Origin of the sequence: Pseudoalteromonas sp. 31A1, assembly GCF_011378815.1 — a bacterium.
Classification (GTDB): Bacteria; Pseudomonadota; Gammaproteobacteria; order Enterobacterales; family Alteromonadaceae; genus Pseudoalteromonas; species Pseudoalteromonas arctica.
In genome coordinates this window covers 57,672-109,016 of the sequence record NZ_WTKY01000017.1, presented here as the reverse complement: position 1 = coordinate 109,016, position 51,345 = coordinate 57,672, and the positions used below count along the sequence as shown (strand labels likewise).

The following is a 51,345-nucleotide window of genomic DNA, read 5'->3' as shown; positions in this document are numbered from 1 at the left end:
CCCTAAATAAAAGCCACTCAAGTACCCGTAATCCCGTCCAAAACGCCAATTAAAACAACACCAAACTCCCACTTTATATTCTGCATAAAATACAGTAATCGATTGAACCAAAATAGGAACTCAGCTATGGTTTGTTTATCAATAAAAATAAATAAAAAAACGAGTTAATCTACAGACTCGTTAGCATTACAAGGAGGTTTGGTGACAACATCTAAAAAAGAACTACCGTTTCTTACAACCTATATGACTCTGCTGTTTGTTTTATTAGGTTCTGATTGGATATTACCTTTAATAGGTTTTGAATATAATATATGGTCAGATCCTTTTGATATTATTAAATTTATAATTAAACTCATGACTATTTATCTTTTTTACTTTATTGGTATTAAGTTTTTTAGTTGGTTGTATTCTGCATCACCACAAAAAACTAAAGAGTAAACTTGGCAGTTATTTAAAGTAAAGCTAACAACACGCCCTGAGGTGGACGACTAGTCAAATTTAGCTATTAATTGCAAATTTTAAAAGTGGTGAGCCTCTTTGTTTTTCAACACTTAAATGTAATCCTTATCAATTTAAATACCACAGTTCTATATAGGCTTACCCTTCACTTTTTACTGCTTATAATACGCTTTAGCCCAAATCAACTATGTAACTACAACGAATAGAAAAACCAGCCACTCTACAAGTATTTGCCTTGGAATAGTGGGCAACTAAAATCTAAATATATCCATACCTCTTGACGGCTTCGTCCAATAAACTGCGCTATTTCCGTTTATTTTCACTTCAGCGATATCATTAAACGCGCGCAATCGCCCTTAAAATTAATTCCCGTAAAAACAAATTAATTATGGGAGGTCCTGTAGTCAAATAACAATACCTTAGTAAACGCTAGTTCATATTACGTCACGTAATATCCATACAGAACTTTAAGTTAAACATACGTTCGTGCAGCGTTCCCATTTTTATTTGACTCAATTTATTGGACATTCTTTTTATGAAATTAAAGTTATTTATCGCAATTATTTTTAGCACTTCGATGTCGTCTTACGCGACAGAAGCATTAGATAAAACGGAGTTTTCATTCGAAGACTTAAAAGCACTGGCAAAAGCCTCAGCCGAAAAGCCCTATACGGCAACCAAGGTTCCAGCGCCGGAGTTAATCGATAAAATTACGTATGACGAACACTGGAAAATACGCTTTAAAGAAGATGAAACCTTATATCCAAGTGGAAAAAACGCACCTGTACAATTATTTTACCCTGGCCGATATTTTCCTGAGCCAGTAAGTATTTATATCAGAGACGATAAAAATCAGGTGCAAAATGTACCTTTTAGTAATGACGTTTTTGATATGCCTGATGACAGCCCAGCTCACGAACTCCCTGAAGGATTTGGATTTGCAGGCTTTAGAGTAATGCGCCCAGATATGAAACCAGATTGGATATCTTTTTTAGGTGCGTCTTATTTTCGTACTGATGGGCCAGAGGGGCAATATGGACTGTCGGCGCGAGGTATCGCGATTAATACGGGTATGAATCAACCAGAAGAATTTCCGCGTTTTTCTGCATTTTGGATTGGTCCCGCAGAGAAAAAAGGCGAAAGTGTGTCTGTTTGGGCATTGCTTGAAGGGCCTTCTATCACCGGTGCTTATCGTTTTGGTTTAAGCAAAGATAACAAAGAAGATAAAGGGCATATCACCTCTGTGAGCGCTAATTTGTATATGCGCGCCGATGTTGAACGCTTAGGCGTAGCGCCGCTTACGAGCATGTATTGGTACTCACAAAAAGATAAAACAACTGCTAAAGACTGGCGCCCAGAAATTCACGACAGTGATGGGCTGGCTATTCACACAGGATCGGGTCAATACATTTGGCGCCCATTAAATAATCCTCAGTCGGTGTCGACCAATAGCTTTATTGATGAGAACCCAAAAGGGTTTGGTTTAATCCAAAGAGACCGTGACTTTAATAACTACCAAGACGACGGCGTATTTTACAATAAGCGTTCATCAGCGTGGATTAAACCTACTGACGATTGGGGGAAAGGGGCAGTTCAGTTAATCGAGATTCCAACAAAAGATGAAACGTTTGACAATATTGTTGCCTATTGGGTGCCTGAAAAAGAGGCGCGCAAAGGTGATGAGTTTACCTTTTCTTATGATATAGAGTGGCGTCCACTCGATCCAAAATCAAAAACGCTTGCAAGCGTTGTAAATACTCGCCAAGGCTTAGGCGGAATTCCCGGCCAGCCAATTCCTGAAGGCGTTAACAAAATGGTGATTGATTTTGAAGGTCCAGCATTTAAAGACTTAGATAACAAAAGTGGTATAAAGCCGATTGTTGAAGCCAGCAACGGTGAAATACTAGAACCTATTGGGGTTTATCCGGTAGTTGGTACAAACCAATGGCGATTAGCGTTTGACTACAAACAAGCTAACAATAATCCGGTAAACATACGCGCGTATTTAGTTGATAAAAATGATGAAGCTATAACTGAGACATGGGTAAGTGATGCAAAGGTTACGATTAAATAAGCATTAAAGTAAAACGGGTGGCTATATTTTGATTTTCTGTCAATTATAGCCACCATAATGTCTTTTAAAACGCCAATCAAAACACCATTAAAACTCCCTTTTATATGCCACGTAAAATACAGTAATCGATTGAATCAAAATATGAACTCGGCTATGGTTTGTTTATCAATAAAAATAAAAAACGAGTTAACCTGCTGCTTGTTAGGTGTATCTAGGAGTTTTATGTTTTTTTTGAGTAAATTATTTTGTTGGGAGCGAGGCAGGCAAAAGTCAGGCTACGATAAAATGTTGATTTGTGGTGCTACGTGGCCAATTAAATTTGATACATATTTGCTTAAATTTCCACAAGGAAGTGAAATAGCACCACATACAGACAAGGTTGAATCTGGTAAACACTATCGATTGAATATAGTGCTTAAAAAGGCAGATTTGGGTGGTGAGTTTATTTGCACTAATCCGATATTTGAAACAAAGCGAGTTAAGCTATTCCGCCCTGATGTAAGTGAGCATCAGGTATCAAAAGTTATAAAAGGTAATAGATATTTACTCAGTATTGGGTGGATAAGAAGGAGCTCTAAATGCTAGATTTAAGACCTAATTGTGAATGTTGTGATAAGAATCTACCTGCACAGTCCACAGAGGCTTTTATTTGTTCATTTGAATGCACATTTTGTTCTGGCTGTGCTCAAACGGTGTTAAATAACGTGTGCCCAAACTGCTCAGGTAATTTGGTTCAGCGGCCAATTCGCCCTTTGGCTGCACTAAAAAATTACCCAGCATCAACTAAGCGGGTATTAAAAGAAAGTGGTTGTGCGCCAAATACATAAGAACACAAAGTATAATAATTACATTTTCTGGGTATGGAGATCTGATGAGAAAATCCTTTGAATTTACCGTTAAGTCAATCAAAGTTAAAATAATTAACGCTTGGTTTAGTGGTGCTAAATTATATGTGGATGGTGACTTACGAGATACTGACAAAACTTTGTTAGCTATTAGGAATAATACTTTACTATCTGCAAATTTAGGTGAGTTGGGTGTTCTAGAAATCAAGCCATTATCGGGTTTAATTACCGTTGAAATGGATGCATATTTGGTCAATGGTACAAACATTCAACATGTATATAGCTCACATAAACGCCTTAGCCTAAAAGAGCAAAGGGCAGTCCGATAAAGCTACTTTAAATAACGAATATTCCTGTATTTAGTAACAACCTCCAAATGACTTTGAGGAGGTTTAAGCCCCTAAGCATACCAAGTTAATATACTTGGTTTACTCGATTACCTTAAAATCACTCACACTCTTTCACATAAAGTAAAAGCGCGCTGTACATTACACTGAGTGCCTTTGTTACATCGCTGTCGGTAACGGCTTCTGCTGGGTGATGGCTTATACCGCCAGGGCTGCGTATAAACAACATGCCAACGGGGCAAATTGGAGCGATTGCCATTGCATCGTGCCCTGCGCCTGAGGCAAGTGAAGGCGATGCTTGGTTATTGAGTTTACATGCGCTTGAAAACAAATGCTGAATTTGAGTATCGCACGCAACGGCATCTGCTGCATGCGTCCATTGCCAATCGAGTGTTAAATTGCGTTTGCTTGCTATAGATTGAGCGCTGCTTTGTATGGCGCTTAGTAAGTTAGCGAGATCGGTGTCGCTCTGAGCGCGTGCATCTAGGCTTATGGTCGTTTTGCCTGCAATCACGTTTGTAGCCCCAGGGCGAGATTGTATTTGCCCTACGGTGGCAACTTCGCCATTACTCGCATTTTTTGCTAGCTGCTCTATGGCAAGAGTAAGTTCGGCGCAGCCTGCTAACGAATCCTGTCTCAAGTTCATTGGCGTTGTACCCGCATGACCACTTTGCCCTGTTAGGGTAAGCATAGCGCGTTTAGCACCTGCTATAGCCGTTACTACTCCGAGCGCCTGATTAACCGATTCGAGCACCGGACCTTGTTCAATATGAGTTTCCCAGTAACCTAGTAATTCGTTTTTGTTTAGTGCGGCCTTTGCGTAGTCATTAGGATTTAAGCCAAAATCGAGCATGGCTTGGCGCATAGTTATGCCGTTTGTGTCTTCAATGTTTAGCCACTGTGGGTTAAATTCGTTAGCGAGGGCTTTTGAGCCAATTAAAGTTGTGGCAAAGCGGGTGCCTTCTTCATCGCAAAAGCCCACTACATCTAAATGAAAGGGTAGGTCGAGCTTTAACTTATTTGCAAGCGCTGCAATTTCTATCCCCAGTAGTACACCTAAAATACCATCAAACGCACCTGCATTCGGTACTGTGTCGAGGTGTGACCCTATAATTAAACGTTTAGCATGTGGGTTTGATGATTTAAGCCGACCCCAAAGGTTGCCCACTTCGTCTTGCCACGATTGCATGCCTGCCTCAACCATCCATGATGCAGTAACGGCGTTACACTCTTTGTGCTCTTTTGATAAGTACACGCGGTGAATACCACCTTGCATTTGCGATAGTGCGCTGAGAGTTTTACAGCGAGATAAGGCGCGTGTTGCGTGAGTATCGCCGCGCTCTTTATTTAATAAAGGGCTATGTTGTGGGGTTTCAATCGTCATGGTAATTCTCTATTTTATTTATAGTGAGTAAGGGCTGCAATGGCGGCTTCGCCTTTAGGCCCTTTGTAACCGTTGGCATGCAAGCAAGCGTCTAGGCTTGCAAGTGTTTGTAGTACGGTATCTTTTCGGGCGTTGTAGCCCATAGTGCCAATACGCCAAATTTTGCCATGCAGCGGTCCAAACGAGGTGCCAATTTCTATTCCAAAATCGGTTAGCATTTGCCCGCGTACGTGGTCGGCATTAATGCCCTCGGGTATATAAACACCCAGTACGTTGTTCATTCTATGCGTTAAATCGCCAAATACGTTTAAGCCCAGCGCTTGAATGCCTGTTAGCATGGCATCGCCGTGTAATTTGTGGCGCGCTACGCAGTTATCTACGCCTTCTTCAATGACTATGCGGGCGCATTCTGAGGCGCAATACAACATGCTGGTGGCTTCGGTATGATGATTTAGGCGCTCTTCGCCCCAGTAATTCATTATCATGCCTAAATCAAAGTAGTTTGAGCGTACAAATGGCTCTGTGCCGTCGGTATGATCTGCAGTGCGAATACCTGCTTCTACTTTTTTACGTTTTTGGATCCACTCTGCGCATTTGTCACTGAGTGTTAAAGGTGCTGAGCCAGACGGCCCGCCTAAACATTTTTGCAGACCAACAGAAAGTGCATCGAGTTTCCATTCATCGGCAGGAAGTTCGTTACCCACAATGGATGCGGTGGCATCGCAATAAAATAGTACATCGTGCTTTTGGCAAATATCGCCAATATACTCAAGAGGTTGGTTCATGGTGGTGGATGTATCGCCTTGTACCATAGCAAGTACGTGGGGTTTTACATCAACAATGGCTTTTTCGATTTGTTCGGGCGTAAATACTTCGCCCCACGGTACTTCTATTGTGTGCACCTTTGCGCCAACGCGTTCTGCTATTTCAGCCAGTAAATGCCCAAAACGCCCCATAATTGGCACCAATACTTTATCGCCTGGGCGCAAAATAGAGCACAGTATGGCTTCAATCCCTGCGCGCGATGTGCCATCTATTAGCATGGTCCATTCGTTTTTGGTTTTAAAAATTTCGCGATAGCGCGCCATGGTTTCGTTCATAAAGCCGGTCATTACTGGGTCGTACTGACCTATAAGCTGCGCCGACATAGCACGTAAAACACGAGGGTCTGCATTAATAGGACCTGGTCCCATTAATAAACGCTGTGGTGGGTTTAAGGTTTGAACTTGCGTGTTATTAAACATATTTAGGCTCCTAGAGTCTGAATAAGCATACGAATACCGGTTATCATTAAGACAACGGCAAAGGCGCGTTTTAGTTGTTTTTGATCCAGCTTGCTACCAATTTTTACGCCAATAGGCGCAAATAAAATAGTCAGCGGAATAATAAGAAAAAAGGCCGGGAGGTTAACTAACCCCCACGTACCTAGGGGAGCATCGATTGGCGTTGTGCCAATACTTAATAAGGTAATAACGCCAGGTAGCGCAATCAATAAACCAAAAACGGCCGCAGTACCTACCGCAACATGGGCGCGTACGTTAAATGCGTTTAGCATAGGTACGCCAATCGTGCCGCCGCCTATGCCAATCATGACCGACAAACCGCCTACAATACTTGCCATAATGCCTTGCCCAAATTTACCAGGTAGTTGTTTTACAAGTGCAGGTGCGCCGGCTCTAAATAACATGTTTAAACTGACTAAAATAGCAATACAGGCAAACATGAGTACTAATGCGTTACCGCGAACAGTATGAGCAATAATGCTACCCACAACCGCCATAACTAATATAAACGGTGCCCAATATTTTATTAGGGCAAGGTCAATATTACCTTTGCTATGGTGCGAGCGAATAGATGAAAGCGAGGTAGGTACTATAGTGGCAAGTGATGTTGCGGTTGCTATCATCATTGCCGACTCTGGGCTTACGCCAAAACCTTGTAGCAGGAAGTACAGTACAGGCACGATAACAATACCGCCGCCTACGCCAAATAGTCCAGCTAAAATACCAGCAAAAATACCGGTTGCTATTAAGGCCATTACTATTGGCCATTGGTTAATTATTTCTGACATTGTGTTCCTGCTGTAGTTACTGTTGCACGTCCATCTGAACGAGGATCTGTTGCAGCTTCAAGGCTTGTAGGTGTATCTAAAATAGCCCCAGCGTGCCCCATCATTTCGTTATTATTATCAACGCTTACCCAATCGTGGTCACGTTGATTTAATTCATGTTCTATATGAAAAACTAACCCTTTTTCAATTTTTAAATTTGTACTTGTATCGCCCCATGTTCTTCCAAGTAACCAGCGAGGGTCGCTAATTGCTTGTTTTATTGATTTATTTCGCCATGCATAACCTGCAAAAACAGCGGCTTGGGTTTGTGGTTGCCCTTCACCGCCCATTGTTCCGTAGGCAAGGCGACGACCATCGTTAAATTTTGCCATTGCAGGGTTAAGTGTATGTGCAGGCTTTTTATTTGGGGCAAGGTTATTGACATCTTTATTGTTTAAACTAAAGCTTAAACCTCGGTTATTCCACACAAAGCCGCCTTTGCTCATTAATATGCCGCTGCCAAATTCCCAGTAAATACTTTGAATAAAGCTTACTAATTGCCCGTTTTTATCTTTTGCAGCCATCCACACGGTATCGCCAGGCTCTGCGTTAAATGACCATTGTTTGGCTTTACTCATATCAATATTGTTAGCAAGTTGGCTTAAGCGATCATCAGTTAGTGCTTTTTTATAATCATCCCCTAACACATTAGGATCAGCCCAAAGGGTAGGGCGATGCGTAAAGCTTTGTTTAGTTGCCTCAACAATTAAGTGCGTCCAGTCGGCATCGGTTTTAGCTAAATGCTTTAACTTATTTACGGCACCAATTATTTGTAGTGAATGCACGCCCTGTGTTGGCGCGGGTAAGTTGTAGCAATCAATACCTGATAAGTTAGCATTTAGCGCAGTAACGACCTCGGCTTTTGTATTTGCAATATCACCTGCGGTGATTGAGCTGCCTGCTTTTGCTAAGTCGGCGGCAAATGAGTTAGCAAGTGCGCCTTCATAAAATGCGTTTAAACCCTGTTTTGCTAAGTATTCAAACGTTGCAGCAAGTTTAGGGTTTTTAAAATGTTGACCTGCTTGTAAGGGCTTGCCATTGGGTATGTAGAGGTTTTTAAACGCGTTATTAGTATTGTTAGCAGCGGCTAGCTTTTCGCAGCCTGCTTGCAAGCTTTTTGTTACGGTAAAACCCTCGCGAGCAAGCTCAATAGCGGGCGCTAAAATGTTTAACAGTGGTAGTGCTGCGTGCTCATCTAGTTCAAGCGCCTTTTGCCAACCGCGAATTGTACCCGCTTGAGTTAGTGCGCTTAATCCGCCGCGCTCTGGTATTTGCGTGAGCGGGTTATACGCCGTTGTATTAGTTGCTGCGCGGCCGCAGGCATCAATAGCAGTGGGCGTTTTTTGGTTTGGGTTATCGATAAGCCAAAAGCTGTCGCCACCAATTGAGTTCATATGTGGATACACAACGCTAATCGCAGCGGCAGCCGCTACCATAGCCTCGGTAGCTGTACCGCCTTGTTTTAGTATATTTATACCCGCCTCTGTTGCCGAAAAATGAGACGCGGTAAATGCAATATTGTGTGTGGTCATGCCGGTGTGTCCTGTTTAAAGTGTTCAGCTAGGTGCTTAACGCAAGCAAGTAGGCTTTTATCGTTACCGTGGGTCATCATTAATGAAAAACCATAAGGATGATCATTTGCTAAATCAGCCAGCGGTAAATGCACTTGCGCTGAGCCACTAAGTCCTGCAATTGCCGAAAGCGTAATAATTTGCATACGTAAGGCGCTTGTGTCGGCGCCTAATTTAGGTGCAGTTGTAGGGGTGGTGGGTAAAAATAAGCAGCTGTGCTTGTTTAAGTTTTTAGCGACGATTACTTGCCATTCGTGCTGTATTTTTAACGCCTCTTGTTCTTCTTGCTTGGTTAAAGCCAGTGCCATTTTAAAACGAGCCGCAATTGCTGGCGCAAAATGAGAAAGCTGATCTGGGAGTTCTAGCCAGTCTCGGTGCGTTTTAGCAATCGCACGACCTTGTAATATTCTAAAGGTATCGGCAAGCTCACTTAGCAGGCTGCTTTTGGGGAGCTTAAAATCGATATGATGATTAAAATAAGGTTTGGTTTTTTCTAAAAGCTTACCCAGTGGTGCTTGTAAAGAGGGGTCAACGAGTTCAAAGAGTGCTTCGCAAATAACCAGCGTATTTACTTTATTAATAGCTTGTTGTGGTAATAATACATCGCTAACGCTGCTTAATAGCTCAGCGCTTTGGGTAAGCCAACCTATGGTATCAAAAGGGGGAGCCAAAGGTATTAGGCCGTCTTTTTCAATCACGTTATGGCTTGGCCTTATGCCATATAAACCACAATAGCTGGCGGGTATTCTAATTGAGCCGCCAGTGTCGGTACCTAAGCCAATATCGGCTAAGTTAGCAGCCACGGCTGCTGCCGAACCCATACTCGAACCACCGCAAGCATGCCCTTTTAATTTAGGATTTTGCGCAGCGCCATAATGTATATTATTACCCTCTAAGCTATAAGCCAGTTCGTCTGTGTGGGTAAAGCCTATAAAGTTACAACCAGCGGTCATGAGCTTATTAACCGAGCTTGCCGTACTTTGAGCCGGTTTAGCTGTTTTAAACCAATGTGGGTTGCCTGCGCTGTTACGCTCGCCTTTAATAGCAAATACATCTTTTACCACAAGGCGCTTATTAATAAGTGTGCCTTGGTAATGTGTTTGCCATGCTTTAGGACCATGGTCACAAAAAATACCGGTCGTATTATTATTTTTGGTACTCATATCACCACTCGTTATAAAAAATCTGACTAAGCAGTCCAGATTTAGGGTGATTAAAAAGACAGATTAATTTTTATTATTTTTCAGCCCACTGCGTAACATCTTGTTTTTATTTTACAGAGCCTGATCCGCTTTTTAATCGGCTAGCTTATTATATTGTTTAAAACCTAAGCAAGAGGAATGCCATAAATTAAAATCCTGTCCAACTGGTCAGGTTTTGATGGGTTGTGTGAGGTTTATAAATGTGGGCTGTAAAAATAATGGCATTGAAATGAGCTAAAACAGACCAATTTGGTGCGCAGGTGCACCAAGTTGGCTGTTATTTATATGGTTTTGAGTGCTAAATAAGGGGCGTTTTACTGATGATTAAACCATTAATATCGGCGTAAACCCAATCGTTAGGTTCAATAGTGGTGCTAAGCATGGTAACAGCTTGGTTTTTATCACCAAAGCCGCGTTTTAAGGTACTACGCGGTGTAGAGCCTAGCGCCATTACAGGTAAGTTCATCGTGGCAAGTATTTCAATATCTCGGCAACAGCCATTTATTATTACGCCTTCCCAGCCATTACTTAAGGCACGCTCAGCCATAATATCGCCTATGAACGCAAAGCGTTTGCTCGCAAACCCGTTTATAACTAATACTTTACCTTCACCATTTTCATGCAATATATCGGCGGCAAAAGAGTTGTCTTCTGGGCAGGTAACGGTAACTACTTTGCCATAAAACGTGGTTTTTTTACCAAAGTGGTAAAGGCCGCTGTCTGCTACTTGTACGTTATCGCGATGATCGTCAAATAAATCGGGTGTAGTAAAGGGTGTCATGGGTTAAGTCTCACTTTGCTCAGGTATTTTAAGACCAATACCTTTTAAAATTATGTGGGCAATTGACTGCGTAATTTGTGCCACATCGGTTTCGTCGTACTCTAATTTGTTCATTACAAGTAAAACCTCAGCCTGAAAGTCGGCGTAATATTGCGTGGTAGACCAAATAGTAAAGAGCAAATGGTACGGGTCAACCTTATCCATTTTATCTGCGTCCATCCATGCTTGAAGTACATCAACCTTTTGTTTAACCCAAGGGCGGGTATTGGTTCTAAAGTAGTTTTGTAAATAGGGTGCACCGCGCAGTATTTCACTGGCAAATAAGCGAGATTGCATTGGCTGATTTACGGCCAGTATTACTTTGCTTTTAATATAGTTATAAAGCACGGTAGCTGGATCGTCGTTAATTGTGACGTTATCAAGCCCTAAGTTCCAATTAGCTATTATGCGGTCAATCACAGACTCGTACAGACCATCTTTACTTTTAAAGTAATACAAAATATTAGCTTTTGGCACCTGCGCTTCTTTAGCAACCATGCTCATACTTGCTCCGTCGTAACCTAATTGCGAAAACAATTGCTCGGCGGCATCTAAAATTAGTTTTTGGTTTTTCTCGCGTGTAACTTCTTTTTTATTTGGCTTTATTTGTGTGGTCATTATAGAGTTTGCGTGTTTAACGTATTGATTGATTGTAGCTTTACTGACCAAAAGGTCAATTACTAAAAAGGTGAATATTAAAAACAGGCGAGAGGTTTAAGCTATTAACTTTAATTGTTTAATTAAATAATTACTGTTAGTTTAGTTTCAAATTTACGAGTAGTACTTTTGGGTTGGCAAATGGATTTTATAAGCAAAAATAAATATACACTATATGGAGTCGCTGCAATATTACTGTGGAGTTGCTTAGTTGCATTACTACGGGATATTTCTGAGTTGTTTAGCCCCATTGGTGGTGCTGCGGCTATGTATTCTGTCAGTGCGATATTTTTAATTTTGGTTATGGGAGTGCCCAAGTTTAGTGGTTTTTCGAAACGCTACTTGGTAGTAGGTACTTTATTATTTGTATCGTACGAAATTTGTTTGGCGCTTTCTATTGGTATGGCAAATAGTCGTCATCAGGCAATGGAAATGGCGGTTATTAATTATTTATGGCCCACGCTAACAATATTGCTCTCTATTATTATTGGGCGCAAAAAAGTAAGTTACTGGGTTTACCCAAGCATGATTATTGCTTTTTTAGGCGTTGCTTGGTGTATTACGGGCGATCAAGAAATGTCACTCGATACGCTTGTTACTAACTTTGCTGATAATCCTGCTACTTACCTAATGGCATTAGCTGCAGCGTTTATATGGGCTATTTATTGCGTAGTAACGCAAAAGCTGAGTAATGGTAAAAATGCCATTACGTTATTTTTTACTGTTACGGCAATTAGTTTGTGGGCGCAATATGGTTTTAGTAATGAAGCGCCATTAACGTTTTCACTCAGCTCAAGCATGACGTTATTATTAGCTGGTGTAGTCGTGGGGAGCGGTTATGGACTGTGGAATCAAGCTATTATTGGCGGTAACTTAATGCTTTTGGGTACGCTTTCGTACTTTACACCGGTATTTTCTAGTATTATTTCGGCGTTGTATTTATCTATTACGCTGAGTGCTTCGTTTTGGCAAGGGGTTGTACTGGTAACAGTGGGCTCGTTAATTTGCTACTTTGTAACGCGAGAAAAGCCTAAACGCACAGTAAACTAATCTACTTTAGTTAATGCTTATAAAGTACTGATATTTAATGATTTTATATTTTAAATCTAAATTTATACCTTTAATGAGGCGTGCAATACGCCTCATTAAGTTTTTCTTTATTATTTTGCAGGTATAACTGCATAGCTTACTGATTTATTTCTAACTTTTTTTGCACAATAATAAAATATTAATGCAAATACTGCAGCGCTAATATCAACAAAACCGCTTTGATAATATTTTAAAAAATCATCAGCTAATAAAGCCTGTATAAGTGTTGAAACCCCCATTCCAGCAGATAAAAGTGCAATACCCATTAAGCCCCAATAGCTAGCGTGGTGAGTTCCTTTAAAAAAGGTATAAGCAACAAAGGCAAAAAATACCAAATAGTAACTATAGAGATAGCTGTAATTTGCGTTACCCATATATTGGTTAGTCCATTTAGCTTGTAATAAAGTGGCAACCATTGCAATCATTGACCCTAAGCAAACACCAATTGTTAAATTTGCCATAAATCGTGTACTTCGTTTGTTGGCATCTTGTTTAAAGCGCTTGTCTAGCCATAATAAGTTACCAGAGTAAAATAAGAATGCGCCAAGTAGCCCCATAACAAAATACCCCCAACGTCCCCATTCACCTCCATAAGTACCAAAGTGAAGTGAAAAGAAACTTCCTACTATATTACCCCAAACACCATCATCTCCTTGCGGATAGCTTGAGTTAAGTACTTCTAATGTATAGGGGTGTAAGAATAAGTAGTCGGTATCAGGTCCGCGAACAACAGCGCTGCTATTACTCATTTTTAATGTTGCAGTCGGACTGTTTGTATTTAAACGACTAAATGTAATGTGAATTGGCTCATAACCTGGGGCGTAGTTTTTTGCCGCTAGGAGCTGCTTATTTATGCTTGGTAAGTTTGCAATATGATAATTATGTGCTGCTGGGGCAGGTCGTTGAAAAAAGGATTTATCGTCATAAAATGCTGATAGACCATCATAAACCAGATCATGAAATGCAAATACCACCACAGTAAACGCTATAATTAAATGAAAAGGCAAACTGGCGATCCCAACTAAATTATGACTATCGAGCCAAAAGCGACTGGCGCCTTTTTCTTTTCGAATCGCAAAAAAGGTTTTTACAAGCGTAGGTAGTAAAATAATTACGCCAGACACCAATGCTAAAAAGTACAGCGCAGATGCTATACCGAGTATATATACGCCTGATTGGTCGTGCCCAATTTCGCCTGCAAACCCTGCGGTTCGATGTAAGTAATCTATTAAATCTGCAAGTTTATTCTCACTTTGTTGCTGTATTACAAGATCATTTTGCTGGTTTAGATAGAGCACCTGTAATTGATTATCAAGTTTCATCCCGCGCTCTTTACCTTGGCTATACCAAGATAGTGGCGCTTGATTTGTTAATAAGTCGAGAGAAAAACCATTACCCATTTGCTCAGGGTACTTAGCTATTGCTTGATCAACCAATGTTTGGTGATTGTTAGTGTGTGGTTTAGTCACTGGTGCACTGGCGGGGTTTGCCCACTGTGCTAATTCGTGTTTAAACATGGTTAAACTACCAGCATAAAAACCTATAAAAAGTACTAAACCTGCAATTATTCCAGTCCATGTATGCACGCCTTGGTAGGTACGCAAAATATCGGCTCTTACTCTCATAGCCAATTCCTTAAAATTATAAATAAACTATATAGCGTTATATTTAAGCCCCCAAGTGTCAGCCAAGCATTTTTTGCTGAACTAAACAGGTAGGTGAAGCTAAAAATAGTTAACCATAAAATGGGTATCATCCACATATTAAATTGCACTTTGTCGGGCGCATCTATGCCTCCCGCTCCGTACCATGCAAAAAAAGCAACGAGAATAAACGCTAGCGCTAGCCCTAAAAAACAACCAGCCAAACTTTTGCCAAGCCAAGTTGGTTTTATTTTTTGCCTTTGTGCAGATGACATTATTTTACTTCCTTGTGTTTAATCAGGCTTACGATCGGAATTATTATTAAAGCGAGCATTATCATTAAAATGATAAAAAATACGGCTGCCGCATTAGAAAAAGCATATAAGGCTAATGGTATTGCAATAACAAAAAGGATAAATGAGAGCTTGCGCCAGCTTTTGTTAATGGGTTTGCTTAGAAGTCGTTGGTGGCGGTTACTAAGATAAAACAGGGATGTAGCAGTAAATAAAATAAGAGAAAGGGTAAGTTGCAACATAAATTAAAACACTTATTAATGATGTTGCTATTCTAAATGATAACTAAACTCAATTGCAACAAGTGTGTGTTTGTGCTATTTTTTCGAAAAATAAAACAACTATCCATAAAAGGAAATAACTGTGGTAGCTTCATTTAAGCCTAATAAACTTTCACTACTGATTACAAGCTCTTTGTTATTGGCTCAAAGTAATGCATTTGCTGATGAAACAAGTCGAGAATCAATAGATACAATTATTGTAACAGGCGAAAAAATCGAAAGGTCACTCAAAGATACGATTACATCGGTTGCAGTGGTAGATAAGTCACTATTAGAAAATGGACAACTAGGTTCGGTTTCAGAAGCTTTGGCAGAAATGGCAAATGTAGTGGTACTTACTGGAGCCGTGCCAGATATGCGCGGTGTGTCGGGTAATGGTGGTGCAACAGGTTTTAACTCATTTAGTGGAGGCTCTAAAGCAAGAGTATCAACGCTTGTTGATGGTGTAAGTCAGCCATTTGTAGCTGATTTAACCGGTGATACAGGTTTGTGGGATATAGATCAAATAGCGGTATACCGTGGACCGCAGTCAACTAGCAATGGTCGTAATAGCATTGGTGGTGCAGTTTATATGACAACCAAAGCACCAACACAAGATTTTGAAGGTGCTGTACGCGTTGGGTATAGAAATCAAGATAGTTACCTTGATACAGCCGCTGTTGTTTCGGGGGCTTTAATTGAGGATGTACTAGCATTTCGTTTATCTACTCAATATGTAAATGGTGAAACCTTTAGCAACCCAACGATACATGAAACCAATCCAACAGATAAAAACTTAAATCAGCTTAATACCAGTAGTACGCGTGCAAAATTACTGTATACCCCAACGACCGATTTAGCTGTACAGCTAACTTACTCTACCTACAGTGAAGAGGGTAATACAGGTCGTAAGTACTTTGAAGGTGATGAACCGTTTGATTATGTACCGTTATTTCAGCGCGATATGGATACCCAGTCAGACACGACCCAGGTAAATATTGATTATAAAATAAATGATAACTTTTCGTTCGATATATTACTCGCTTATATGGATTATGACTGGGGCTTTGAAGCATATGAGGCACTTGCCAGTGCGGAGTCTGATATTTCTATGGATGAAAAAAATATCACAATTGATAGTAAATTAAATTTTGGCTTAAATAGTGATTTTTATTCGGGTTTTGTAGGTATTGCTTATTTTGACCGTGAACAAGACTTTAAAAGCGTTGGTGCAACCAATTATTTTGGTGACGATAGTAGTGACTCTAAAGCAATTTATGGCGAAACAAGCTTTGAGTTAACAAATGAGCTTACGTTAACAGCGGGGCTGCGAGTTGAGCGTGAAGAACAACTTCGTAATTTTGATATGGCTTTTGGTGGCAGCAGATTAGTTGAGCAATTAGATAATTCTAATACGATAAAACTACCTACGGTAGCTGTTCAATATAAAGTAACTAATAACACTACCTTATCGGCAAGTGCTCGTCGTGGTTATAACGCTGGTGGTGGTGCCTTAGATTTTGCTGCACAAGAATACTATTACTACGAGCAAGAATCAGTAAATACCTATGAAGTAGGCTCGCGTAGCGTACTAAATAATGGTGATTTAAATATTAGTGCTAATATTTTTTACAATAACTTTAATGGTTATCAAGCTTTAAGCTCAAGTCGAAAAATCACTAATATTGACGATGCGCATAGCTATGGCTTAGAACTTGAAGCATATAGCATGCTAGGTGAGCAATGGCAGTTACATGCAGGGCTAGGTTTATTAAAAACTAAAATAGATGAATCAGCGACTTATTCAGATGCAGTGGGTAACGAATTAAACTCAGCACCAGAGCTAACTGCAAGTTTAGGTTTATCGCATTGGTTTACAGATAGCTTAAAGTTAAATGTGAGCGCTAATTATGTAGACGATTACTATGGCGATTTAACTAATACAGAAGAGCGTGTTGCCGGAGGTTATACAATTACGCGTGCAACAATAAGCTATAACAGCGATCATTGGTTGGTGAGTGCTTTTATTAATAATGCATTAGATGAAGAAGCATTTACGTCAGTTGAGCCTGCAAGTGGTCGTTACCCAACGGGTTATGTTGCGGTAGTGAATCCTCAAACGTTAGGTGCTTCAGTAACGTATCGTTTTTAACGTGCTTCTAAAATAATGAATTGGAAATTGTAACGCTACTTTTTAAAGGTAAAATAATTTAAAGCCCTAAAGCCCTAAAGCCCTAAAGCATTAGGGCTTTTAAATAAAGGGGGAACTTTAACCGAGCTTAAATTAAATAATGTCGCGCACTTGTTGTTTAAATGACTTGCCAATTTTAACTGACACGCCTGATGCTAGTTGAACGCTTTCATTACTTAACGCAACAACTTTATTTTTGTTAATCACGTAAGATTTGTGGACTTGAATAAATGAAGTATCAAGTTCCTGCAATATGTATTTGAGAGTACTGCTTGCAAGTAATGATTTTTCACCTTGCCATACTCTTACGTAATTACCATACGCTTCAAACATGTCTATATCGCTTAATTGAATTTTATGTTTTTCACGATCGATTTTAAGCGTAATAGTCAGAGGTGCCTTGGGATTTAGCGTTATGTGTTTTCTTTTTTTCCGTACTTTATTGAGTGCTTGTTCAAGGCGTTGCGCAGAGACTGGTTTTAGTAGGTAGTCAGTTACGTCTAGTTCAAAACCGGCTAAAGCATATTCTTGATACGCACTAATAATAATCACTTGTGGTCGATTCGCGAGCACTTTTAGTAATGCAATCCCTGATAGTTCGGGCATGTTTATGTCTAAAAATAACAAATCAATAGATGATGTGGCTAAAGCACATAATGCATCTTTAGCGTTAAGGTATTGTCCGCTTATATTAATATCTTTATGGGCACTTAAATGATGCAGTATAACGTCATGCGCGAGCGGCTCGTCATCAACAATTATTGTGTTTAGCATGCAGCCAGCTCCAATTTAAGTGTGGTTTGCCAAAGGTTTTTATTTTCATTAATAATTAATGTGTGCTTATTTGGATATAAAAGAGTTAGCCTACGGCGTAAATTGTTAAGTCCCATCCCATGCTCTGAATTGTTATTAGGTAGAATAGGGTTAGAGGAAAATAGCGTTAGTATGTTATCGGCCATGGTGATTTTAAACACAACCGTTACTTTTTGTGACGTGGGCTCTACACCATGCTTTATCGCGTTTTCTAAAATCATTATTAACAGTAGCGGCGAAATTAAATAGTGTTGTTGATGTTCAGGCCATTGCACATCAAAGTTGCAGCGCTCAGCGCTTCGCAAACGCTGTAATGCAATAAAACCTTTTAAGTAATTGATTTCTTTTTCTAAACTCACCTGTGCTTTTTGGCCTTCATAAACACTGTAACGCAGTAAATTAGCTAATTGCATAACAAGATCTGGTGCATTATCTGCTTTTTTTAATGTCAGCGCGTAAAGGTTGTTTAATGTATTAAATAAAAAATGAGGGTTAATTTGCTGCTGAAGTAGCATTAGCTCTGTTTTTGTTTGTTGCTGGGCAATGTTGCTAATTTGAACGTGTTGTTGCTGTCGTTCAAACGCTAAAATAATCGGTGTGCTTATAGCTAAAAACAAAAATACGAACTGATAATTTTCAGGGCTGAAAATATTATCATTACCGCCTGGTGTTAAGTTAGCAATGCCTGAGGGTAAATCGTTAATAGGTAACAGTAGCAAGCACGATGTTAATATAGGTGTAAGTACAACGAGGCTTATTAAACTTGCAAACAAAAATATTAATACGCCATGATAGGTTAATACGTAGCGTATTAATAAATATCTATTTAATAAATACACTCCATATACTAATCCGGCACAAACAGTAATTTGCCAAAGGTAACCCAAAAAAGTATCAAACTGTGTGAATACTTTATAAACATCAATAACAGGCTCAATAGGCTGGTTTAACATAGGATCAGTGTGCGTATTGAGTATGCTTGATGTAACTATTGCCCAACCTAAAAGTACTATAAACACGACTGTATCAAGTGAAAACAAGGATTTAAGCCATTTATTACTCAACACATTGTTATTTTTATTAGTGCGTTTAGTAATAAGCCATATACCACTTGCAGATGCGCACAGTGTCCAACATTGTGCATCAAGGTATTGCCATTGCGAAAAGTTAAGAAGTTGGTTATTAAATACTAGCAAGAGAGATGGATAGGCTAAAAAGCCTAACAGCCAAACTATGATTGCGGGTGTAAGTAATAAACGATATGCAAACGCATGGGCAATAAAAAAGGGAATACACTGTAAAAAAAGTTGAATATTAATAGCCAGATATTGGCTAGTTGAATCCATATGTGATGACAAAAAGCGTATATGAGAGTCGAGCATAATAGCGGCTATTAGCGGTAAAAAAATTATTAGCTGGGTAATGCTAAAGCGTTGCCATATTGGTGTATTGGCTTGCTGCATATGTGACTCCGTTTTTATTATAGTTTCTGAGCGGGTACGCTTAGATAAAATTGTCTTTTTATTTTAAACATTACCTTTGCACAATTCACTACGCTGAGCGCGCTAGTTTATCCATAAAACTGTTTCAATCATAATTTATTTTTAAAATAATTATTTTATTTCATAGGGTTAGTAACCGTTTTAAGCATACTAGGCCGTTTATTTAAATGATGAAAGGTCATATTTAAATGACCAACGTTACTTTTTTATGTTCATCATTTATTTCAATACGTTAACCATTATTTTCTCGCTTGTATTGACTTGCTTTCTTAAGCTGGTGCTATACCAATTAAGGATGAAACTAATGCTTACACTGAAAAATATCAACAAAAAATACGCAGATGGTACGCAGGCTTTGAATGATGTGACGATCACTCTACCCGCCGGTATGGTCGGTCTACTTGGCCCTAATGGAGCGGGTAAATCAACACTTATGCGCACACTCGCGTGTTTACAAAATGCCGACTCCGGACATATTAATTTTAATGGCCTTGATGTGATTAGCCAACCAGATGCGCTTAGATCGCAGCTAGGCTATTTACCACAATATTTTGGTGTGTATCCCAATATGAGTTGTCGGGCGTTACTTGAGCATATTGCCGTATTAAAAGGCATAGATGGTAATGCACGCAAAAACCAAATTAATAGTTTACTTGAGCTAACCAATTTGACTCAGTTTGCTAATAAAAAGGTCGTTAATTTTTCGGGAGGAATGAAGCAGCGTTTTGGTGTGGCTCAGGCTTTGTTAGGTAACCCAAAGCTAATTATTATGGATGAACCCACTGCTGGGCTTGATCCCGTGGAGCGAGAAAGTTTAAACAATTTACTCGTTAGTATTAGTCAAAATAGGTTGGTATTGTTATCGACCCATATTGTTGAAGATGTAGAAAATTTATGTCACTACGTGGCCATTATAGATCAAGGAGCACTCATACAAAGCGGTGACGTAAAAGAGTTACTAGTTCCTTTAGAAGGTAAGATTTGGCAGCTCGAAAGTTTACCTACGGGCATACCAACTCAGCATGTATTAAGTAAGAGCCATCGCTATGGTAGAGCGTCATTTCGTGTGTATGCAGACACGGCTCCTGCACACAATGCAATAAATTCGCCCGCTACGCTTCAAGACAAGTACTTTTTTGCACTTAATGAAGGAAGTCAAACATGTTAATTTTTAATGAGTGGCGATATGCAGTGCGCCAACCACTTGTTTGGCTGTGCATTATTATCCCTTTGGTATTTGCGGTTATGTTGTCCTCTGGGCTTGCAGCAGTTGAAGTTGATTCGTTAAAACAATTTAAGTTAAATATTACAATGCTACAAATGATGCAGTTACCTGTGCTTGTAGGAGTATTGGCACCCGTTATATTTTTACGAGATCAGCACGCGTCAATGCAGGAGCTTATTTATGCTACGCAAACTAGTTTATTTAAGCGCAGTTTAGCAAGAGTATGCTTACTGATTTTCTTGGTTTTTATTATCAGCTTAATTAGCGATTTAGTAATGATATACATGCATGTAAGGCAATTGGGCTATATACCAAATGTGGTTTATTTTACTGTATTTAATAGCTTTTTAGTATTGTTACCAAATAGCTGCTTTTTAGTTGTTATTGCCTTTTTTGTTTGCCATAAATCAGCTAATTCATTACCCAATTATGTTGTTTTTACGGTGTTGTGGATAGGCTACATAATGCTTGCAAGTATTACCGGAAATCCAATGCTTGCTGGAAGTAGTATTATAAGCAATCGCTTTTATACATTATTTGTTTGGCTTGACCCTTTTGCATACACTGCCGTAATAAACAGTTTAACCAATTCATTAGGGGCTTCATTTGCTATTAATCGCGTTGTTGTGAGTATGCTTGCTGTTGGTATTTTTTATATTACTTTTAGTAAAAATAAAAAACACACATTATTAAAGAGTAAAAAAACTAAAAATACTAACGAATACATTCGTTACAACACGTTAAAACCCGCTGAATATAAAACAGCGAGAGTCACGCAAAAGCCATTTTTGATGATGGCCAGTTTATACAAAACTACGCTGGTTAATTTGGTTTCACACCCTGTTACTTTACTGATTATTTTTGTTTGGCCGGTGATGGTTTTTAATAGTGTTGCCTCGTCGTCTGGTTATGTTGAACCAATGAGTGTTATGAGCACCACAAGCCTTGATGCAATTAGCTATTATGCATTTGATATGCAATTGTTGTTTGGCACTTTATTAATGGCTTTGTGGAGCTGGCAAGTAAGCTGCTTTGCTAAATACTATAATATAGCTGAGCTGATCGCTGCTACACCGCTCAAAACATATTACTTTTTAAACAGTCAGTTATTGGTCCTAGGTACTATGATATTGGTTTTTTTAACAATGAGCTTATTAGGGGCAAGTGCAGCTCAGTGGTTTTTACACAGTGCATATCAATTTGAAGTACATTTAACCATTTTATTTTTGATGGCAATTGTGCTTGCCATTATTGCGTGTGTATTTTTGTGTGTATTTAATTTGTGTCGTTCGCAGCTTATTGCGGGTTTGCTAATTGCTGTTATTTTACTGATCAAATTTACACCGATAATGACTTATCTTGGTCTTACGCATACATTGTGGAGTGTTGGTTGGACGCCTTTGCAGGCACCTGATAACTTTTGGGGTTATCGTGCAAGTATAAGTAGTTATTGGCCTTATATATCAGTTTGGTTAGTTGCGTGTATAAGTTTAGTTATAATTACGGGGATTTTTAATCACCGAGGTGCCGGGTTGAGCCGAAGAGTAATGGGGGTTAAACATTTTTGGTTACTTATACCTTTACTTATCACTGTGGCGCTATTTACTCAATTACATTTAAGACTGGTTGAGGAGAAGCCTTTAACCAACTCGCATAAACGCGAGGCATTTAAAGCACAATACGAAAAAGCATTCTCACAATGGCGCAATGTAGCACAGCCAAGCATTATGCACATTGATGCTAATGTAGACTTTTATCCGCATCAGCAGCAAGCTCATTTTTCCTTAATATATACCTTAAAAAACACCCATCAAGCCCCTATTAAAGAGATATTGGTTGGGCGCTCTGGTTTTTATAAATGGGCCGATATTGAAATCGATGGCGCGCAAAGGGCTAAAAGCTTTCCCTTGCTTAATCAAGCTGTGTTTAAGTTTGAGAATGAAATGCAGCCAGGAGAAATACGTAAACTAGTTACACGGTTTGATGTTCATCAAGCTAAGCTTTGGCCAGTAAGAGGCCATCAGATAATAACCTCTGAATTTAGCTATATACGATCAGCGCCTTTATTGCCGACTGTTGGCTATCAAGATAATTATGAATTAACCGATCCTATACTTCGTCAGCAACACGCACTTAAAGTGAAGTCGGTGATTAGACCCACGAAGCTATTTGCTAAAACGGCGAAAGCAAGTACTCATTACCAGTGGCTTACTATGTCGAGTAAAGTGAGTACAACAAGGGGTTATCAGGTTATAACCCAAGGAGAGGAAATATCACGTACCAGCAAAGATGACCGCGAAATATTTCATTTTGAGACTCGTACACCCATAAATGCAATCCCAGCTTGGGTGACGGTGCCTTATTCCCCTGTTACCAAACAGCAAAATGGCGTGATATTAAACGTGTTTGCTAAAGATAAAAACGAGCCAGCACGAGCGGAGTCTATAGCTGTAAACCTTAGCGCAATGGGCGATACAATAAAATGGCTTAATAATATAAGCCCTTATAGAGCAAAACAATTGAGTTTAATAGGCTCGCCTAGTGTTGGTGCTACAGGTTATGCATTGCCGCAACTTATACTTATTGAAGACAGTGTTGGTTTTAGATCAAAGCCAAGCGCTAATGCAGGCTTTGATCAACGCTATCGCCGTGCGGTTCATGAAACCGCGCATCAATGGTTTGGCCATGATATTGGTAATGGGGTATTTTCAGATAGCGCTTTTTTAGTGGAGTCTATGGCAAAGTATATTGAGCTTGTTGTTATAGAGCAGCGTTATGGGAAAGCAACAATGCAAGCGCTGGTTGAGTATGAAACAACACGCTATGAGCAAAGTATGCTGATGAACATAAAGGAGCGATCAGCCTTAGTTGATGCTACACAAAGCTTTGACCAATATTCGCAAGCAACTATTGTCTTTGCTAAGCTACGCGCTGCTATTGGGGATGAACCCATTATTAATGCGCTCAAGTTGGTTTGGGAAAATCATGGTTATCCAAACAGTCCCGCCAATTCTATGGATTTTATACGAGCATTAAAACATGAAGCTGGAAAAGAACAAGAAAGCTTAATAAACACACTGTTTTTAGAGTAAGTACGTTTAATTTGAACATATATTTAGTAAATCAAAAGCCCTATTATTTTAGGGCTTTTTGTTGCGTGCAGATTATTTTGCATTACTTACCTGTGCTAGTAACTCTATAACTTTTTGTTGACCAAATGTTTGTGCAAATTGCTCTGCCGTTTGACCTGCTTTGTTTTGATGCGCGTTGTCGCAATCAAGTGATACAAGTGTTTTAGCTATACTAAATTCACCTCTAAAAATAGCAGCCATAAGCGCTGTGTTACCTCGGTTATCTTCTAAACAGGCATTAGCGCCTAAGTGCAAAAGCGTGTTTACCGTGTTTTTATTGCCATGATAAGTGGCAATCATTAATGCGGTGTAACCTTTATTGTTGTAGCTGTCGATAGGAATACCGGCATCTACAAATTGCTCTATTACGGCTGTATCGTTTGTACGAGCTGCGGCAAAGTAATAAGCAAATAAGCTTTGGTATTGTGTTTTTGCAGAATGTTGGCTTTCAACTTGCGTACTGGGTGTTTGTGTACTTGGGGTATTTTGAGCGTAAACGTTACTGGTAAAGCTCAGTAGTAGAGCGACTATAATTAATAAATTACGCATAACAATTGTCTCTTATAAAAAGAGGAAGGGGGGGTTATCCCTTCCTCATAATTGTGGTTGCTTATATAGCAGCTTGCTTAGTTGGGACTAATTTTTACAACTGATTACTTACAGCTAGTTAATTACAACTAGCTACTTACAAGTTAGCTGCTAGTTGTTTAACCATTTTAATATCGCCGTTTACAGCTTTAGTTAAACGTGTACCGTACTCACTGTCTGCTTTGTAAAAGTGGCTAAGCATTTTGTGTTTAACATTGCTGTTTTGCACTTTGCCTAAATCGCCTGCAAGGTTATTAACGAGGTTTGTACGTTCTTGCTTGCTAAAACCACGGTATAAAACACCGGCTTGCGCGAAGTTTTGTTGCTTTTTAATCGCGGCTTGCTGTACGTAGCCTTTAAGCTCGGTTTGGCTTCTACGTGCAATTGGGTTTTCAGCAACGTTTTCTTGACTTGGCTGGTAGTTTACATTGCCTGTAGTGTTACCAATATTCATTGCGCCGTCTTGGTTGTAGTTAACTACTTCAACTTTTGCACGGTTAATTGGCAATTGCTGGTGGTTAGCACCTAGGCGGTACATTTGTGTGTCTGCGTAAGAAAATACACGGCCTTGTAATAAGCGGTCTTCTGAAGGCTCAATACCCGGAATAATGTTTGATGGCGCCATAGCTACTTGTTCCGTCGATTGGAAAAAGTTAGTTGGCATGCGGTTTAACGTAAGTGTTCCCGCTTTAACTTCTTTTACATCTAACCACATTTTTGTTGCATCTAACGGGTTGTAATCAAAGTCATCAAGCTGTGATGGATCAAGCGTTTTAATGTACAGATCCCATTTAGGGAAATTACCTTTATTAACTTCAGTGTATAAATCGTGAGTTAAGTGCTGGAAATCTTTACTTTGCACCTTTGCTACTTCTTTTGCGTCAAGGTTATCAATGCCTTGTTGGCTTACCCAATGAAACTTAACGTATTTAACATCACCCGATTTATTAATCATTTTGTATGCATGTACACCCCAACCGTCCATTTTACGAAGACTTGCTGGTGTACCGTAGTCGCTGTAAACCCACGTTAGCATTTGTGTAGAACCTGGTTCGTGTGAGAAAAAGTCAAATACACGGTTAGGATCTTGAATGTTATCTACCGGAGATGGTTTCAAAGAATGGATCATATCTGGAAATTTAATCGCATCACGTATAAAAAATACCGGTAAGTTAAGGCCGACTAAATCCCAGTTACCTTCATCAGTATAAAACTTAATTGCAAAGCCGCGTGGGTCACGCAATGTTTCTGGGCTGCCTTTAGAATGAATTACTGATGAAAAGCGAACAAATACGTCTGTTTCTTTACCTACTTCTGAAAAAGGGGCTGCAATTGTTAAATCGTCTAACTCTTTAGATGCTACAAACACACCATGTGCACCAACACCACGGGCATGAACAACACGCTCAGGAATACGCTCACGTGCAAAGCGTTGTAGTTTTTGAATTAGTTGTACGTCTTCTAGTAATACACTGCCACGTTCGCCAGCAGTAATCGAGTTTTGGTTGTCGCCAACAGCTGCGCCGTTATCTTTAGTAAGTGTTGTTGCTGCGCTTGCCGGTAATGCCATTGCAAGTGCTAGTGCAGTTAGTGTTAATTTTGTTTTGTTTATTTGAGTATTCATTGTCGACCTCATCTATTTAAAAGTGCCGGCAGTGGTGCAGGCTGTTAATCTGTTAACGATAGTATTGACTTTATTAACTTCGGTAAAACTGATTAATTAGATTGATGTGATTTGTAAAACAGATGAAATAAATTAACAGGAGCACTTTTTACGTTAACGGAATTTTTTTACTACGACCTTGGTCGCAATATGCTTTTATAAAGTTGATTAAATACAAAGGTTTTTAGTTTTATCTGAGTGTATTTTCACCAAGCTGGTGCGTTTTATACTTACAGTGTGTTGACATATTCGTGCAATAAAGGGAATATGCTCAATCGATGGGCTTATGCTCATTATTGAGTTACACTAAAAAGCTGCACAATATTAATCGCGCTTAACTCGTTATACTTAAATTAGCTAAACCAAACAGTTTTAATAAGGTGACAAGATGAATACTAACATTGAGCTAGTGATATTTGATTGTGATGGCGTTGTTATTGATAGCGAAATTTTAAGCGCACAAGTACTCATTAATATGCTTGTTGAAAAAGGCGTTGATATTGACCGTGCTTATGTACAGCAACACTTTTTAGGCTGCAATTTTAAAACAGTAAGCCAAAAAATAGCGGATGCATTTAATGTCACTCTTCCTGAAAGCTTTGAAGGTGACTACCGCGAAGCACTGTTAAACGAATTTGAAACCGGGCTAACCACGACTGACGGTATAAAAGACGTACTTAACAATTTAGCTGTGCCTATTTGTATAGCTACTAGCAGCAGCCCAGCACGCACCGCAAAAGCGTTGAGCGTAGTGAGTTTAAGTAAGTACTTTAGCGATACGGTTTTTACCAGCAGCGAAGTTAAGCGTGGCAAACCAGCACCCGATTTATTTTTACATGCAGCTAAACAAATGGGTGTAAAGCCAGAGCATTGTTTAGTGATTGAAGACAGTAAAGCCGGCGTAAATGCAGGAATCGACGCCAACATGCAAGTACTGCATTACAGCGGTGGGCAACATATGCAAGGCTCTGTTAATCATGTGCACAGTGCTTACCCAAATGTTGATCATTTACCGCATTGGCAAGATTTTTTTAGTGCATACCCTGCACTTAAAAAGCAGTAAACACGCGGCTTTTTAAATAAACAAAGTTTTAAACGTGATTTGCTCGCCTTACACACTGACAGGCAAGCAAACGCAAAATATAAATGTAGATGGTTTTGCTTTACTAAAAATAAAACAAGACATGGCGAAACATCATGCGTTTATAAGCCAAATTATAAAAGGCAAAGTATTTAGGTATTAAATCTTTTGCTGTTAACAATAGGAAATACCATGGCAACGAGTCCACACACACAAACATTTAAAGATGTAAACGAAGAGCAACTTCCTGTTGCTAATAATAAGCTTCACGGCTGGAAACATTTTGCAGGGCTATATGCTGGCGAACATGTTGCGGCTACTGAATTTGTTATTGGTGCAACGTTTGTTGCATTAGGCGCTTCAACCATCGACATTCTACTGGGTTTATTAATAGGTAACCTGTTAGCAATGTGTTCTTGGTGGCTGATTACTGCACCCATTGCAGTAGAAACCCGCTTAAGTTTATATAACTACTTAAAAAAAATCGCTGGTAACTCAATGACCAAGCTCTATAACTGGGCTAACGTGGTTATTTTTAGTGTTATATCGGCCGCGATGATCACGGTATCCTCCACCGCCGTGCGGTTTTTGTTTGATATACCTGCACAACTTGATTGGTATCCAAATAGCTTTTGGTTTGTAGCCATTGTTTTAGCTGTTGGCTCTATTGTTGTGTTTGTTGCGATGTATGGCTTTTCTACGGTTGCTGACTTTTCGAAACTGTGTGCGCCGTGGCTATTTGTTATATTTATTGCAGGTTCGTTCGCGTTATTCCCTGAGCTTTCAAATCACGTATTAGGTTCTACCTCTTTAACTAGCTTTAGCGACTTTATGACCATAGGCGACTCCTCCATATGGACGGGCACCAATGCCGATGGTGAAAAAGGTATTGGCCTATTAGAAGTGATTGGCTTTGCATGGGCTGCTAACTCAATTACTCACTTTGGTTTAATCGACATGGCTATTTTTAGATTTGCTAAACGCAAAAGCTATGGTTTGTTTTCTGGTGTGGGCATGTTTTTTGGTCATTACTTAGCGTGGATCTCTGCCGGTATTATGGGCGCAGGTGTTGCGGTATTACTTAAAACAACTATTTCATCACTTGATCCGGGCGATGTTGCATACCATGCATTAGGTTGGACTGGTTTTGTTATTGTAATTATTGCCGGTTGGACTACAGCTAACGCAAACCTTTACCGTGCAGGCCTTGCAGCACAATCTATATTTGTTAATCAATCACGTGAACGCACAACCGCTATTGTAGGTGTTGTAACCGTGATTATTGCGTGTTTCCCGTTTGTATTTTCACAAATGCTTCCGCTACTTACCTACGCAGGCTTATTAGTTGTGCCAGTAGGCGGCATTGTGTTTGCTGAACATGTGTTATTTCCTAAAATTGGCCTAACACGTTACTGGGCTAAATATAAAAACATTACTCGCAGCGTACCGGCTATAGCATCTTGGGCGTTAGCGCTTGTGTTTGGCTTTGGCTTAAACGCAATTGATGTAATGTCGTTTTACTACTTGTTTATTCCTACGTGGATTTTCACAATCGTTATTTATACGCTTTTAGCTAAAAAATACGGCGCCGCTGAAGATTACACACAAGAGATTGAAGCAGAAGAGCAAGAGCAACGTGATATTAAAGAATATCAAGCTGCTGAAGCTAAAGACATTCCAAAGCCAGTAATTGACAGCTCTGTATTTACCAAAGTACTTAATGCGGTTTCTACGGTTTCACTGGTTATTATTTTTATATTTGCCAGCCAGGTGATGTTTTTCAGTGAAACTATGAGTATGTACAGCGCTAATAAATCGCAATTCGAAATAGCCTGTTTTATTTGTACTGTTATTTATTTTGTTACTGCGTACTGGTCGTTAAAACGCCATAAAGTACTCAATACAGCATCGTAATTACTTATCGTAATACAGTATCGTAATTTATATTTTATTTTTGTTTAGTAAGGTCGCACCATGACGCAACATCAACACACTGACGCTCTAGTTACAGGGCTAAACCAACAAAGCTTGGCTCAATTACCAAGCCATGTTGATACACCAACCTACGACCGTAGCGCAGTTAAAGCCGGTATTGTTCATATTGGCGTGGGCGGTTTTCATCGTGCTCATCAAGCGGTATATGTTAACGAGCTTTTAAAAACCCCAGGCTCTGAGCAATGGGGCATATGTGGTGTTGGCCTTTTAGAGGGTAATCGTGGTCTGCGTGATATTTTAAAGCAGCAAGATTACCTTTATACGCTTACTGTTAGACACCCAGACGGTAAAATAGATAACAAAGTAATAGGCTCAATGATCGACTTTTTGTTTGCTCCAGAGGACAAACAAGCGGTAATTAATAAGTTAGCGCACAGCGATACTAAAATTGTGTCGCTTACTATTACCGAGGGCGGCTACAACTTTAACCCTGCAACGGGCGAGTTTGATTACAGTAATCCAGATATTATTAACGACATTAATAACCCGAACGACCCAATTACAGCGTTTGGTTACATTACGGCTGCGTTAAAACTGCGTAAAGAGCAAGGCTTAGGCGCATTTACAGTGCAGTCGTGCGATAACATTCAGCACAACGGTAACGTAACACGCAAAATGCTTTTAGCCTTTGCTACAGAGCAAGACAAAGACCTAAGTGAGTGGATTGAGCAAAACGTATCGTTTCCAAATGCGATGGTTGACCGTATTACACCGGTATCTAAAAAGAGTGATATTGATTACGTGGTTGATGCATATGGTGTTAGCGACGAGTGGCCAATTACCTGTGAGTCGTTTACACAATGGGTAATAGAGGACACATTTAGTGACTCTCGTCCAAATTGGGATGTTGTTGGTGCTCAGTTTGTTACTGATGTAACGCCTTATGAAACCATGAAAATACGTTTACTTAATGCAGGGCATTCTGTACTTGGTTTATTAGGTTCAATCCATGGCTATGGCACTATTGATGAAACGGTATCGGATGAATTATTTGCCACATACCTGCGTGCTTTTATGGATAAAGAAGTAACGCCAAATCTTGAACCACTTGAAGGCATTGACCTTGAAAGCTACAAAGATACGTTAATAGAGCGTTTTGCTAATCCTAATATTAAAGACAGCCTAGCGCGTATCTGTAGTGAAAGCTCAGCTAAACTGCCTAAGTTTTTAATTGCCACAATTAACGAAAACCTAGTACAAGGTCGAGATGTATCACTGGCAACGCTTGTTATTGCAACTTGGTGTTTATACAGCGATAAGGGTTTAAGTGAAAACGGCGAAAAGCTTGAAATTCAAGATGCGATGCACAAAGAGCTTAATTCTTACGCGCAAGAGACTCAAACTAGCCCGTCTGCACTTTTAAAGTTAACGAGCTTGTTTGGTAAGCTTGAGCATAACGAAACGTTTACTGCTGAATATAAAAAGTCGATTGCTGCGTTGTATGCACCTAATAGTAAAATTAAAGCCATTATGCAGGCTGTACTTGATCAAAAGAGTAACTAATTATGAGCATTTTAATTAATCATAAATCAGGCGAAAACGTAAGTGTTAGCTGCTTTGGCGAAGTGCTGTGGGATTGTTTTGATTCAGGTAAACGCTTAGGTGGCGCGCCACTTAATATGTGTGTGCGTATCAACTCACTAGGCATTAAAGCCGATATGATCAGCGCTGTTGGCAACGACGAGTTAGGCGCTGAGCTACTAGGCGAAATTACTAGCAAAGGCGTAAGCTGCGAATACATTGCTATTAATAGTGACAAAAAAACCAGCACGGTTGAGGTAACACTCGACAGTGGCGGCTCAGCAAGTTATGAAATAGTGGCAGACACTGCGTGGGATAATATAGCGCTTACTGATGAGTTACTTAGTAAAGTTAAAAGTAGCGATGTATTTGTATTTGGCAGCCTAATTGGGCGAAGCGAAGCGTCACTGGCAACATTAAATCAACTAGTTGATGTAGCAAACTTTAAAGTATTTGACGTAAACCTACGTGCACCGCATTACAAGCTAGAAACACTTGTAGATTTAATGAATAAAGCAGACTTTATTAAATTAAACGATGAAGAGCTATACGAAATAGCAAAAGCGATGGGTTGTAAGTTTCATTCGCTTGAACAAAATTTAGCGTTTATAGCACAGCAAACAAATACCGATTACTTATGTGTAACCAAAGGTAGCCACGGTGCTTTATTAACAATCAAAGGCGAGAATTTTTATAATTCAGGTTATTTAATTAGCGTAATTGACACTGTTGGCGCAGGGGATTCGTTTTTAGGTTCGTTAATTTATCAGCTTTGTAGCAACGACGACGCGCAATATGCCGTTGACTTTGCATGTGCCGTTGGAGCAATGGTCGCCGAAAGTTCTGGCGCAACACCTACTTTAACGCATCAACAAATTAGTGAGTTTATGAACCCACTTTAAAAAACATTGTGTGTGAAAGCGGTTATAACGTAAAAGTTTAACCGCTTTTTTTGTGCCCAAAATAAGACGTGTGTAATAAATATTCAATGTGGAGCGTTAAGTGTGCAGGTTGCGTAAATAGTGGCTTATATCGATTATTGTATTAGCTAAACGTCTTATTGTTTGAGGGTTGAAGCTTTGTTATTGTTCGTCGATTATTCACGGATTGAAAAGGCGGGGCGACACACAATGCGCTCTATAACTAAAATACAAAAAGAGAAACGTGCTTTATGATCATCTTTTTTATCTGCCTCACTATTTTAATACTGGGCTATAAGTTTTACAGCCCATTTGTTGAAAAACAAGCCGGTTTGGATTCAACTGCTGACACACCACAAAAACGCTTTAGCGAAGGTGTGGATTACGTAGCCATTCACCCAGTAAGAGCATTTTTAATTCAGTTTTTAAACATTGCTGGCGTAGGCCCAATATTTGGCCCAATTTTAGGTGCTTTATACGGACCAGTTGCACTAGTATGGATTGTACTGGGTAATGTTTTAGGTGGCGCTGTACACGACTTCTTCTCAGGTGTAATGAGTATAAAAGAAGACGGTAAAAGCCTACCAGAAATCGCAGGCCATTATTACAACGTCGTATTTAAAGGCTTTATGCTTGTATTTACTGCCATGCTACTGTTTTTTGTAGGTGTAGTATTTATTATGAGCCCTGCAGGTTTGCTAAGTAACCTTGATTTTTTTGAAGGTACAATACTGGCAAATAATACCTTTTGGGTACTCGCTATTTTAGCGTATTACTTTTTAGCTACCTTGCTACCAATTGATAAAATCATTACTAAGTTTTACCCAATTTTTGGTGCGCTAATGATTGTAATGACAGTGGCAATTGCTATTTCATTACTTATTAATGCGCCGCACTTACCGGTACCAAGTGACTTTTTAGCTTACTTTGAAGCTGATCACGCACATGACTTTTTAGAGCCAAACCCTGATGGATTACCAACATGGCCATTGTTATTTATAACAATTACCTGTGGTGCTATTAGTGGTTTCCACTCTACTCAAGCGCCAATTATTGCGCGTTGTTTAACTAACGAAAAATACGTACGTCCAGTTTACTACGGCGCTATGATGTGTGAAGGTATTGTAGGTTGTGTATGGGCACTTGCTGGTATTGCAGCGTTCCCAGATGGTTACGTGGGCTTAAAAGCATTGCTTGATCAAGGTGGTCCAGGTTTAGTTGTTAACCATGTAGCTAACAGTTACTTAGGTGTATTTGGCGGTATAATGGCAATTATTGCAGTAGCCGTTTTCCCAATTACTTCTGGTGATACAGCGTTCCGCTCATTACGTTTAACCGTTGTTGATGCGTTTAATATTCCGCAAAGTTTACGTAACCGTTTATTAGTAGCGGTGCCTATACTTGCTATAGCGTACTTTATGACGAAGCTCGATTTCTCATTAATTTGGCGCTACTTTGCATTTTCAAACATGCTGCTTTCTACAAGCGTATTATGGCTTGCCACTAAGTACCTGTTTGACCGTGGTACATTCCATTGGATTGCCAGTGTTCCTGCTGTTATAGCAACTGCGGTAACGGTTTCTTATATTGGTACTGCCGCAATTGGTCTTAACTTATCAAGTGATTTAGGTAAACCTATTGGCGCTGTAGTAACAGTGATTGGCTTAATTGTTTTAGCTATTGTGCACTCTAAGCATAAAGTTAAACCAACAGCGGTTTAATAATAATCACATAAGTTATTTCAAGCATTAAAAAAGCGAGCTATTCATAATGAATAGCTCGCTTTTTTTGTGTACTAAATTTAGGTATTACTGAGTTGCAAGTTCAAAGTAACTGTTATCGTCGAGCGTTTTGCTTATCATCATAGCACCCTCAAGCAAGCTCACTGTTTGAATAGCCGCTTTAGTAGGGTTGAGTTCACCATTAGCTAAATGCGCAGCGCTAAGCCATGTTAAATTTTGATTAAAAAAGCGTTTTACTTCAAGGCGTACTTTATCTGGAAGGCTATCGCTTTCGGCTCCTAGCAAACCACATAAACACATTTTACGATCGGTTACTAATGCACTTCTAAAAAGCTGAGTGTACACATCAATAGGATTTTTACCGCTTGCTTTAAGCTCGTTTGGCTCGCCTAACGCAGCTAAAAAAGAATTAGTATATTGATGAGCAAGCTCAGCACCTAAATCGGCCTTAGTCGGAAAGTGATAGTGCACACTGGCGCTCTTAATTCCAACTTCGCTTGCGAGCTCTCTAAAACTAAAATTACTGTACCCGCCAAGGCGCACCTTGTTTTCAGCTGCTTTTAATAACGCTTCTTTTTTACTCACTTTTAATATTTTCCTATCTGCAGTAATACCAATTTTATTAAAACATGATCATTGTATCGCATTAAACAACTCACTAACTGCGTTAAAAATTATTCATATAGAATAACTAGATGTCATAATTTTCGCCTTGTTATTGCGCTATTTTCTTAGCGCAATAATAGATCACTTATTTAATGCAATTGGAATAGCAAAATTATCGACCAGTAGGTAGTTATTTACAAGCGTTTTTATTTTTAAGCAACCCCCTAATTTTATTATGAATTAAGTTAAATCCTATAAATCAGAAAAATTTAAACGTTGACTTAAATTTAGTTTAATACTATAAATTACCTACCGGTAGGTAGGTTGCTGCCATTAATTCACTTTTAAACAATAAAGATAGAGATTGCTATGAAAATTTATGATGTAGAAAACTTTCCAAACCCACTTCGTGTTCGTATCGCTTTAGCTGAAAAAAATGCCACTGCAAATGTTGAGTTTGTACCTGTTGATTTATTAAATGGTGAGCACAGAACAGAAGCCTTCTTAGCTAAAAATCCATTAGCAGGTGTGCCCGTATTAGAGCTAGATGACGGCACGTTTATATCAGAAAGTACCGCTATTACTGAGTATATTGATACCGCATTTGAAGGCCCATCTTTAATGGGTGAAACCGCAAAAGAGCGTGCAGTAATTAACATGATGCAAAAACGCGCAGAATCTATGGTGCTTGACGCTGTGGCAACTTACTTTCATCATGCAACTGATGGTTTAGGTCCAGAGCTTGAAACGTATCAAAATGTGGCGTGGGGTGAAAAACAAGGCGAAAAGGCACGCCAAGGGTTTAGCTATTTTAATGATGTATTAGCGCAATCAGCATTTGTTGGTGGTGAGCAGTTTAGTATTGCTGATATTACATTGTATGCTGGGCTGGTATTTGCTGGATTTGCACAAATAGCAATCCCAAATGAGTTAACCCATTTAGTAGCATGGCAAGAAAAAGTAGCAAAACGCCCAAGTGTTGCTGCTTAATTTACTTGTTTTAGGTTAGGGTTTAAGTAAAACACCGGTTAGGAGCCAAATATGAAAATTGCTGCCGATTTTAGTAAGCGAGTTGTAGTACATAGCGAAACACTCCCGTGGGTTGCATCGCCAATGGCGGGCGTTGATAGACGAGCGCTGGATCGGGTGGGCGACGAAGTTGCTCGCGCAACAACTATTGTTCGTTATGCACCGGGCAGTGAATTTTCACCACATGTACATACAGGTGGTGAGGAGTTTGTTGTGCTAGAAGGTGTATTTCAAGATGAGCATGGCGATTTTCCGGCAGGTTCCTATATCCGTAACCCTCCGCAATCAAAGCATAAACCGGGATCTGAAAACGGCTGCGTTATATTTGTAAAGTTATGGCAGTTTCAGCCAGAGGATCGAACGCATGTGCGTTTGCAAACAGACTTGATGCAAAGTACGGTGCATCCACATTTTAAAAATGTAGCCGTAACACCTTTATATAAAGACGACTTTGAAGACGTAAGCTTATTACACTTTGAGCCTAATGCCGACATGGTTATAAACGCAAAAGGTGGAGCAGAGCTTCTAGTACTTGAGGGCTCGTTTGACGAGCAAGCCGATACCCTTGTAAAAAACAGTTGGTTAAGAGTGCCTATTAATAGCACTATTAATGTTAAAGCGGGAAGTAACGGTGCAAAGGTATGGCTTAAAACAGGCCATTTAACTGATGTAGAAAACCAGATCTCTCGTGTACAAAACGCATAATTGAGTAGTTTATTTAAGATTATTTATTGATCTAGTTCAGGGCTATTTATTGATTTAGTTCAGGACTAATTAACTTTAGAAGGTGTATTTTTGTTACTTACTATTTAAGGAGAGTGGCAATGGTACACACAATACATGGTTTATCTATTGGTCTTGAACGTGCAGGACGAGAGTTTTTTTTAAAACTTAAAGCCGTTGGTACACTTACTCACGACGACTATAAAATAATCACCCCAATGATAAATTCAGCACTTAGCGAAGTTAATCATCCTGTAGTAAATGTTTTAATAGATGGTAGTGAACTTGAAGGCTGGGAACTACGCGCAGCGTGGGATGACTTAAAGTTAGGTGTTAAACACTCTAAAGAATTTAAAAAAGTAGCTATTTACGGTAATAAAGAGTGGCAAGCTCGAATGGCAAAAATAGGTAACTGGTTTATCTCGGGTGAGGTTCAATACTTTGAAAATGCTACCGCAGCCATAGATTGGCTAGATGAATAGCTTGATCGAAAAAATTAAATTAAAGCACTCTTATAGAGTGCTTTTTTGCTCTATGGGTAACATTGTTAGGTAGTTACATTCGGTTTATTTCAATTGTTAATACTGCTCTATTAAAATACACTCATTATTATTGAGCAAATTACACATTATAAAAACAATGAAACAAGTACTTACCTTTATTACATTCCTGATATTTTCGGCATCGATACATGCAAAAGATAACAATATATTCACGCCGGTGAGCGATCTTTTTTTGGCTGTTTCTAACGTTGACCACACGCAAATGCGTGCAGCCGTTGATGATTCATTCCTGCTTTTAGAACACGGAGAAGTATGGACTATTGATGACTTTGTAAATGTTGTTAAGCCCGCTGATTACATACGAACGAATTATTTTAGTGTTATAAATTCGCGTGTAGAAGGAGACGTCGCTTTCATTAATTACTGGAATAAAGCCAATATTAAAAACACCGAAAGAAGTATTGATATTTATTGGTTAGAAAGCGTTGTTGTATCAAAAGTGGGCGATAAATGGCTGTTATCGCAAATGCACTCTACTCGGTTACCTCAAGATGAAATACCTAAAGGTGTCACCTTTATAAAGCAACAGATATAACTCTGATTTAAAGCCCCGTAATATAGGGCTTTAATCATTTAAATTACATCAGCCAGTACAGGTAATGCCCCTTTAGAGCTAATGTCGACACTCTTTAGGCGCAATGCCAAACGTTTGTTTAAATAAACGACTAAAGTGGCTCGCGCTATTAAATCCAACATCAAAGCAAACTTTACTAATTGCATGGCCTTGTAGCAATTGAGCACGCGCTTTTTTAAGTCTTAATTGTTGCTGCCAAAGGGCTGGGCTAGTGCCAAATGCAAGTTTAAACTGCTGATAAAACTTACTGCGGCTCATGCAGGCTATTTTGCATAAGGTATTTATGTCGAGCGTTTCACTTAAGTGTTCTTCAATATAAAGCAGGGCATCGCTGACTTTTGTTTTAAGGCGTGGCTTATCGCAGCTAGCCAGCAATAGCTCGCGGCTTTGTTGTTGTAGTAAACGGGTGATTAATTCGTTTAACGACAAATCAATCAAGTAATGTCGCTGTGCGCCTTGCTCGCTAAATAAATGCACCATGCGCTCTAATAATTGCTGCGTTTGAATATTATGTTGGGTATGCACTAACTGCGGTACATATTCAAATAAGCCATCGTGTGCAAAGTTTTGCTGCATGTTAAGTGCATTCGCCACGCTAGTTATTTTGTCGGTGCTAATTTCAATCGCTAAACAAGTAGTTGGGGCGTGCATTGATGCTTGTGGAAAATCAATTAAAACACCTTGCTCTGGCGCTAATACAAACGACTCGTGTGGTAAAAATGCTTTATGGTATTGGCTGCTTTCTACGTGCATTACCTTTTTGCCGCTAAGCATGGCACAAAACAGCAGCTCGTTTGAGTGCAGTGCCACCTTTTGCGCGCTTTGATACGTGTCGTAAATGCTCAACTCACTGCTATCTGCAGCGAATGTGACTTTATTTTCTATTAATACATCAAGTTGTTGGCGTTTTTTGTTTAACTGAGATGTGTGCATATCAATCCTTTAGGTTTTTATTAGTTTGGACTCACAGACAACTTTTGTGGACAGCTAATCAAGTTTTTAGGCGCTTGTTAGTTTAATGTCGATTAAATATAAAGCATTTTGTTTTATATAAATGTTCGACCTTTAGCTAACAACAATAAAGAGAGCACACACATGATATATGCAAATCCAGGTAGCGACGGCGCACTCGTAAACTTTAAACAACAATACGGAAACTACATTGGCGGAGAGTGGGTAAAGCCTGTAAATGGCCAATACTTTGATAATATAAGCCCAGTAAACGGTAAGGTATTTTGCCAAATACCGCGTTCAGACAAAGACGACATAGAGCTGGCTCTCGACAAGGCGCATGCAGTGCGAGAGCAATGGGGCACAACGTCGGTGACCGACCGAAGTAACATACTGCTAAAAATAGCCGACCGAATTGAGCAAAACCTAGAGTTACTAGCTGTTGCCGAAACATGGGATAACGGTAAAGCAATTCGTGAAACACTCGCTGCTGATATTCCGCTAGCGGCAGATCACTTTCGCTACTTTGCAGGGTGCCTACGATCGCAAGACGGCACTATAGGTGAAATAGACGCAACCACCGTTGCGTATCATTTTCATGAGCCACTAGGGGTTGTTGGGCAAATTATTCCGTGGAACTTCCCTATTTTAATGGCCGCCTGGAAACTAGCGCCAGCACTTGCTGCAGGTAACTGTGTAATTTTAAAACCGGCTGAGCAAACACCAGCTTCTATTTTAGTTTTAATGGAGATAATTGGCGATTTACTCCCTGCAGGCGTATTAAATATAGTAAACGGCTTTGGTAAAGAAGCAGGCGAAGCACTGGCAACAAGCAAGCGTATCGCTAAAATTGCATTTACGGGTTCAACGCCTGTGGGCTCACATATTTTGAAATGCGCTGCTGAAAATATTATTCCTTCAACGGTCGAGCTCGGTGGTAAATCACCTAATATATTTTTTAATGATGTAATGGAAAAAGACGATGCGTTTTTATCCAAAGCTATTGAAGGCGCCGTGCTTGCTTACTTCAACCAAGGCGAGGTGTGTACGTGTCCATCAAGGCTGTTTATTCAAGAAGACATTTACGAGCAGTTTATTGAGCGAATACTCGAACGTACCTTAAAAATTAAACGCGGAAACCCGCTAGATAGCGAAACTATGGTTGGCGCACAAGCTTCAAAAGCGCAATTTGATAAAATACTGAGCTACATTGAAATAGGCAAAAAAGAAGGCGCTGAAGTACTCACTGGCGGTAATGTAGAGCAGCTAAGTGATGACTTAAACGGTGGTTACTACATACAACCTACGTTATTAAAGGGCACAAACGATATGCGTGTGTTCCAAGAAGAAATTTTTGGCCCTGTTATTTCAATGTCGACCTTTAAAGATGAAGCCGAAGCACTCGAGCTTGCCAACAGCTCTGAGTTTGGTTTAGGTGCAGGTGTGTGGAGCAGAAACATGAATCGTGCTTATCGTATGGGTCGCAAAATAGAAGCAGGGCGAGTGTGGACTAACTGTTATCACATGTACCCAGCACACGCTGCGTTTGGTGGTTATAAAAAATCAGGAATAGGGCGCGAAACGCACAAACTGGCACTGGAGCACTACCAACAAACTAAAAACCTATTAGTGAGCTACAGCGAGGATCCGCTCGGCTTCTTTTAAATAAAGAGCCTAAGCTTTAAATAAACAACCATTAAGTAATAATGCCAGCGCTACCTATTTGTAGCGCTTTTTTATAGGCAATCAGCCGTTGATAATGGCCATGTAGTCCAACATTTTAGCGTTGCAGAAAATAACATTATAATGACGGTGTTTACGAGTCCTACTTAAAAAGCGCTAATTTAGCGAGTATAGAGTGGTGTAAATATAAGGAGCCTTTAAATAATATTTTTATCCTTCCTCAGTTAAGTAAATTTCTATTTGTAGATCATTACCAAAACAAAGTGCCTCAATGCATCTAATCCACTAAATATGAACTTTTCCAAGCTTATTCATTATCAAAACAATTAGGTTAGCTTTTCTAATGTTTGTATTAACTGCTTAGTCCACTATATTTACTTCTTGTTTACAGTTGTATTTTCGTTGTAAGCAAATAATCTGAAAGTTTTTATAACAACGATAGGTCTATTAAATTGATAAAACGGCGATATTGCTTATCTCCATTGTGCTTGTTTATGAGAATGTGAATGTTTATTCGCATCCATTGATAAAACAAGAAAAAATATTTTAATCAGGAGCATACAAATGAAAAAAGTAAATTTAACTAAGGCTTTATTAATCGGCGCATCAGCAGCAGTTTTAAGCGCGGGTGCTGTAGCTGGTCCTAATAGTCAATTAACCGTTGCAGAAGGTGCTTCAGCAAAAGTACAAGAGCAATTTAAAGGCTGGGTAGCTGGTGATAAAGTTCGCGGTCGTAAAGATAAATGTTTTGGTATTGCTTTAGCGGGTGAAAATGATTGTAAAGCAGGTGCAGGAACAAGTTGTGAAGGCACTTCAACTACAGACTTCCAAGCTAACGCATGGACATATGCACCTAAAGGCGTATGTGAATCAGTTGTAACTCCTAATGGTAAAGGCTCGCTTGAAGGTTAATATAGCAGGTTTTCCCCAGTACATTGTTGCTGGGGAGCAATTAGGCGCAGGTCTTAGTTTAAAACCAGAACATCTTGACGACATTTTAGCTTTACCAGTAGAACAGCCCGTTACAAATAATAATCTTTGGTTTGAAGTGCACACAGAAAATTATTTTGTAGCAGGTGGACCTCGGTTAAATTATTTGAGAGCTGTACGTGAAAATTTTGATATTAGTTTTCATGGTGTTGGCGGTTCGTTAGGCTCTGATCATAAAGCCATGCTTGCTCATACTAAACGAGTTAAAGCGTTGATTGATGAATTTCAACCAGCACTGGTATCTGAACATGCAGTGTGGTCTAAGTCTGACGGAAAATATTTTGCAGACTTAATGCCTTTACCTCGTACCCAAGATGCACTTGAGTCTTTAATTAATGGGATTGATTGTTACCAGACGGGCATAGGTCGGTCAATTTTAGTAGAAAACCCAAGTAACTATTTAGATTTTATAAGTGATATGGATGAACCTCAGTTTTTAGTTGAGGCAGCTAAGCGTTCTGGTTGTGGCTTACTAATCGATATTAATAACTTATATATCAGTAGTAAAAACACGGGTATTGATGCGCTTGATTATTTAAAGCAGATCCCCGCTGAGCTTGTTGGAGAAATTCATATTGCAGGGCACGATCCGGATCCAGCTCTTGGTCAGTCACTATTGATAGACAGCCACGGCGCACCGGTAGCAACGCCTGTATGGGATTTGCTAGAACAAGCAATTGAGATATTTGGTCAGCGGCCAGTACTTGTTGAGCGAGATGCTAATATTCCATCGTTTGAAGAGCTTATGAGCGAGCGAGAAACTGCGCAAAACTATTTGAATCAAAGCGAGTTACAAAGTCGCTTAAATATATCTCATAAAGAAGTGGTTCGCTGATGAGTACCAATCAATATATTGATGCTTTTACTCGCTATTTACGAACGGGCGATCCAGGTGCAATGGAGCATTTTTGCGAAAATCCATCGCACATTAAAAGATTAGCTGTGTATAGAAACGGGTTTTACAAAGGCTGCGTTGATGCATTGATAGCTAACTTTCCTATGTGTGAAAAAAAAGTAGGTAGTGAGAACTTTCGTAAAATGGCACGACTTTATGTTGACCGTTTTCCGCCAGAGCAGGGCACTTTGGTGGGATATGGATTAAGCTTTCCAGACTTTGTTGCAGGCTTGATTAAAGATAGTGAAATTGAAAATCAGCATATTTTTGAAGTCACTGTAAATCAGCTAAGTACATTAAGTTTATATACGAACTTAGTTGATATTGCGCATTTAGATTACGCGTGGCTAATGAGTTTGATGAGCGCTGATTCAACTGAAACTTTAACTATAGAATATGTTACTCAACTAATGGAACAAGGTACTGAGCTTACTGAACTTAATGTAAAGCTTAACCCCAGCGTACTGCTACTTAGTGTGAGTGAAGGCGCATTTTTTGAATGGATTTCGCTAAAAACAAATAATAATGATGTCGCTGTAACTAAATCCTCTACTGAGGATTTTATTATGTTATGGCGCTTGCAAGGTGCGGTGCAAGCCCGTTCCCTTTGCGCTGCTGAAGTTAAACTTATGCAGGCCCTACAAGGTACAGGTAGGTCGTTGGGTGAAGCTTTTGATGCAGCAATAACAGTAGATGAAAACTTTGAAGTGAGCGAAGCTTTTACAGCATGCTTACAAAATGAATTATTAGAAATCCAAATCAATTAGTACATTACAAGAGTAGGAACAAATATGGGCATGATAAAAAAAATACAACAACTGTACGTGCAGATGGGAGAGCAGTTATCGCGGTTCTTAGAGCCCATAGCGCTGTTTTTTCTTCGCTTTATGGTCGCTAAAGTATTCCTCGACTCGGGGTTGAGCAAATGGGATGGCTTTTTACAATTTAATGTTGATAAATACGACCTATTTAAATACGAATTTTTCTGTCCAGATCCTGTTAGAGAAGGTGCCTTGCAGCTTTGTGATCCAAAAACATTAGATTATGTTGATGGCTCATTCCTTGTAAAAGCAATTGAAACACTTGCTGTGGTTGCTGGTGTTGTTGAAGTGTTACTCCCAATATTACTGATTATCGGTTTGTTTTCTCGCTTTGCAGCGTTAGGCCTTATTGGTATGACAATGTTTATTCAGCTTGCTGTTTTTCCTACACTCGATCATTGGATTAATCCGGCATCGTGGTGGGCTGTTTCATTATTAGTGATTTTTGCTCGTGGACCTGGCTTTTTATCTATTGATAAGTTGCTTGGATTAGACGCAAAACGTGCAGCTGCTAAGTAAGTTTTTGTATATTAGAGGTTAAAAGTTAAAGGTTAAACGTAACCGGCAGGCTAATGCTATTTAGGTGCCGGTTATCATTTTAGATTAAAGTTAAAAATAAACTTATACAAATTAACTCAATAAATTGTGCTGATTTAATATAACTAACCCCAATCCTGATATTTTCTAATAAAAATACCAAGCCATGCCTAATAGGAACTCCCAATGGAAATAGGATTACTCATTCTTCTTTTCTCAGTTAGTGCTTACTCTATGCTAGCAAAAAAACTCTCTACCACTATTATCACGGCGCCAATGGTATTTTTAGGTATAGGTTTTGCTGTATCTCAGGTTGGGCTGATCAATATAGGCGATGCACACGAAACCGTGTATTTAATAGCAGAAATATCGCTAGTTGTATTATTATTTTTAGATGCTTCACAAATAAATTTACGCAGATTAAAAAGGCAAAATACGTGGCCTTTAAGAATGCTATTGATAGGTTTACCGTTGAGTATTTTGATTGGTACAGGCTTTGCTTATTTGTTTTTTCCACAGTGGCCTTGGGCAATGCTAGCCTTAGTTGCAGCAATTTTAGCACCGACTGATGCAGCTTTAGGTCAAGCTGTTGTTAGCAATGAGAGCGTACCTTTAAACGAGCGACAAAGTTTATCAGTTGAGAGCGGTTTAAATGACGGACTAGCATTACCTGTTATTTTATTTTTTGCCAGTTTAGTTGCTATGGAAAGCGGCTCTCAAGAAAATGAAATGTCATGGTTAGTGTTTGGATTTAGCCAAATATTTATAGGTATTTTGGTTGGCGCATTTATGGGGTTCTCGAGCGGACGTTTATTTTTATACTCTGAGTCAAAAAAAATATCATCGACTATATATGAAGGCATTGGTGTTTTAGCACTTACCGGCACATCATACCTAATGGCAAGTTTACTGGGCGGAAATGGATTTATATCAGCGTTTGTTGCAGGTTTAGCCTTTGGTAATATTGTAAAAGGGCATTGCCGATTTATTTACCAATTTACTGAAAGTGAAGGGCAAATATTAATATGGACTTCGTTTGTTATTATTGGACTTGGCTTACTTCCTTCAGCTGTTGAGCATTTAACCCTCCCTGTTGTTGGTTATATTTTAGTAAGTATATTTATTGTACGACCTCTTGCTATTTATCTTTCATTGATTGGCACTAAAGCTAAAGTATTAACAAAAGTGTTTATGGGGTTCTTTGGACCTCGAGGTCTTGCAACAGCGCTGTTTGCACTTATTATCTCTAAAGATATTTTAGGTGAATACGGTCACTCAGTTTTAATTGTTGCGATTAACGCTGTATGGATGAGTACTTTAATACACGGTATTGCAGCAGCACCTATGGCTAATTGGTACGGCGCTAAAATTAAAGTGCTAAAAATTAAATCAAGAGAGCTCGCAAAACTAAAAAAACAAAAGTAGCAATTGAACCAAAATAGCAACTCGGTTATTGTTTGACCATTAATAAACATAGGTTATAAACGAGTTGCTTTAAATACTCGTTATACGCTTACAAGGATAGAAGTATGTTTAGTCAATTCACTAAAAATATAAAACCATATGTAAATGCCGAATTAGACTTAGCTCATTTAGCTAATAAAAATGGCAAGTTTATGGAGGCATTTGAGCATTTAGAAAATGCGCATGTACTCGGTCAAGAATCCACTTATTTTCATGTTAAAGTGCATATATTGATGTTTTGCTGGGCGTTTAAGCAAAACGATTTACGTGAGCTTTTAGGACAAATATTTCGTATAGCTGGAGCAGCTACCAAAACTGCGTTTGGATTAATTCCCAGGGGTAACACTGGCGGGGCAAACGTCAGCCCCTTCAAAGTCATGCCTATTTCTTTAGAGTATTCAGATTATATTGTACGCGCTAAATCAGATGTACAATAAAGCATTATTGATTAGTACTTCATTTTTGGCGAAAAATAGCTTCCCCGACTAATTTTTAAAAATACTTCAGTTAGTTAACTATTTTTAATTATAATTATAAATAAACTTGGTATTATTGTTAACTTATATTTAACTTAGTATGTTTAAAAAGCTAATAATTAAATGGATTTTTATGACTATAAAAACAAAAATAATCAACTATGTATTACTCCCAGCTTTCCTACTATCACCACTTGTAAATGCTGGACATGAGCAAGCTGTACCCACAACGCCAGAGCAGTGGCGCAGTGTTACAAATAGCGATATAGAAGCTGCTTACAGTATATCTGCACAAAATCACCCTGGTATGTTTGATGTTAATAACCCAACTTTCCCCGATTTATTAAAACAAGCAAAAGCAGAGGCGCTTACATTGTCGGCTCAAGCGAGCGGACCGCAGGCGCATGTAGCGGCAATTGCTCGTTTTAGTACTATTTTACAAGATGGTCATGCTGGTGCGTTTTCAAGCGTAGATAGACCCGCGCGCCGCTGGCCAGGCTTTAGTGCTGTTTGGCGAGGTGATGCGCTAAAAGTGTATTACAGCGAAGCCAGCAATATTAGCAAAGGCGACGTTGTAAGCCAATGTGATGGGCAAAGCACTGATACCTTAATGCGTGAGAGAATATTTAAGTTTCATGGTGAAGTGGCACAACCTGGGCACTGGTGGCAGCAAGGTTGGCGGTTACTAATTGACGAGGGTAATCCATTTTTAACTCCCCTAAAAGAATGCGAATTTGTTAAAGCCAATGGTGATACCTATACACAAGCACTAAATTGGTCAGTAAAGCCTAAGTCAGCAAGTAAGCATTTAGAAAATGCTTATAACGGTGATGAACTCCCCATTGATTTAACGTGGCCTGAAAAAAACATTGGTTGGATTGCTATGCCTAGCTTTTCATCAACCGATAAACAAACTGCTGCCTACAATAAAGTGTTTGAAAAAATACAACAGCAACGTAGCAAGTTACTTACTGCAAAAGCCGTGGTATTAGATTTGCGCCATAACCAAGGTGGTTCATCTTATTGGAGCTCACAAATAGCAAAAGGATTATGGGGCCAAAAAGTAGTAGAGCAAAAAGCAAATAATACTTCTCAAAACACGCAAGTATGGTGGAGAGCATCAAAAGATAATACTGACTATGTAGAGTCTTTATTTAGCGTTGTAAAAGATCAACCCGAAGTACTGAAAACTCTTAAAACCGTCGCTGCTGGCATGGCTCTATCACTTGAAAATGATGCCCCGTTTTATGTAGAAGAAAAGACTAATACGCTAAATAACATACCACATACACCTTTAGTGAGTGACTTTAAAACCAAGGTGTTTGTTATTGTTCCGCCGCAATGTGCTAGTGCTTGTTTAGATGCACTTGATAAGTTTAAGCTTTTTGAAAATACAACGTTATTTGGTGCACCAAGTAGTGCTGATTCTATGTATATGGAGGTACGTTTAGCTGATTTACCTTCAGGCTTAGGCAAAGTTATTGTACCTAACAAAGTATACGTAAACAGAGCGCGAGGGGCAGGGGCTTACTACAAGCCAGATATTGCGTATAACGGCATTGATTGGACAACCAATCGGCTGCTTGAGCAGATTAAAAAATACTAGGATTTGTAAATAATTACCTACTTTAGAATTAAGTAGCTTAGAAGTTGGAATAACATGAAATCAGATAAATTTTTTAAATGGGTATGGAATCTTAATGGGCTGGTTTTATTTAGTGGACTTATAATTGCTATATTTTTTGTTTTTTATCAACTTGCTTCTGTCATTTTTAAAGATCAAATTCTCGTAAAACAAACAACATTAAATTTAGCTCAAGACGATAACAAAGAAGAAAACTGGCGCTTAGGTTATCCACATAAAATAAGTGGTACTGATTTTTATTTTATTGCACTTGAGTCCGAAAAACTGTTTGTAGAAAAAAGTGAAGTACTGGGGATATATAATGAGTTTGGCGGAAGTAGCTATAAACCAACTAGATCAAAAAACGTTCTCTTCACTAATAGCATTACGAATAACTCTGTTTGGTTATTTAAATCTATAGATCAGTTGATTATAGATATAATGCCACTTGTAGATGATGAGTTTAATGAAAGGTCAGCCACCCGCGCTATCTCTTATGAAGTAATAAATAGTGATACAAATTTAGATAATAAATTGGATAACACCGACAATCGGACTTTTGCTTTAAGTAAAGTTGATGGCTCTAATTACACTGAAATTATTACAGATTATAATCGTATAGTTGAATCAGGTTTAAATTCTGACGGGGAGCTTTTTGTTATTTTTATTAATAATAATGTGGTTTATTCAATGCTTGTGGATTTAATTACATTTGAAATATTAAGTAAGAAGCCTTTACCAAAGGTCGGAGGTTAACAGCTCATTACTGGTAAATAACTAAGAGTTAAGGCAATAAAAAACCGCTCAGTGAGCGGTTTTTTTGCATTTTTTACTAAAGAAAATTTAGTTAGAACGTGTAACGAGCACCAATTGAGTAACGAGGACCGTATTGATTAGCAAATAAGAACTGCTCTTCGTAACGTCCGTAACCTTCTTCGGTGGCATTATTTAAGTTTATGCCATCAAAAAATACCGTTACGTTTTCGTTTACATCGTAGTTAACGCTCATATCCCATTGGCCATACGCTTTAGCATATTGCGGAGGCGCATCAGCTGAACCTTGCGCTTGGCCTACACCAATTAGGTATGAGTCGCGCCATGCATAAGTAATTTTAATTGATAGGCCGTCTTTTTCGTAAAAGCCTTGGAAGTTAGCTGAGTCACTTAAGCCTGTTAGTGGTGCTTGTTGATCTAGGCTTTCGCTATCAAATTCAACGTCGCCATCTACAAATGTTGCGTTAACACCAATACCAAAACCGGTTTCACCAATTAAGTGCTGAACAGCTACTTCAAAACCATCTACCGATTTACTGTCGGTGTTTTGTGGTTGGCTAATATTCCATGTTATTAGCGGATCGTCGCTGTTTGGTTCAATAACGCCATTTGCATTGCCGTAACCGCTGGCAATCATTTGTGCAAAAATAGCGTCGGTTGTTGCTTGCTCGCCACGTGATTCAATATCGCTTACGGCTTGTAAGTAACGAGGACCGTTTAAAATATCGTGCAAGCCATCAATAGTGGTTTGCGTAATGGTGGTTTGAATAAAGTTATCAACATCTTTTTTAAAGTAACCAACAGATGCGTAGCTGCCTTCTGCGTAGTAATACTCAAGTGATAAATCAAGGTTTGTTGATTCAAACGGTAATAAGTTTGTATTACCTTGGCCACCTGTACGAGAACCTGGTTTTGGGCTGCCTGTTAAACTACGACCACCGGCTAAATTACCTAATGGTGCACGCGACATTGTTTTACCCCAAGATACGCGGGCCACTACGTCTTCAGTTAAATCAACACTTACGTCGATTGAAGGCAGTAAAACATCGTAATCACCTTGTTGCTCTAAGAAGTTATCATCGCCGCCAGCAGCGTATTGCATGATCCACTCTGAAGCGCTGATCCAATTAACTTGATCTTCAACGCGTTGGCGCACAGTACTTGTTACGTCTGTTTGCTCATAGCGTAGGCCTGCATTTACTTTTACGTAGTAGTTACTTACGTCAAATTCCCAGCTTGATTGAACATAAAAGCTATTAGTGATTTCTTCTACGTAGCTCTCGCTATCTATTCCGTCTGCGTATGCATTAGCTGTATATGCATCGCCACCCGTTACATCAGCCGTTAAATAAGCAATTTGGCGCGCAACAGCTTCGTCAAAGTCATAGGTATAGTAGTAACCAGGTTGTAAGTCGCTGCCGCCGCCATCAAACTGATCTAAAAGGCCTGATGTATCGTTGCGGGTAAACATGCTATCTGGGAATATTTCTGTATACGATGGGTTAAAGCCTGGACCACCTACTAAACCACTCCATGCGGTGTAACCACCGGTGTTTTGTTCTGTACGTGATGCGCCAAATTTAACTTTAACTAAACCAATGTCATAGCTTTCGTTATACCATGTCGTATGCAGTTGTAATTGTTCAATGTTTGATTCACCAGGTGAATGAATAAACTGACTAAAGTTTGAATCAATTTCGCCAGGCGTTAATTCACTTGTGCCATTTAACCAGTTAACTTGTGCACTGGGTACTTCGCCCGTGCGGTAATCATAAATTTTATTAGCTAGCTGATCAGAACCTAAAATTACTTGGCCGGCACTTCCCAGCCCGTTGTCGGCGCCGTTATCAGTTTCGTTTTTAGAGTCGTGGTAATCAAGCTCTACGTGCCACGTGTCGTTAATTTCCCAATCTAGATTTAAACCTAGAGAGCGCGCTTTTACTTCTGTAGTACCTTTATTAGCTGTGAATGATGCATCGTTACCGCTAATATCAGCATAAACAGCTGTACCATTTTCATCTAGTTCGTAGCCATTAATATTGCTACCAAAGTCGTTCCAAATACCCCAACCAATACTTTGAGAACCTGTTACAGCTTTACTTGCGGTGTAATCAAGTGTTGCTACAAAGCCATCTACCGGTGCAAACTGAAAAGTAACTTGTCCGTTTGTACGTTCACGTTCTACATCTTCAATAGAGTAGTTCATGTCTTTAGGGAAGTAGTAGTTACCTGATGTATCTGTACGGTTATCAACAACGTTGCTACTATCTAAATCAGGTAGGTCTACGTTTGCTTGCCAGCCTTGAATATTGGCACTTTGTTTTTGAAAGTCACGCTCTTGGTGCGAAAACGAAAAACCAAAACCAAAAGTGTCATCTACAAAAGTATTGCTGTAAACAGTAGAAAACTCTGGTGTTACGTCATCGCCAGCTTCGTTTGACGAGTCGTGATTTGCTTTAACGGTTGCTGAAAAGTTCTGACCCGGCTTTTGAAAAGGGCGTGCAGTAGAAATATTTACCGTTGCACCTAAGCCACCGCTTGGCACGTCTGCACGTGCTGTTTTAAATACTTCAAGGGCACTTACACCTTCAGAGGCGATGTTTTCAAGGTTATACGAACGTGTATAACCTGTGCCCGGCATTTGGCGGCCATTTAAGGTAATTAAGTTAAACTCAGGGCCAAAACCACGTACTGTAATTTGGCTACCTTCACCGTTTGCACGGCTCACCGATACGCCGGTAATACGTTGTAATGATTCTGCTAAGTTGGTATCTGGGAATTTACCCATTTCTTCAGATGAAATGGCATCTACAATGCCAGAAGAGTCGCGTTTCATATCCATAGAACGAATAAGTGAACCACGAATACCTTTTACTTCAATAACTTCTACATCAGATGAAACGCTTGTTTCTGCTTCTGCCGCAATAGCTGTGTTTAATGTGCTCGCAGCAATGATGAGAGACACAGAAGCCGCAAGTTGGCTCTTTTTAAAATTGAATGTGTTCATAATAGCTCTGCTTTATAAAATGTTGTTGTGTAGCAATAGGCGCTAAGCGCCTATTGGTGTGTGTTTTATGGATTTGCAATAATCACGTTGTCTATACGGTAAAGCGCGCCATCGCCCATGTCCCAGCTAGGAAAAACCATAATTACGTTTAATGCGCTAATGTCTAAGCCGGCATCAAATAATTGCTGAAGAGGGAAGGTGTATGTTTGCCATTCGCCCGTTACAGGTACTTGGCCTTCAACACTGCTAGATAAAGCAAGCTCTACGGCACTCGATGTACCAATTGATTCAATTTTAAATAGCCATTGTGCGTCAATATCTGAAGGCGCAGAGACTAGTTTCATATCAAATTGAACTACACCATTTTCAAGTATTGCAGAGGCATCGAACGATACGTCTTCATCAGCAATAAAGCCCATTACTGTAGCAGTAGAACCAATGCTAAATTGCGCTACTGCGCCATGCGCGTCATCATCGGTTTCTGTTGTTGGTGTAGAGCCACCACAACAATCCCAAATACTCCACTGATCGGCAGCTGCATCTTTAAATACAGTAAGCTCACCCGTTGCAGCTGGCGCTGCATTTGGATTATAAATCTTAACGTTATCTACACGGTAAACAGAGCCTTCACCTGCACCCCACGCTGGGAAAATCATTAGTACATCTATAGTACTTACATCTAAGCCAGCAGCTGCAAGATCAGAAAGCTTAAACGTATATGTTTGCCACTCGCCAGTAACTGGCGCTACGCCTTCAACACTTGCCGTTAATTCAAGCTCTACTGCAGAGTCACCTTCGTTTGACTCAACTTTAAACAACCACGGTGTAGTTGGGTCACTCGGTGCAGACGTTGCTTTTAAATCAAATTGAATAACGCCTTCATCTAAAATGCTACTAGCATCAAACGATTCACCTGCGCCACCTGACGATGTGCGGCTATTAAAGCCCATTACAGTAGGCTCTGCACCAATGCTAAATTCTGCGGTTAAACCATGCTCTTCATCATCCATAGCTTCAACAGGGGTTGAGCCACCACAACAATCCCACATTGGCCATGCTAGATTTTGCTCATCAGTAAAAATAGTAAGCTCAGGTGATACGCCTAAGTTATCTTGAGTAATCTCAACATCGTCAATTAAATAAACAGCGCCTTCACCTGCGCCCCATGCTGGAAACACCATGATCACATCAATTGCACTAATATCTAAATTTGCAGCATCTAGATCTTTTAATAAGAATGTATAAGTTTGCCATTGGCCAACAACAGGACTTACGCCTTCAATGCTATCTGTAATCGGCATTTCTAATGCGCTAGAACCTTCATTACTTTCAAGTTTTACAAGCCAAGCTGCATCAGCAGTGCCTGGTGCATTTGTTACTTTCATTTTAAAACGAACGTAACCTTCATCCAGCATTGGAGAAGCATCAAACGGGCTGGCTTTTCCTGCTTCGTCAGTAATAAAAATCTCACGGCTAATAAAGCCCATTACAGTGGGTTCTGC

General features: G+C 39.5%; 43 protein-coding genes (1 of these 43 cut by a window edge). 27 read left to right on the top strand and 16 right to left on the bottom strand.

What is annotated here, in order from left to right; genetic code table 11:
• Positions 1–201: 201 nt before the first annotated feature.
• From GQR52_RS15375 to GQR52_RS15355, 5 genes are all read left to right on the top strand, one after another.
• On the top strand, positions 202–438 hold the full coding sequence (locus tag GQR52_RS15375) for a hypothetical protein (protein ID WP_165729013.1): 237 nt from the start codon (positions 202–204) through the stop codon (positions 436–438).
• A 556-nt stretch (positions 439–994) separates the two neighbouring features.
• On the top strand, positions 995–2,533 hold the full coding sequence (locus GQR52_RS15370; RefSeq protein ID WP_165729012.1) for a glucan biosynthesis protein: 1,539 nt from the start codon (positions 995–997) through the stop codon (positions 2,531–2,533).
• Between the two features lie 222 nt (positions 2,534–2,755).
• A complete protein-coding gene (locus GQR52_RS15365; RefSeq protein WP_165729011.1) occupies positions 2,756–3,118 on the top strand; it encodes a 2OG-Fe(II) oxygenase in 363 nt (120 codons plus the stop codon).
• Complete coding sequence (locus GQR52_RS15360; RefSeq protein ID WP_165729010.1) at positions 3,112–3,360, top strand: DUF1272 domain-containing protein; 249 nt, start codon at positions 3,112–3,114, stop codon at positions 3,358–3,360. The genes GQR52_RS15365 and GQR52_RS15360 overlap by 7 nt, the downstream gene beginning before the upstream one ends.
• 44 nt (positions 3,361–3,404) lie before the next feature.
• Entirely contained in the window at positions 3,405–3,707 is a 303-nt protein-coding gene (locus tag GQR52_RS15355; RefSeq protein ID WP_165729009.1) for a hypothetical protein, read from the top strand.
• A 118-nt stretch (positions 3,708–3,825) separates the two neighbouring features.
• On the opposite strand, the gene GQR52_RS15350 is transcribed toward GQR52_RS15355, so the two are convergent.
• The 7 genes from GQR52_RS15350 to GQR52_RS15320 all read right to left on the bottom strand — a co-directional run bounded on the left by GQR52_RS15350 (position 3,826) and on the right by GQR52_RS15320 (position 11,430).
• Entirely contained in the window at positions 3,826–5,109 is a 1,284-nt protein-coding gene (locus GQR52_RS15350) for an allantoate amidohydrolase (RefSeq protein ID WP_165729008.1), read from the bottom strand.
• A gap of 14 nt (positions 5,110–5,123) precedes the next feature.
• Complete coding sequence (locus GQR52_RS15345; protein WP_165729007.1) at positions 5,124–6,353, bottom strand: alanine--glyoxylate aminotransferase family protein; 1,230 nt, start codon at positions 6,351–6,353, stop codon at positions 5,124–5,126.
• Between the two features lie 2 nt (positions 6,354–6,355).
• Positions 6,356–7,180: a sulfite exporter TauE/SafE family protein gene (locus tag GQR52_RS15340; RefSeq protein WP_165729006.1), complete on the bottom strand. Its 825-nt coding sequence runs from the start codon at positions 7,178–7,180 to the stop codon at positions 6,356–6,358.
• Positions 7,168–8,751 carry a gamma-glutamyltransferase gene (locus GQR52_RS15335; RefSeq protein ID WP_165729005.1) on the bottom strand — a complete coding sequence of 528 codons (1,584 nt, stop codon included), beginning with the start codon at positions 8,749–8,751 and terminating at the stop codon, positions 7,168–7,170. The genes GQR52_RS15340 and GQR52_RS15335 overlap by 13 nt, the downstream gene beginning before the upstream one ends.
• Complete coding sequence (locus GQR52_RS15330; RefSeq protein WP_165729004.1) at positions 8,748–9,953, bottom strand: amidase family protein; 1,206 nt, start codon at positions 9,951–9,953, stop codon at positions 8,748–8,750. Before GQR52_RS15330 ends, GQR52_RS15335 begins: the two co-directional genes overlap by 4 nt.
• A 337-nt stretch (positions 9,954–10,290) precedes the next feature.
• Complete coding sequence (locus GQR52_RS15325) at positions 10,291–10,773, bottom strand: putative 4-hydroxy-4-methyl-2-oxoglutarate aldolase (protein ID WP_165729003.1); 483 nt, start codon at positions 10,771–10,773, stop codon at positions 10,291–10,293.
• Positions 10,774–10,776: 3 nt separating this feature from the next.
• Complete coding sequence (locus GQR52_RS15320) at positions 10,777–11,430, bottom strand: TetR/AcrR family transcriptional regulator (RefSeq protein WP_004334664.1); 654 nt, start codon at positions 11,428–11,430, stop codon at positions 10,777–10,779.
• Positions 11,431–11,610: 180 nt separating this feature from the next.
• On the opposite strand from GQR52_RS15320, the gene yddG reads away from it, so the two are divergent.
• Positions 11,611–12,519 carry an aromatic amino acid DMT transporter YddG gene (gene yddG, locus GQR52_RS15315; protein WP_165729002.1) on the top strand — a complete coding sequence of 303 codons (909 nt, stop codon included), beginning with the start codon at positions 11,611–11,613 and terminating at the stop codon, positions 12,517–12,519.
• 110 nt (positions 12,520–12,629) lie between these two features.
• On the opposite strand, the gene GQR52_RS15310 is transcribed toward yddG, so the two are convergent.
• Positions 12,630–14,183, bottom strand: coding sequence for a PepSY-associated TM helix domain-containing protein (locus tag GQR52_RS15310; RefSeq protein ID WP_165729001.1), 1,554 nt, complete (start codon positions 14,181–14,183; stop codon positions 12,630–12,632).
• 674 nt (positions 14,184–14,857) lie between these two features.
• On the opposite strand from GQR52_RS15310, the gene GQR52_RS15305 reads away from it, so the two are divergent.
• Positions 14,858–16,906, top strand: coding sequence for a TonB-dependent receptor (locus tag GQR52_RS15305; protein ID WP_165729000.1), 2,049 nt, complete (start codon positions 14,858–14,860; stop codon positions 16,904–16,906).
• A gap of 132 nt (positions 16,907–17,038) precedes the next feature.
• Here the strand turns inward: GQR52_RS15305 and GQR52_RS15300 are convergent, their stop codons facing one another.
• Both GQR52_RS15300 and GQR52_RS15295 read right to left on the bottom strand, forming a co-directional pair.
• Positions 17,039–17,719, bottom strand: coding sequence for a LytTR family DNA-binding domain-containing protein (locus GQR52_RS15300; protein WP_165721710.1), 681 nt, complete (start codon positions 17,717–17,719; stop codon positions 17,039–17,041).
• Positions 17,713–19,221 carry a sensor histidine kinase gene (locus GQR52_RS15295; RefSeq protein WP_165728999.1) on the bottom strand — a complete coding sequence of 503 codons (1,509 nt, stop codon included), beginning with the start codon at positions 19,219–19,221 and terminating at the stop codon, positions 17,713–17,715. Before GQR52_RS15295 ends, GQR52_RS15300 begins: the two co-directional genes overlap by 7 nt.
• Positions 19,222–19,564: 343 nt before the next feature.
• Between GQR52_RS15295 and GQR52_RS15290 the strand changes: the two genes are divergently transcribed.
• Positions 19,565–20,428: an ABC transporter ATP-binding protein gene (locus GQR52_RS15290; RefSeq protein WP_165728998.1), complete on the top strand. Its 864-nt coding sequence runs from the start codon at positions 19,565–19,567 to the stop codon at positions 20,426–20,428.
• A complete protein-coding gene (locus GQR52_RS15285; RefSeq protein WP_240914484.1) occupies positions 20,422–23,577 on the top strand; it encodes a M1 family aminopeptidase in 3,156 nt (1,051 codons plus the stop codon). Before GQR52_RS15290 ends, GQR52_RS15285 begins: the two co-directional genes overlap by 7 nt.
• A gap of 72 nt (positions 23,578–23,649) precedes the next feature.
• Here GQR52_RS15285 and GQR52_RS15280 read toward each other — a convergent pair whose 3' ends face one another.
• Entirely contained in the window at positions 23,650–24,165 is a 516-nt protein-coding gene (locus tag GQR52_RS15280; RefSeq protein WP_165728997.1) for an ankyrin repeat domain-containing protein, read from the bottom strand.
• A gap of 136 nt (positions 24,166–24,301) precedes the next feature.
• A complete protein-coding gene (locus GQR52_RS15275; RefSeq protein WP_165728996.1) occupies positions 24,302–25,828 on the bottom strand; it encodes a catalase in 1,527 nt (508 codons plus the stop codon).
• Positions 25,829–26,255: 427 nt separating this feature from the next.
• On the opposite strand from GQR52_RS15275, the gene GQR52_RS15270 reads away from it, so the two are divergent.
• The 5 genes from GQR52_RS15270 to GQR52_RS15250 all read left to right on the top strand — a co-directional run bounded on the left by GQR52_RS15270 (position 26,256) and on the right by GQR52_RS15250 (position 33,105).
• Complete coding sequence (locus GQR52_RS15270) at positions 26,256–26,930, top strand: HAD family hydrolase (RefSeq protein WP_165728995.1); 675 nt, start codon at positions 26,256–26,258, stop codon at positions 26,928–26,930.
• 210 nt (positions 26,931–27,140) lie between these two features.
• On the top strand, positions 27,141–28,862 hold the full coding sequence (locus GQR52_RS15265; protein WP_165728994.1) for a hypothetical protein: 1,722 nt from the start codon (positions 27,141–27,143) through the stop codon (positions 28,860–28,862).
• Between the two features lie 60 nt (positions 28,863–28,922).
• The gene (locus tag GQR52_RS15260; protein ID WP_165728993.1) at positions 28,923–30,446 is read left to right on the top strand and encodes a mannitol dehydrogenase family protein; all 1,524 of its coding nucleotides are present in this window, start codon (positions 28,923–28,925) and stop codon (positions 30,444–30,446) included.
• A 2-nt stretch (positions 30,447–30,448) separates the two neighbouring features.
• Positions 30,449–31,366, top strand: a complete 918-nt coding sequence (locus GQR52_RS15255; RefSeq protein ID WP_007584308.1) for a carbohydrate kinase — start codon at positions 30,449–30,451, stop codon at positions 31,364–31,366.
• Between the two features lie 269 nt (positions 31,367–31,635).
• Positions 31,636–33,105 carry a carbon starvation protein A gene (locus GQR52_RS15250; RefSeq protein ID WP_165728992.1) on the top strand — a complete coding sequence of 490 codons (1,470 nt, stop codon included), beginning with the start codon at positions 31,636–31,638 and terminating at the stop codon, positions 33,103–33,105.
• A gap of 87 nt (positions 33,106–33,192) precedes the next feature.
• On the opposite strand, the gene GQR52_RS15245 is transcribed toward GQR52_RS15250, so the two are convergent.
• Positions 33,193–33,711 carry a TetR/AcrR family transcriptional regulator gene (locus GQR52_RS15245; protein ID WP_101163235.1) on the bottom strand — a complete coding sequence of 173 codons (519 nt, stop codon included), beginning with the start codon at positions 33,709–33,711 and terminating at the stop codon, positions 33,193–33,195.
• A 390-nt stretch (positions 33,712–34,101) separates the two neighbouring features.
• On the opposite strand from GQR52_RS15245, the gene GQR52_RS15240 reads away from it, so the two are divergent.
• From GQR52_RS15240 to GQR52_RS15225, 4 genes are all read left to right on the top strand, one after another.
• Entirely contained in the window at positions 34,102–34,722 is a 621-nt protein-coding gene (locus GQR52_RS15240) for a glutathione S-transferase (protein WP_165728991.1), read from the top strand.
• 51 nt (positions 34,723–34,773) lie between these two features.
• A complete protein-coding gene (locus tag GQR52_RS15235; RefSeq protein WP_165728990.1) occupies positions 34,774–35,466 on the top strand; it encodes a cupin domain-containing protein in 693 nt (230 codons plus the stop codon).
• 119 nt (positions 35,467–35,585) lie between these two features.
• Entirely contained in the window at positions 35,586–35,966 is a 381-nt protein-coding gene (locus GQR52_RS15230; protein WP_165728989.1) for an STAS/SEC14 domain-containing protein, read from the top strand.
• Positions 35,967–36,123: 157 nt separating this feature from the next.
• Positions 36,124–36,582, top strand: a complete 459-nt coding sequence (locus GQR52_RS15225; RefSeq protein ID WP_165728988.1) for a nuclear transport factor 2 family protein — start codon at positions 36,124–36,126, stop codon at positions 36,580–36,582.
• A 78-nt stretch (positions 36,583–36,660) separates the two neighbouring features.
• On the opposite strand, the gene GQR52_RS15220 is transcribed toward GQR52_RS15225, so the two are convergent.
• Complete coding sequence (locus tag GQR52_RS15220) at positions 36,661–37,554, bottom strand: AraC family transcriptional regulator (RefSeq protein WP_024593261.1); 894 nt, start codon at positions 37,552–37,554, stop codon at positions 36,661–36,663.
• Between the two features lie 162 nt (positions 37,555–37,716).
• On the opposite strand from GQR52_RS15220, the gene GQR52_RS15215 reads away from it, so the two are divergent.
• The 9 genes from GQR52_RS15215 (at position 37,717) to GQR52_RS15175 (ending at position 46,818) form a co-directional block, all read left to right on the top strand.
• Entirely contained in the window at positions 37,717–39,237 is a 1,521-nt protein-coding gene (locus GQR52_RS15215; protein ID WP_007584266.1) for an aldehyde dehydrogenase family protein, read from the top strand.
• A 582-nt stretch (positions 39,238–39,819) separates the two neighbouring features.
• The gene (locus GQR52_RS15210; RefSeq protein ID WP_024591926.1) at positions 39,820–40,167 is read left to right on the top strand and encodes a DUF2282 domain-containing protein; all 348 of its coding nucleotides are present in this window, start codon (positions 39,820–39,822) and stop codon (positions 40,165–40,167) included.
• Positions 40,157–41,080 (top strand): DUF692 domain-containing protein, encoded by a 924-nt coding sequence (locus tag GQR52_RS15205; RefSeq protein WP_165728987.1) that lies wholly within the window; start codon positions 40,157–40,159, stop codon positions 41,078–41,080. Before GQR52_RS15210 ends, GQR52_RS15205 begins: the two co-directional genes overlap by 11 nt.
• Entirely contained in the window at positions 41,080–41,907 is an 828-nt protein-coding gene (locus tag GQR52_RS15200; protein ID WP_165728986.1) for a DNA-binding domain-containing protein, read from the top strand. Before GQR52_RS15205 ends, GQR52_RS15200 begins: the two co-directional genes overlap by 1 nt.
• A gap of 24 nt (positions 41,908–41,931) precedes the next feature.
• Complete coding sequence (locus GQR52_RS15195) at positions 41,932–42,480, top strand: DoxX family protein (protein WP_024610876.1); 549 nt, start codon at positions 41,932–41,934, stop codon at positions 42,478–42,480.
• A 204-nt stretch (positions 42,481–42,684) separates the two neighbouring features.
• Positions 42,685–43,923, top strand: coding sequence for a cation:proton antiporter (locus GQR52_RS15190; protein WP_165725055.1), 1,239 nt, complete (start codon positions 42,685–42,687; stop codon positions 43,921–43,923).
• Between the two features lie 104 nt (positions 43,924–44,027).
• Complete coding sequence (locus GQR52_RS15185; RefSeq protein ID WP_165725054.1) at positions 44,028–44,399, top strand: DUF3703 domain-containing protein; 372 nt, start codon at positions 44,028–44,030, stop codon at positions 44,397–44,399.
• Between the two features lie 172 nt (positions 44,400–44,571).
• Positions 44,572–46,044 carry a S41 family peptidase gene (locus GQR52_RS15180; protein WP_165728985.1) on the top strand — a complete coding sequence of 491 codons (1,473 nt, stop codon included), beginning with the start codon at positions 44,572–44,574 and terminating at the stop codon, positions 46,042–46,044.
• 54 nt (positions 46,045–46,098) lie between these two features.
• Positions 46,099–46,818 carry a hypothetical protein gene (locus tag GQR52_RS15175; protein ID WP_165728984.1) on the top strand — a complete coding sequence of 240 codons (720 nt, stop codon included), beginning with the start codon at positions 46,099–46,101 and terminating at the stop codon, positions 46,816–46,818.
• 91 nt (positions 46,819–46,909) lie between these two features.
• Here GQR52_RS15175 and GQR52_RS15170 read toward each other — a convergent pair whose 3' ends face one another.
• On the bottom strand, positions 46,910–49,843 hold the full coding sequence (locus GQR52_RS15170; protein WP_165728983.1) for a TonB-dependent receptor: 2,934 nt from the start codon (positions 49,841–49,843) through the stop codon (positions 46,910–46,912).
• A gap of 65 nt (positions 49,844–49,908) precedes the next feature.
• Positions 49,909–51,345: the 3' portion of a glycoside hydrolase family 16 protein gene (locus tag GQR52_RS15165; RefSeq protein ID WP_165728982.1), read on the bottom strand. It continues 1,224 nt past the right edge of the window; the window shows 1,437 of its 2,661 coding nt (coding positions 1,225–2,661); its start codon lies beyond the right edge, outside the window; its stop codon occupies positions 49,909–49,911.

Bases quoted from the DNA above. Each gene is read 5' to 3' on its own strand.
- GQR52_RS15290 (WP_165728998.1), top strand. From the start codon at position 19,565: ATGCTTACACTGAAAAATATCAACAAAAAATACGCAGATGGTACGCAG.
- GQR52_RS15250 (WP_165728992.1), top strand. From the start codon at position 31,636: ATGATCATCTTTTTTATCTGCCTCACTATTTTAATACTGGGCTATAAG.
- GQR52_RS15240 (WP_165728991.1), top strand. From the start codon at position 34,102: ATGAAAATTTATGATGTAGAAAACTTTCCAAACCCACTTCGTGTTCGT.
- GQR52_RS15340 (WP_165729006.1), bottom strand. From the start codon at position 7,180: ATGTCAGAAATAATTAACCAATGGCCAATAGTAATGGCCTTAATAGCA.
- GQR52_RS15285 (WP_240914484.1), top strand. From the start codon at position 20,422: ATGTTAATTTTTAATGAGTGGCGATATGCAGTGCGCCAACCACTTGTT.
- GQR52_RS15225 (WP_165728988.1), top strand. From the start codon at position 36,124: ATGAAACAAGTACTTACCTTTATTACATTCCTGATATTTTCGGCATCG.
- GQR52_RS15265 (WP_165728994.1), top strand. From the start codon at position 27,141: ATGGCAACGAGTCCACACACACAAACATTTAAAGATGTAAACGAAGAG.
- GQR52_RS15320 (WP_004334664.1), bottom strand. From the start codon at position 11,430: ATGACCACACAAATAAAGCCAAATAAAAAAGAAGTTACACGCGAGAAA.
- GQR52_RS15360 (WP_165729010.1), top strand. From the start codon at position 3,112: ATGCTAGATTTAAGACCTAATTGTGAATGTTGTGATAAGAATCTACCT.
- GQR52_RS15175 (WP_165728984.1), top strand. From the start codon at position 46,099: ATGAAATCAGATAAATTTTTTAAATGGGTATGGAATCTTAATGGGCTG.
- GQR52_RS15235 (WP_165728990.1), top strand. From the start codon at position 34,774: ATGAAAATTGCTGCCGATTTTAGTAAGCGAGTTGTAGTACATAGCGAA.
- GQR52_RS15215 (WP_007584266.1), top strand. From the start codon at position 37,717: ATGATATATGCAAATCCAGGTAGCGACGGCGCACTCGTAAACTTTAAA.
- GQR52_RS15275 (WP_165728996.1), bottom strand. From the start codon at position 25,828: ATGAATACTCAAATAAACAAAACAAAATTAACACTAACTGCACTAGCA.
- GQR52_RS15370 (WP_165729012.1), top strand. From the start codon at position 995: ATGAAATTAAAGTTATTTATCGCAATTATTTTTAGCACTTCGATGTCG.
- GQR52_RS15230 (WP_165728989.1), top strand. From the start codon at position 35,586: ATGGTACACACAATACATGGTTTATCTATTGGTCTTGAACGTGCAGGA.
- GQR52_RS15200 (WP_165728986.1), top strand. From the start codon at position 41,080: ATGAGTACCAATCAATATATTGATGCTTTTACTCGCTATTTACGAACG.
- GQR52_RS15270 (WP_165728995.1), top strand. From the start codon at position 26,256: ATGAATACTAACATTGAGCTAGTGATATTTGATTGTGATGGCGTTGTT.
- GQR52_RS15325 (WP_165729003.1), bottom strand. From the start codon at position 10,773: ATGACACCCTTTACTACACCCGATTTATTTGACGATCATCGCGATAAC.
- yddG (WP_165729002.1), top strand. From the start codon at position 11,611: ATGGATTTTATAAGCAAAAATAAATATACACTATATGGAGTCGCTGCA.
- GQR52_RS15260 (WP_165728993.1), top strand. From the start codon at position 28,923: ATGACGCAACATCAACACACTGACGCTCTAGTTACAGGGCTAAACCAA.
- GQR52_RS15295 (WP_165728999.1), bottom strand. From the start codon at position 19,221: ATGCAGCAAGCCAATACACCAATATGGCAACGCTTTAGCATTACCCAG.
- GQR52_RS15280 (WP_165728997.1), bottom strand. From the start codon at position 24,165: ATGCGTAATTTATTAATTATAGTCGCTCTACTACTGAGCTTTACCAGT.
- GQR52_RS15185 (WP_165725054.1), top strand. From the start codon at position 44,028: ATGTTTAGTCAATTCACTAAAAATATAAAACCATATGTAAATGCCGAA.
- GQR52_RS15365 (WP_165729011.1), top strand. From the start codon at position 2,756: ATGTTTTTTTTGAGTAAATTATTTTGTTGGGAGCGAGGCAGGCAAAAG.
- GQR52_RS15210 (WP_024591926.1), top strand. From the start codon at position 39,820: ATGAAAAAAGTAAATTTAACTAAGGCTTTATTAATCGGCGCATCAGCA.
- GQR52_RS15310 (WP_165729001.1), bottom strand. From the start codon at position 14,183: ATGAGAGTAAGAGCCGATATTTTGCGTACCTACCAAGGCGTGCATACA.
- GQR52_RS15255 (WP_007584308.1), top strand. From the start codon at position 30,449: ATGAGCATTTTAATTAATCATAAATCAGGCGAAAACGTAAGTGTTAGC.
- GQR52_RS15195 (WP_024610876.1), top strand. From the start codon at position 41,932: ATGGGCATGATAAAAAAAATACAACAACTGTACGTGCAGATGGGAGAG.
- GQR52_RS15355 (WP_165729009.1), top strand. From the start codon at position 3,405: ATGAGAAAATCCTTTGAATTTACCGTTAAGTCAATCAAAGTTAAAATA.
- GQR52_RS15335 (WP_165729005.1), bottom strand. From the start codon at position 8,751: ATGACCACACACAATATTGCATTTACCGCGTCTCATTTTTCGGCAACA.
- GQR52_RS15220 (WP_024593261.1), bottom strand. From the start codon at position 37,554: ATGCACACATCTCAGTTAAACAAAAAACGCCAACAACTTGATGTATTA.
- GQR52_RS15170 (WP_165728983.1), bottom strand. From the start codon at position 49,843: ATGAACACATTCAATTTTAAAAAGAGCCAACTTGCGGCTTCTGTGTCT.
- GQR52_RS15350 (WP_165729008.1), bottom strand. From the start codon at position 5,109: ATGACGATTGAAACCCCACAACATAGCCCTTTATTAAATAAAGAGCGC.
- GQR52_RS15300 (WP_165721710.1), bottom strand. From the start codon at position 17,719: ATGCTAAACACAATAATTGTTGATGACGAGCCGCTCGCGCATGACGTT.
- GQR52_RS15180 (WP_165728985.1), top strand. From the start codon at position 44,572: ATGACTATAAAAACAAAAATAATCAACTATGTATTACTCCCAGCTTTC.
- GQR52_RS15345 (WP_165729007.1), bottom strand. From the start codon at position 6,353: ATGTTTAATAACACGCAAGTTCAAACCTTAAACCCACCACAGCGTTTA.
- GQR52_RS15190 (WP_165725055.1), top strand. From the start codon at position 42,685: ATGGAAATAGGATTACTCATTCTTCTTTTCTCAGTTAGTGCTTACTCT.
- GQR52_RS15330 (WP_165729004.1), bottom strand. From the start codon at position 9,953: ATGAGTACCAAAAATAATAATACGACCGGTATTTTTTGTGACCATGGT.